Origin of the sequence: Pseudoalteromonas sp. APC 3691 (genome assembly GCF_030408135.1) — a bacterium.
Lineage (GTDB): Bacteria > Pseudomonadota > Gammaproteobacteria > Enterobacterales > Alteromonadaceae > Pseudoalteromonas.
The window spans coordinates 1-57,671 of sequence record NZ_JASDCB010000014.1 but is presented as its reverse complement, the minus strand read 5'-3'; the positions used below and the strand labels follow the sequence as shown (position 1 = coordinate 57,671).

Below are 57,671 nucleotides of genomic sequence, written 5' to 3'. Positions count from 1 at the left end.
TCATCACTTAATTACAACTCAGACAATATACTTATACTAGCAAGCGCCATTATATCGCTTGCTTTGCCGTACCTGTTATTTGTAATCCACAAACTTAGACGTTCACGCCGCCAACTTCGACTTTCGGAAAAACGCCTTAAAAGTACCGTAGAAGGTAGCGGCGATACACTTTGGGACTGGAACATAAAAACAGGCGAAGTTATTCGCATTAACGATAAGTATTTAATGGACTCAACTACGTTAATGGGGTTTCCACCAAATAAAGGCCTTATCCATCCTCACGATATTAATAACGTTGAGCACTTGCTAAAAGTGCACTTTGCAGAGCAGTCTGCTTTTTTTGAAGCCACCTACCGAATCAAAGATACTTTTGGTCGTTGGCACTGGGTGCTCGATCGCGGAAAAATAATTGAAAAAGACGCCAACTTATCCCCCCTTAGAATGACAGGTACCGTTCGCGATATATCACAGTTAAAATCAACTGAAGAGCGCTTAAACCTTTTTGCAAAATGTGTTGAGTCGCTCACTGACGCCTTAGCAATTTATGATAAAAACTTTAAACTGGTTGATATAAACCCCAGCTTTTTAACCTTATTTGGTGGCGTACGCGAACAATACTTAGGAAAAGATTTTAGCCTATCTGGTTATGAGCCAAGCTACACAAACAGAATTATTGAAATAGTAAAAGAGCGCGAACATATTCAACAAGAAGTGAAGCTTCGTAATAGTGAGCGCATTTTATTGCCGATAGAAATATCGATAGATGAAATTAAAAACGATCAAAATCAAATAACTAATTATGTCGTTGTATATTCAGATTTAACAGAGCGTAAAAAAGCAGAATCGCAATTACATAACTTATCGAATCGAGATCGCACAACCAGTCTGCCTAACCGAAATTTATTTTTTACTGATTTGCAAAAGCTAGTAAAGCTCAATTCGCATCACGCCTTACTTGTGTTCGATTTAGATAACTTTAAAAAAATAAATGACTCGTTAGGACATCAGCTAGGTGACAGCTTATTAGCTAAACTAGCAATGCGCTTAAATAAACTAACCCGTGAAAATGATGTATTTTATCGTTTAGGCGGCGATGAGTTTGCTCTGGTAATGTCTGACACTAACGACATACATGTAATTACACGCATGGCTAAACAGTTTTTAGCAGCCATTGCTACACCATTTAAAATGGCAGGCCACGAACTGGCAATCACCTCAAGTGTAGGTATTGTATTATTCCCTGAAGACGGTAATACACCTGAACTGCTTTTAAAAAATGCAGATACCGCGATGTATCATGCTAAAAAGAAAGGTAATAGCTACCTATTTTTTAACGACACGATGAACCGTCAAGCCGTTAAACGACTGCAAATTGAAAACCTCATGCGCTTTGGTTTAAAAGAAGACCATTTTGAAGTGTACTACCAACCAAAAATGAATATTCGCACAGGCAAGCTAACCGGAATGGAAGCATTAGTGCGCTTTATTACACCCAAAAAAGGCATTATTAGTCCGGGAGTTTTTATACCTATAGCCGAGGAAACGGGCCAAATAATTGAAATTGGTGAGGTGGTATTAAACAAAGCCTGCAGAGACGTAAAAGAATGGCTAGATAGCGGTTTATTTAGCGGCCGAGTAGCTGTCAACTTATCAGCAAAGCAATTTAGCCTCCCCGATTTAACCTCTCGTATTGACGTTATTTTGCAAAAAAATGAATTACCTTCTTACTTTTTAGAGCTTGAAATAACAGAAGGTACTGTAATGGATGACCCTAAAGAAGCCATTGCAATTATGCGTTCGTTAAGTGCCCGAGGTATTCATTTAGCAATGGATGATTTTGGTACTGGTTATTCATCATTAGCGTATTTAAAGCAATTTCCGCTTAATACACTTAAAGTAGATAAAGCATTTATAGATGACATGACCAACGAACGTGGCCGTAATATGGTCGACTCAATAGTCACTATTGCACATAACCTTGATTTACATGTAGTGGCTGAAGGTGTAGAACAAGCTCATCAAATTGATATACTCAAAAAGCTTAATTGCGAAACAGTACAAGGTTATTACTATTCTAAGCCTCTATCAAAAAGTGAATTTACTGAATTTTTAAAGCAACAACAAACTAAAGCAGCCCCAAGCTTAATTAGAAAAAATAAAAATGTGGCGTCAATAAATTAAGGGCGCCATATACACGCATTTATTCCTACATTTCTTACTAAAGCACGACGATAATGTAGATTAAACAAGCACCAGGCTACAGGTCCAAGTAAACCGCCTAAAATCAGCCATCGCTTAATTGGCATGCCTTTTTTAATGGTTTCTAAATACATTAAAGCTATAAATGCACTGCTTAGTAAAACTATAAACAAAGCTACCCCTTAAAATTGCTCAAAAATACGGCGTTTATTCTAACGCTAACGTGATTAAATTTAAAGCAACAAATCCCCGCGCACAAAAAATCCGAACCTGTTAAACACAGATTCGGCTTTTAAAATTATAATTTACAAGTTACTTTTCAGCACGACCCATAAATTTGTGTTCAACAGTATTAATACGGATACGGTCACCTGTTGAAATATGCTCTGGCACAGAAATATTTAAGCCAGTAGACATACGTGCAGGTTTTGAACGAGCACTTGCAGATGCACCTTTAATAGATGGGTCTGTTTCTTCAACAACAAGTTCAACACTTGATGGTAAATCAAGTCCTACTGGCGCGCCATCAATAACAATGACGTGTACGCCTTGCGTTTCTTCATTAACAAACAAAATTTCTTCGCTAATAGCATCTTTGTTTAAGTTGTAAGGCGTGTAATCTTCATTATCCATGAACACATACTCGTCGCCATCAATGTACGATAGCATTACTTCACGGCGTGTTAAATCAGCCAGCGTTAGCATGTCACTGTCTTTGAATGTTTCGTCAACTTTACCACCGGTTACCACATCGTATAAACGCATACGGTATAAACTACCACCAGCACGACCTTGCGGCACAGAGCGCACAATATCTTTTACAACTAAAACGCGGCCATTGAAGTCAATAGCAGTACCTTTTTTAACATCACTCGCCTTTGGCATGTGTGAATTCCTATTATTTTTTTGATTGGCAGAAACATACCACGAACTGGATTTTGTTCAACTAAAATTACGTTGGTTTTACGCTACATGTTGTATTAGCTTGTAAAATTTTAATTTATACTAAAATACATATAATCAAATGTGAAAAAAACTGCTATGGTAGCTTTACCGAGTATGACTTCAAGGAATGGATCATGGACCAGAAAAAAGTACATGAGTATTTAGTTAAAAAACCACTTGTTCAGGTTACAAAACCATTTGCGCAAGAGGTTGATGTATATAAAGTGAATCATAAAATGTTTGCGACTCTTGCTATTGGCAATGACGGTCAAACTAATGATGATGGTGAGGTTATTTGGTGGCTTAACTTAAAATGCGATCCTGATGAAGCAATATCATTGCGTGATACTTTCCCGGCAGTGATCCCTGGTTACCATATGAATAAACGCTTATGGAACACAGTAATTTTAGACGGCACAATTGCACAAAGTGAAATTGAGAGAATGATTGATAACTCATTTAATTTAGTCGTAGAAAACATGCCAGAAAAAGACCGAAAAGCTATCGCACTTCACTTGTAGCACTTTTTGGGCTAGGCTACTAGCCCATTAAAACCTTACACCTTAAGCGTATAAATTAAATCGTCGTATAACTTTTCGCCTATTGTATGCACTTTAAAAAGTGTATCGGTATGGGTTAAGCCGCACTTACTAAGCACCTTTACAGAACCAATATTGCCACGCGTTACGACAGCTTTAAACTGCCTAATACCACATTCTTTCCAAGCCCAATCAATCACAGCTCTTAAAGACTCTGTCGCGTAGCCTTTATTAAAATACTCTGGCAATAATAAATAACCAAGCTCTGCGGTTTCTCCGTCATAGGCAAAGCCTGTAACACCCACTGGTTGTTTTGTTTTATTATTAATAATGAGTAAGCACAGTGGGTGGCGTGATTTAGTATTCCACTGAGGTAAGCGTATCTCAAAGCGGTTTCTTATCAGTGACTCCATTGGCATATCAAAACAATACTTAAGGACTTGAGGATCGCGATGAAGCGCTAGAAAAAGAGGCCAATCAGATTCTTCCATTTGGTACATGCTCAATCTTTGTGTAAATAATGTCATTAAGCTCCTCATTTAAATATTAAAAATCATAAAAAAACCGCATCTAAATGCGGTTTTTATAAACAGTAGAAACTTTATTCTTTTGTTTCAATCTCTTTAGTAACTTCAGGCTCAGTGACACTTTGCTCTTGTGGCTCAGTGCTTTGTACTTCAGGAGCTACAACCTCAACAGTTGCTGCATTATAAAAAGTAGTACCAGAGCTTGCCATTGTTACCAGTGACTCACATGGAGCAAAGTTAGCATCGCTGTTAGCTAGTGTAGACATATCAGAGCTTATTTTACTTGCGCCTAATTTATCCATATAGCTAAACGGGCCACCTAAAAATGGTGGGAAACCAATACCAAATATTGCACCAATGTCGCCATCACGAGGGCTTGCAATAATGCCATCATCTAAACAGCGTACTGCTTCGTTAAGCATTTTAGATACACATCGCTTAGCAATTTCGCTTTTGTTTAAACGTGGAGCTGGGGTAACACCCAATAGTTCGTAAACTGACTCATCAACCTTTTTGCCTTTTTTGTCGTATTCATAAAAACCACGACCGGACTTACGGCCAAGGCGTTTTGAATCAATCATACGCATAAATGCATCAGGGCCTTTAAAACGCTCACCTAATTCTTTTTCAAGAATTGGAGTAATTTTAGAGCCAATATCAATCCCTACTTCATCAAGTAGAGCCAGCGGTCCTACCGGAAAGCCAAACTCAACTAGGGCTGCATCAATCTTTTCAATTGGCTCACCCGCAAGCATTAAATTAGCAGCTTCGTTTAAGTAAGGCGCTAAAATACGGTTTACGTAAAAACCGGCCATGTCTTTTACAACAATTGGCGTTTTGCCTTGCTTACGTGCAAAGTTAACAACGCGAGCAATAGTCTCTTTAGATGTACCTTCGTGTGGAATAATTTCCACTAATGGCATTTTTTCTACTGGTGAAAAGTAATGTAAGCCAATTACATTTTCAGGACGTGCTGCCTGCGCTGCAATTTGCGAAATTGGTAATGATGACGTGTTACTAGCAAAAATTGTATTTTCTTGGCATTGCTGCTCTACGTCGGCAACCATACCTTGCTTAAGCGCAAGATCTTCAAACACAGCTTCTATTACTAAATCAATGTGTTTAAAGCCGCTGTAGTCTGTTGTACCTGTAATACGGTTCATTGTTAACTGCATATCAGCTTTAGACATAATACGGCGCTTAAGGCGCTTGTCTAAAATTTTGTAGGTGTAGCTCATTGCATTACTAATGCCCTGCTCTGCTACATCTTTAATACGTACCGGCACTTTAGCTTTAACAGCACTTACGTGCGCAATGCCAGCGCCCATTAGTCCACCACCTAAAACAGCGGTTTTGCTAATTGCTGGTGCGTCATCATTGCGCCACTCTTTTTTCATTTCAGTGGTTGCAAAGAAAATACCGCGAAGCGCTTTCGATTCGTCACTCATTACAAGTGTTGCAAAGCTTTCAGCTTCTGTTTTATACGCTTTTAGCTCATCAAGCTCTACACTAGCACGCACAGCTTTAATAATAGCGAGTGGTGCTGGGTAGTGCCCGCCCGTTTTTTTAAGTACGTTTTCTTTAGCTTTTTTAAAGATAAAGTTACGGCCAAACGGGTTTGACTCTAGTAATTTACTAATATTGTCGAGCTTTGGCTCTTTTGCTTGTGGCTTTTTCTTAGTCGCAAATTCTTTTGCAACTTTTAGCAGCACACTGTGTGGTACACAGTCATCAAGCACGCCTGCTTTTTTAGCTTGCTTAGGGCGAATTTGTTTACCTGTTAGCATCCACTCAAGTGCTTTTTGAATACCAACAATTTTAGTTAAGCGCTGCGTACCGCCGCCACCTGGTAGTAAACCAAGTTGCACTTCTGGTAAGCCAATTTTTGTTAAATCGCTGTCGGTACCAACACGGTAGTCACACGCTAAAGCAAACTCTAAACCACCACCTAATGCAGCGCCATGAATCGCACTTACTGTTGTGTATGGCAGTTTTGTCATATCAAAAAATGCCTGATGGCATAGTTCGCTAATAGCTAAAGCATCATCACGCTTTTGAACGCTATCAAGCATTTTTACATCGGCGCCCGCGATAAAGTTATCGGTTTTTCCGCTTATAAATACCATGCCTTTTACATTTTGCGACTTAGCGTCTTCTAATAATGCTTTTAAGTCATCGGCAAAACTACTGCGCAGGGTATTCATTTTCTCCCCTGGCACATCAATCGTTACTACGGCAATTTTGTTTTCATCTACCGCTAAATTAAATACTGAATCAGTCATTACGCGCTCTCCAATACAAAGGCTGCACCTAAACCACCAGCAGCACACGCTGTTGTTAATGCCAAACCGCCACCACGACGTTTAAGCTCGTGTAAGCTTTGCGTAATTAAGCGTGCACCTGTTGCTGCAAATGGGTGACCATATGCTAAAGAGCCGCCGTTAACGTTAAACTTATCCATGTTAATTTCGCCAATTGCTTTGCTGCGACCTAAATGCTCTTGTGCAAATTTGTCTGAGGCAAACATTTTCATATTGGCAAGTGTTTGCGATGCAAACGCTTCGTGCATTTCAATTAAATCTAAATCAGCAAGCGTAATACCCGCTCTATCTAGTGCAATAGGCGTTGAATGAGCTGGGCCCATTAACATGTCTTTTTCTACGCCAATTGCCGAAAATGCAAAGCTACGTACGTAACCTAGTATTTCATAGCCAAGTGCTTTTGCTTTGCTTTCGCTCATCATAAGTACGGCCGCTGCACCATCAGTTAATGGTGTTGCATTTGCAGCGGTAACAGTACCGTGCTGACGGTCAAAAACAGGTTTAAGCTTGGCGTAGCCTTCAACCGTTGAGTTTTTACGAATGTTGTTGTCTTCTGAAATAAAGCTTTTATATGGCGGTAAATGCGCCGTCATTACTTCATCTTTTAACTTACCATCAGCCCATGCTTGCGTTGCAAGTGAGTGAGAACGATGCGCTAACGCATCTTGATCTTCACGGCTAATATTGTGTGTTTTAGCCATTTGCTCAGCAGTTTGCCCCATTGAAAGGCCTGTTGAGTACTCTGCAACTGCAGGAGGCACTGGTAATAAGTCTTTTAAACGCAGTTTTGAAAATATTTTTAAACGTTGACCAAGCGTACGCGCTTTATTTAAATCAACTAAGCTGCCTGCTAGCTTTTTACTTACACCAATTGGCAATACTGATGACGAATCTGCGCCACCTGCAATACCTACACTTACAGATCCCGCCATAATAGACTCAGCTACATTAGCAATAGCCTGAAAGCTGGTAGCACATGCGCGCGATACAGAATATGCATCAACCGATACAGGCATACCTGTGCCCAATACAATTTCACGTGCAATATTTGGCGCTTCTGGCATTTGTACTACTTGACCAAATACAAGTTGATCAATTTCTGACTTATTGAAATTTAATCGTTCAAGCATTTCGTTAACCACCAATTTCCCCATATCAAGTGCAGGTACATGGTGAAACGCTGTTGCTTGTTTTGCAAAAGGTGTACGTAAGCCGCTAACGATGGCAATACGGTCGCCCTTTGGTGTTTTTAGTATGTTTTGCTCAGACATTTATGCTCTCCCGCTGACAGGTCTGACCTGTTTGTTTTCCTCGATTCTAAACAACCCGTGCCCTAAAGCCAATAGATAAACACAAATTTATATAAACAGTGTTTAATTACGACTATCACAATAGGCTTTTTTAGACGCATTTACAAAGTTTTGTGGTACGCTAAAATTCGTTAAAAAATAACGAACTATTTTAAAAAATACAGTCTAACTCTTGAGTTACCCAATTATAAACCTTATAAATAGGTCAGTATTTATCACCTAACACTATTAGGTACAAACCCAGCTGACGAGGACAGTCCACTTATTATGGCAGCTAACGCATTTTCACAATTAAAAACGTACTTAGATACACAAATCATTGGCCAGCCAGAGCTTACTCAAGCGCTACTTATTGCTATTTTAGCTGATGGTCACTTATTAGTAGAAGGCCCTCCTGGGCTTGCAAAAACACGTGCAGTTAATGCACTTGCTAAAGGCATTGAAGGCTCATTTCAGCGCGTACAGTTTACGCCAGATTTATTACCAGCTGATGTAACAGGTACCGATATTTACCGCCAACAAACTAGCGAGTTTGTATTTGAAAAAGGCCCTCTTTTTCACAACCTAATTTTAGCTGACGAAATTAATCGTGCACCAGCCAAAGTACAATCAGCACTATTAGAAGCCATGGCAGAGCGACAAGTTACCGTGGGTAAAAATACCTATCCGCTTAGCGAACTGTTTTTAGTTATGGCAACGCAAAACCCGCTAGAGCAAGAAGGGACTTACCCGTTACCAGAAGCCCAGCTGGATCGCTTTTTACTGCACCTAAGTATTGGCTACCCTGGCGCAGAGCATGAGCTTGATATACTACGTTTAACACGTGGCGAAGCGCTTAACGAGCAACAACCAGTAATGCAAAAAATTAGTCAAAGCGATTTATTTGCAGCTCGTAAAGAAATATTAGGCCTTTATTTAGCAGAGCCGCTTGAGCAATATTTAGTACAACTTATTATTGCCACCCGTGAAGGCGCTAAATTAGATGCGCAACTAGGTAGCTGGATTGAGTTTGGTGCAAGTCCGCGTGCAACAATAGCACTTGATAAATGTGCTCGTGCTCATGCATGGCTTCAAGGCCGTGACTTTGTAGCTCCTGATGATATTCAAGCTGTTGTGCATAACGTACTGCGTCATCGCATTATTTTAAGTTACGAAGCCCAAGCCGATGGCATTACTAAAGATCAAGTAATAAGCCGTATAGTTGAACTTGTAGCCGTACCATAAGTTATGCAAAAACAATTAGAAACCCAAGCATGGCTCAAACAGAGCCATAGCCACGGTGTTAATTTAGCACTCAAAGAGCTGATGTATTACAAAGCCAAAGCGCAATTGCTTGAACTTGCCCCTAAGGTAAAAATAAAAAATACCTTAACAGGACAATACCTTGCACCGCACAAAGGCCGAGGAATGGAATTTGCCGAAGTGCGACATTATCAGCAAGGTGACGATATTCGCTCTATTGATTGGCGAGTTACTGCGCGTACCGGCGAGACTCACACAAAGCTCTTTCAAGAAGAAAAAGAGCGTCCTGTATTTGTATTTACTGATTTTTCTAACTCAATGCTGTTTGGCTCAAAGTTACTGTTAAAGTCGGTGCAAGCTGCGCATATAAGCGCTCTTGTTGCATGGTCGGCGTGTCAGCGCGGCGATAGAATTGGCGGTATTGTGTTTAATCAGCACTCGCATTTAGAGCTAAAACCCAGCGCCCGTGAAAAAGCCGTGCTTAAGCTTTGTCATAATTTATGTGACAACCACCAGCAAGCGCTCAACAATATTGATAAAACAGCCCCTAACAACTTTAGCGATAACCTAAAGCGCCTTAATCATTTAGCAAAACCAGGCAGCTTAGTGTATTTAGTGTCTGATTTTAATGCTCTGGATGATGCCAGCTTTAAGCAACTCGAAATATTAAGCCGCCACTGCGAGCTCATTGGTTGCCACATAAGCGATCCGTTTGAGCATCAGTTACCTGCGTTTAAGCAAGCCGTTACTGTTAATGCAAATGGTCAAGACTTTGCCCTACCATTAATGGATAACAGCTTTAGAGAACGTTTTGCTAAAAATGCTGAGCAAGCATTTAGCGCACGCTTTAATCGCCTAACTAAATCGGGTCTTAATTTAATATCATTCAATGCAGCAACATCGCTTGAGCTGCAATTAGTGAGAAAATAACCATGCAAACCAATCCACTCGATGGCCTGCACGATATAATAGCGCCAAGCCAAGTTAATTGGTGGCCACTCGCCCCTGCTTGGTGGGTTATTATTGCACTGCTGTTTTTAGCACTGTGCGCAGCTATTTATATATTTTATAAAAAACATAAATTTAAAAAGCCTAAACGCTACGCAATACAATTGAGTCAAAGTGAGCAAAACCCTCAGCAACTGCATATTATTTTAAAACGTTTAGTGATTGAATATTACGACAAGCGACTTGCTGCGCAATCTACCTCTAAATGGTGCGCAACACTTAATACACTCACCGGTTTAAGCTTTACAGAACAAGAAATACTAAGCTTGTATAACCCCAGCCAAAAAGATACAACACTGTGCGAAAAATTTCGCCAAGGTATTAAGCAATTTAAAATAAAGGAGTCAGTAAATGTTTGAATTTAGCTGGCCATGGTTATTTTTATTACTACCCTTGCCTTTATTACTTTTACTATTAAAACCCGCTGTAAGTAATGCCAGTACGCGTTTACGTATACCCAGTTTTGCAAAGCACAATTTAACCAGTCAAAGCATTGAGCCACACGCACGACGTTTAAACCCTTTCGAGTGGATAATTTGGTTATTACTTGTTACTGCCGCTGCCAATCCAACATGGTTAGATGAGCCAATCTCATTACCAAATGAAGGACGCGATATAATGTTAGCGGTCGATTTATCAGGCTCGATGACCGAACAAGACATGGCTTATAATGGCCAATATGTTGACCGCCTTACCATGGTAAAAGCTGTACTCAGTGATTTTATAGAGCAACGTCAAGGCGACAGGCTTGGGCTGATATTATTTGGCGACACCGCGTTTTTACAAACCCCGCTCACGCGCGACGTTAAAACAGTAAGTAAAATGCTCAGTGAAGCGCAAATTGGTTTAGTGGGACGCGCAACAGCCATTGGTGATGCATTGGGTCTTTCGGTAAAACGCTTTGCCAATAAAGATGAAAGTAACCGTATTGTGGTGCTATTAACCGACGGACAAAATACCGCAGGCAATCTAAATCCAGAAGATGCACTACTGCTAGCTCGCGAAGAAGGGATTAAAGTGTACACCATTGGTGTTGGCTCAGATAATCCGCGCGGCTTTAGCCTCTTTAATATGGGTGGCTCTAGTGGCAGTAATTTAGATGAAAGCTTACTTAAAAAGATTGCCGAGCAAACTGGCGGGTTATACTTTAGAGCTAAAGATGTAGCAGGCCTTCAACAAATTTACGCAGAGCTTGATAAACTTGAACCTATTAGCGCTGATGAACAAACATTTCGCCCACAAAGTTCATTATTTTACTACCCGTTACTTATTGCCATTTTACTTATTAGCTTAAAAGTAATGCTTAGTACAATGCGTGCATTAAAGGAGCCAAACTAATGGATTTTGAATTTATTCGCCCTGCTCTTTTATGGTTACTCATACCTGCTGTGGCATTATTTTTTGTCGCCTTAATTAAGCATAAAAAAACGACTAGTGAGCAGCTAATTGCACCGCATTTAGCACAATTTATAATGAGCGAAGCAAACACTAAAGCCAGCCAGCCACTTTGGTTAGTTGCTTTGTTTTGCAGCCTTGGCATTTTATTTAGTGCAGGGCCTAGCTTTGAGAAAAAACAAGTTCCTGTATTTCAAAGTAAAAGTGCCCGTGTAATTGTTATGGATATGTCGTACTCAATGTACAGCACCGATATTTTACCAAATCGTTTAATGCAATCACGCTTTAAAGCGCTTGATATGATTGAGCTGTTTAAAGAAGGTGATACCGCGCTTGTAGCTTACGCAGGCACGGCCTACATAATATCGCCGCTAACAAATGACGCCACAACACTTAGTAATTTAATTCCAAGCTTAAGCCCTGAAATAATGCCAGACAAAGGCTCAAACGTTTTAGCCGGTCTTGATATGGCCAAAGAGCTATTAACGCAAGCGGGTTATATTGATGGCGACATTATTTTAGTGACCGACGGTATTGACCAACAAGAACAAAGCGACGTAAGTAGCTTTACCAGTAACACCCAATATAGATTAAATATATATGGCGTAGGCACAGCTCAAGGCGCTCCAATTAAGTTACCTGAAGGTGGTTTTTTGAAAGACAGATACGGCCAAATTGTAGTACCTACACTTAATGCCAGTCAGCTTAAAAATTTAGCATCGAGCAGTGGTGGTAAATTTGCTAGTTACCAACCTAGCAATAACGACATAGATACGTTTGCTCCAAATGCACAGAGTGAATTATTGAAAGACGAAAAACAAAGCCATGCGCTTTGGCGAATAGATGCCGGTATATACGGACTCTTATTATTACTGCCATTTGGCTTGTATTTATTTAGACGCGCTGCCTTGTTAGGCGCATTTTTAGCTTTTGGCTTTTTACCGCAGCAAAATGCGTATGCCGTAGAGCTCCCCACTCTTTTGCAAAATGCAGATCAGCGTGCATTAGAGGCTTACAATAATAAAGAATACGATGCAGCAACACAGGCTCAATCGAGTGAGTTAAAAGGCGCTGCGCTTTACCAGCAAGGTAATTTTGATGCTGCACTTAGTGAGTTTAGTAGTGATAAGTCGGCTAGCGGTTTATACAACTACGGTAATGCTCTCGCCAAAGCTGGCAAGCTTGAGGAAGCAATTGAAGCTTACAAACAAGCCCAAACCTTACAAGACGACTTTACACAAGCCGCTGATAACCAAGCTTTAGTTGAACAATTACTAAATCAACAAGAGCAACAAAACCAGCAAGATAAGCAAAGCGACGGCGACGACTCTCAAGACCAAGATGATAGCCAGAAAAAAGATGAGCAAAACCAAGGGCAAAATTCTGATGAGTCAAAACAGGATCAGCAACAAAATGGTGATAAAAGCGATTCTGAAAAAGGCGAAAACGAGAGTCAAAACCAAAGCGATGAAAAATCTGATAAAGAATCAGATAAAGAATCAGATAAAGAGTCTGAACAATCAAAAGATCAACAAGGTGAGCCAGGCGAGCAATCAGACAAGCAAAATGAACCTGATATGCAAGCTCAGCCACAAAGTGAGCAAGGGAAAAATAAAGACGCTGACCAGCCTAAAGAAGACGAGCAGCAACAAAGTAAGCCACAAGCAATGAATGAGCAACCTGCCACTGATGAGCAAAAACAAAATGCTCAGCAACAAGCCATGCAAGCCCAAGCAAATGAGCTCACTAATGAAGAAAAAGAAAAAGCACAACAGCTTAATCAACTACTGAGAAAAGTCCCGGACGATCCGGCTATTTTATTACGGAATAAAATGCAATTAGAAGCCCAAAAAAGACAATATAAACGTCGCCCTACAGGAGTCGAAAAATCATGGTAATGCGATTATTTTGCTGTTTATTGCTATTAAGTGCGATGCCTTCGTGGGCTGCCACCAAATTAGAAGCCAGCGTAGATAAAAACCCTGTTTTAGCGGGTGAATTTTTTATGCTTAATATATCGGTGGACGATACAGTTAAAGGCGAGCAACCAGACACCTCATCGCTGTTAAAAGACTTTGTTGTAGGGCCTACTAGCTTAAGCTCTCGTACCAACATTATTAATGGCAGCATTAATAAACAAACCACGTGGTCAGTTAAATTAATGACCCGTGCAGAGGGCAATTACACAATTCCTGCATTTAACGTTGCAGGGTTAACCTCACAGCCTATTAAATTAAAAGTGGCAAAACGCTCAGTTGATGCAGATAAAAATAACGAAATATTTTTAAAAACGTCGCTCTCAAGTAATTCACTATTTGTCCAAGAAGCCGGTGTTTACACTATTAAGCTTTACCTTGCCAAAGAACTGCTTGATGGCAGCTTAAGCACACCAAGTATGGAAGATGCTCAACTAACCCAATTAGGTAAGCAAACTGAGAGCTATGAGCTTGTTGATGGTAAACGCTACCTTGTTATTACTCGCGAGTATTTGATTCAGCCACAAAAAAGTGGTGCGTATACTATTGCAGGCCCCGCTTTTCAAGGACGTGTACAACAAAATTATCGTCAGTTAGAAGTGTCAGCTCTTGGCGACGATCAGCAAATAGAAATAAAACCAATTCCGGGTGATTACAAGGGCGCATGGTTACCAAGCGAGCTGGTTAATCTTGATGAAGAATGGCAACCTAATGACAACACCGTAGAAGTAGGTACACCTATAACACGTACTATTACGCTTACCGCGCTTGGGGTTACAAAAGAGCAATTACCTGAAATCTCTATGCCTACCATTGATGGCATACGCAGCTACCCAGATAAAAAAGAAAATAACAATGCAGTACGTGACGGGCGAGTTGTATCGCAGCAAACTGCATCGTATGCATTACTGCCGCAAAAGCCAGGTACTTACACTTTACCTGAAATAAAGCTGCCTTGGTTTAATACTAAAATGAACCGTATTAGCGTAGCTACATTACCAAAGCGTACTATTACAGTAACGCCAAGTACTACCGCGCCTAATACAGCCATAGCAAACCCACAACCCAGCACAAATAATTCACCTACTCTTGAAAATATTTCGAATGAAGCAACTGGTACACAACCTATTGAAACTAAAAGTGATACTCCTCTTTGGTTAATAGTTGTTGCCGCTTTAGGGTATATTTTATGGATTGCTACTGTAATTTTTTACTTAATAAGCCGTTCTACTAAAAATACGACTGAAAAATTACAGCTAAATACCCGTGGTACTTCTCAGCCAAGCTTAAATGAGCTTAAAGCATTAGCCAAAACACACGATGTGAAAGCCTTTTACACCGCATTAAATAACTTTTCTGTAAAGGTGACCCATAAAAATGTTGGCGCGATTGATGAGCTTTGCATCCGCGTAAACAGCAGCGAGCTTAATGGTCTCATTAGCCAATTGCAGGCACAACTTTACAGTAATAAAGGCGCAAACACGGATCTTAATGCTATTATTAAAATTCTTGAGAACTATCAAACTCAGGCATCAAAGTCGCAACAAGCTGTATTAAAAGACCTTTATGATTAATAACTACGAACCTTAGGTCTTTTTTTGCAATAACTAATAATTTTTAATTAAAAAAGTGCTTATGCTTGGAAAGAAAAAATCAAACAATCAGGTCTTAATCGATATGGCAGAGAAACAAAAGCGTTATGAAGCCTTGGTCCACGTTTACAATAAAGAGCTTTATCGCTTTGCTTATTGGTTATGCCGTGATCCGCACATAGCAGATGATTTAGTACAGGAAACGTTTTTACGCGCATGGCGTTCACTCGACTCTTTACTTGATCAAAAGGCAGCTAAACCTTGGCTGCTTACTATATTACGAAGAGAAAACGCACGCCGATTTGAACGTAAACAGTTTGATTGCAGCGACGTAGAAAACGATACGCTTGTTGATGAAACCAGCCATTCATTAGACGATGAAATGGAACAAACGGTAATTCAACGCCAGATTGCACTGCTATCTGATGAATACCGAGAGCCATTATTACTGCAAGTTGTAATGGGCTGCTCTGGTGAAGAAATTGCAGGCATACTTAATTTAAATAAAAACACGGTAATGACTCGTTTATACCGTGCCAGAAATCAACTTAAAGAGGCTTTAAGCCGTGATGATGAACAACTTAAAGGGGCATCAAAATAATGGATGAACTTGAGTTTCGTCGCCGCACTATTGCGCAGCCAAACGACATTGACAAGGAGCTTATGGAGTTTGCTGACAATAACCCAGAGCGACAAAGTTTTATTAACGATATGAAAGGTTTTGATAAATTCATTCGAGATTCTTTAGATATACCTGTGCCTGAAAATCTTGCAGACCGCATTCTTTTAAACACATCGTTAAAAGAAAAAGCACTCCAAGAAGAACAAGCAACTGGTAAAAACGTGGTTGATGCTCGATCGCGTTTTAAGTTTGATCGTGTACATCTTGCGTTAGCAGCGTCTTTTGTAGTGGCGATTAGTGCCTTCTTTTTTAGTACAGAGCAAAATATTGCACACGAAGCAGGTGAGCATGCGCTTGCCCATGTGTACTACGAAATTAATGCGCTTGATAAAAAAGAGCCCATTAGCCTACAAAGCGTTAACGACAAGCTTGCAGTATTAGGTGGTCACCTTGATGAGCTTCCTGGCGCTGTAACTTATGCCATGTTTTGTGATTTTAAAGGCGAAAAAGGACTGCATTTAATATTTGAGTCTGATTTTGGTCCAATGACGGTATTTATAGTGCCTTCTGAAAATAAATCATTCGGTTTTGGGGATGACAACTTCCGCGATGAGCGCTTTGAAGGTCACATTAATCGTGGCTCACAAGCTGATACTATTTTAGTGGCAAGTCTTGGGGCACCTCTAGATACATACAATGAACGCGTTACTGGCGCAATTCGTTGGCTTTAAAATAGACAAATTTACCGCTTAGTTTCTACTGAGCGGTTTTTTGATTATATACTCACCAACAAAGCGTTTCTTCACTCCCCAAAACCTCTGATTTTTAAAGTAATTAATTAAATTTCTAAAGAAAGTAAATTATAATCGCGGCTCGATTTTAATTAGGGAATTTCATGAAGAACATCATCGTTATTTTTTCATTATTGGCATTATTATGTACTGCCAGTTTTGATGCACACGCACGTAAAAAATTTGGCAGTAGTAAACGCGGACAGACACCTGCAACACAACAAACAGCGCAAAAACAACAAACAGATACAACAACACCTAACGCTACACCTAAAGCCACACCTAAAGCCACATCAAATAAAAAAGGCATTATGGCAGGCGTTTTTGGAGGGCTTTTAGCGGGTGGCTTAATTGCAGCAATGTTAGGCGACGATTTTGAAGGTTTTCAGCTATTAGAAATTATTTTATTAGCTGGCGGACTCTTTATTTTATTTAAGCTAGTAACGGGCTTTTTACGTACTAATCGTGCCCCACAACTTGCCAGTGCAAGTACAAGTGCTCAGCAAAATGCTTTTAAACAAGCACCTATCGAGCAACCAACAAGTACAGGCTTTGCAAGCAGCGCCCCACAAGGTGAAAGTGTGCCTTTTAATTTACCACCTAACTTTGACGTTAATGGCTTTTTGCAAGGCGCCCGTAGTCATTACCACACACTACAAACTGCATGGAACAATGCCGATTACTCCACAATGGCTGAATACTTAAGCCCTGCACTTGTTGCCGAGTTTAAAGCTGAACGTGAAGCTATACAAAGCGTAGAAACAGAAGTGATGTTTATTGATGCCGAACTTGTGCGCGCAGATACAAACGCGCAATCGTGGCAGGTTAGTGTTCGCTTTAAAGGTAAGTACCGTGATTTAGGCGATAAAAAAGAAGAGCCTATTTTAGAAATTTGGCACTTAGAGCGTCTAATTTCAGACGATGCTCCATGGCTAATAGTGGGTGTTGAAGATTTAATTGATACTCAATAATTTTATATTGTTTAAAACACCGCGCTCTTAACGCGGTGTTTTTTTTATTTAAAAAACAATTGATTTACCACGTCCTGATGCTTCAGAAGCGGCATCTAATTGGCCCTCTTTATTAATAATAACGTGTAAGTCACCAAAGTGATTCTCATCTATGGTGTAGCCCATTTTTGTAAGTTCTGCTTTTACGCTATCGGTTAAACCTATGTGTGTTCTAATTATATTTTTAGGCCACAGTTGATGATGAAAACGAGGGCTATTTACAACCTGCTCTGCAGTCATATCAAACTCTACCGCATTTAAGATAGATTCGTACACAGAGCTAATAATTGTTGTGCCACCTGGCGAGCCTGTCACCATTTTAACGGTGTTGTCTTTAAGGAGTATTGTAGGCGTCATAGAGCTAAGCATACGCTTGTGCGGCTGTATTTCGTTAGCTTTACCGCCTATTGCACCAAACACATTCATAACGCCTGGTTTGGCACTAAAATCGTCCATTTCATCATTTAAAATAAACCCTGCACCTTCAACAACTACACCGCTACCAAAGCCTAAGTTTATTGTGGTGGTATTTGCGACAGCGTTACCCATTTTATCAACGATTGAAAAGTGTGTAGTTTGCTCACTTTCTTTAAGGCCCGGCTTAATATTTTCGGTAGTCGAGATAGCGGTTAACGAAATGCCATTACTGCGCTCTTTGAGGTAGTTAATATTAGTTAATGCGTTGACTGGTACATCAAAAAAATCAGGATCGCCTAAATACTCCGCCCTATCTGCAAATACACGTTTACCTATTTCAGAAAGTAAGTGTACATACTGAGTAGAGTTATGCGCTAAGCCCGCATCTGGTTTTTGTAACTCATACATTTTAAGCCACTGTAAAATAGCAATACCACCTGAACTCGGCGGTGGCGAAGTAAGTACTTCATAACCATTCCAACTCGCTTTAATAGGTGTACGTGATTTAGCGGTGTAACCTTTTAAATCATCTTGATTAATTATACCGCCATGTTGGTGCATAAATTTAGCAATAATATTTGCAGTTTCGCCTTTATAAAACCCATCTTGGCCGTTATCACGGATACGCTTTAGCGTCGCCGCTAACTCGGGTTGCTTAAATACTTTATTAGCTTTTACATCAGCAAAGTATTTTTCGAAGTTTACATTTATTTTTTGCTCTTTTAGGTGGGCTATATAATTGCTCACACCTTTTGCTAACTTAGGCGGAACTACAAACCCTTGCTCAGCCAACGTTACCGCTGGTTGTACTAATTCTTCCCACTTTAAAGTGCCATGTTTTTTATGGGCAAGCCACATGCCCGCTACACTGCCAGGTACACCGCTTGCATGAATACCATATATTGATTTGTTTGCAATAACATTACCTTGCTCATCTAAATACATATCACGATGAGCCGCTGTTGGCGCTGTTTCGCGATAATCTATAAAATCGCCCTTGCCATCTTTTTGAATAAGCATAAACCCCCCGCCGCCAATATTGCCGGCTTCAGGAAGCGTTACTGCAAGTACAAATTGTGCCGTAATAGCCGCATCAACAGCATTACCGCCTTGCTCTAATATACTTTTAGCAGCATCGGCACTGAACGAGTCAGGCATTGCTACCGCGCTTTGCGATAAAGGCTGCGCTAAAACACTAAAAGCAGCGAACTGTAAAACCAGCACACTTTTGACAATTAATTTACGTGGTGAAAAAAGCAATCCCATACAACATCCTTAATTTATTATTTTTTAGTTACGCATTCTTATTAATGCACGTCACTTAAGGACAGGTCAATCTTTATACTGTTGATATTTAATCATCTTTAAACACTTTTTGAATAAAGCACCGCAGGTAAGTCGCCTTGCTCGTCTGTATGTGTATAATTTTTTATAAATTGCAGACCTAGCTTTTTCATTATATTTATAGAGGCCGTATTATCTTTTAGTGCCGTTGCACTTATCGCCTTAACGTCATCTTGCTTTATAAGTTCATCACATAATGCTAAAGCCGCCTCGGTTGCATAACCATGCCCCCAACTTGCTTGCTTAAAGCGCCAGCCTATTTCAATATCACTGTAGTTTGGTGCATCAGTAAAAAAGCACATAGGCCTTATTAATACCCAACCTATAAATGTATTGGTTTGCTTTATAGTGATACTCCACAGCCCCCAGCCTTTAAGCTCATTTCGATATGCGAGCATACGAGGCACTCCCTCATTTTTTATTTGCTCTAAAGAGGTAGGTTCACCTCGTGTTAAATACTGCATTACAGCTGGGTCTTGGTCGAGTTCAAATAATTGAGGCCAATCATGCTCATTCATTAATTTAAAATTTAATCGTTTTGTTACGGGGGCGTTCATTTTCATTGTTGTATAGTCTGCCTCGAATTAATTATCAGTCTCTAAAGGAGATAGCACATGAATAAATTAGCAGGTTTAGCTTTATTAGGCACTTTAATTACATTAACTGGTTGTGAAGATGCCAACGAAGTTAAAGAAGATGCAAAAGATAAAAGCGCACAAATGCAAGAAAAGCTTGGTGATGCATGGAACGACGTTAAAGAGACAACTAACGATCTTAAAAATGACGAGTCTTTAAACGAGCTATTAGAGCAAAGTAAAGCAATGGGCTTAGACATGTACGACGACGGCAAAGAGATTGCGGTTGACGCATGGATTAAAAGCAAAGAAGCTGCTGGCGAGTTAACTGAAAAAACTAAGCAAAAAGCGCAAGAAATTGCAGACGAAATTGAGCAAGCGCGTCAAGAACATAACGAAGGTTAATTAAACTTTCGATAATAAAAAAGGAAAGCCTCGGCTTTCCTTTTTTGTTTTGGACTATTTAGCCCAGTTATGCGTTTGCATATAGGGCTTATAAGCTCAAATTAACCTTTGTACTTACTCATAACTAAAGTCGCGTTTGTGCCACCAAAGCCAAAGCTATTAGACATTACAGTATTTAACTCAACGTCACGACGCTCAGTAATAATATCTAAACCTGTCGCTTGCTCATCTAGCTCATCAATATTAATTGAAGGCGCTACAAAGCTGTGCTCTAGCATCAATAATGAGAAGATAGCTTCGTGAACACCTGCAGCACCTAGGGCATGACCCGTCATTGCTTTAGTTGCGCTGATCATTGGTGACTTACCACCAAACACTTCTTGAATCGCACCTAGCTCTTTAACATCGCCTACAGGCGTTGATGTGCCGTGCGTATTTAGGTAATCAATGCTATCTACATCTTGCATAGCTTGGCGCATACAACGTGCTGCACCTTCGCCAGATGGAGCAACCATGTCGTAGCCATCTGATGTTGCACCGTAGCCAACAATTTCAGCGTAAATATGCGCGCCACGTGCAAGTGCATGTTCAAGCTCTTCAACTACAACAATACCGCCGCCGCCAGATATAACAAAACCATCGCGATTTGCATCGTATGTACGAGATGCTTTTTCTGGTGTTTCGTTGTACTTAGTAGAAAGGGCGCCCATAGCGTCAAATTCCATTGCCAATGTCCAGTGCAGTTCTTCACCGCCACCAGCAAAAACAACATCTTGCTTACCTAATTGAATTTGTTCTACTGCATTACCAATACAATGTGCAGATGTTGCACATGCAGAGCTAATTGAATAGTTAACACCTTTAATTTTAAAGGGTGTAGCTAAACAAGCCGATGTAGTGCTCGCCATAGTGCGTGGCACCATATAAGGCCCTACACGTTTTACGCCTTTTTCACGTAAAATATCAGCAGCTTCTACCTGCCATTTCGACGAACCACCACCAGAACCAACAATAATACCCGTGCGCTCATTTGATACCTGGTCGTCAGACAAACCTGAGTCTTCAATTGCTTGAGTCATCGAAATATAAGAATATGCAGCAGCATCGCCCATAAAGCGCATTGCTTTGCGGTCAACATGTGCTTTAACGTCAATATCAATTTTACCCGATACGTTACTACGTAACTTATAATCGGCAAATTCTTGGTTAAAAGCGATACCGCTTTTGCCCGTTTTTAACGATTCTAATACTTCTTCTTTGTTGTTACCAATGCTTGATACAACACCGATACCTGTAATTACAGCTCTTCTCATGGGTAATTCCCTTAGCTTAATACTTAATTGCATTCTATTTTACGCGAATTTAATCACCTAAGTGGTCAGCTTTCTAGCGTACACTTGTACTCTGAACTGCTAGCTTATAAATAACGCCAGACTATTACAAAGAAAACCCGTAAAATAATTAAAAATATATCTATAAATTTAATAAATTATGATTAAAAACGCACATAGTCACATTAATAATTTAAGTACACCTTTGACTAATGACTCCGGTGATATTTATTTTTCTAATGACGATGACTTAGCTCAATCGCATTATGTGTACTATGAGCAAAATAATATAGATGCACGATTACAAAATCATGACCAATCACATTTTGTTATTGCCGAAACCGATTTTGGCACCGGTTTAAACTTTTTAAATACGTGGCAACGCTTTAAAGACCACCTTGAGCGGATGCAAGTTCAAAATGAATGTGAAAAAAGCGTAAAACGCCTACACTATATTTCGTTTGAAAAGTATCCCTTAACATTAACTGACTTAAAACAAGCATTAACCGCTTGGCCTGCCTTAAATTATTTTAGTGAGCAACTAACAGTAAACTACCCAATTAATTTAGAAGGATGCCACCGGCTCGAATTTAATAATGGCAGTGTTGTTCTCGATTTATACTTTGGTGATGCGCTTGAATCAATAAAAGCAATGAGCTATCCACAAACAGGTATCGTTGATGCTTGGTATTTAAATGGGCTTGAGCCAAGTAAAAATCCTGATATGTGGCAGCAAAGTTTATTTAACTCCATGGCTGATATATCAAGAGCTAATGCAACCTTATCGACTTTTACTGCCGCTGACTTTGTTCAACGAGGATTAATAGAGGCTGCCTTTAGCACTAAAAAAGCCAAATATTTTAATCAAAGAGAAGATATCCTTATTGGCCAACTTAAACATGTTAATAACGCTCAATCACCCCCTGCTTATTTTAATCAAGATAGCAGCACTTTAAAAAACGTAGCGGTCATTGGCGGTGGTATTGCCAGTAGCTGTATTTTATACAGCTTGGCTAAACGAGGCATAGCCAGCCACTTATTCTGCCAAGATGAAAAGCCTGCAATGGGGGCATCGCACAATGTGCAAGGCGCTATTTACCCTCACCTACAGGCTAAAAACTCGCCGCACAGTGAATTGTTTGCACATAGCTTTTTATACGCCAAACGCCTATATAACAACTTACTTAGCAGTGGTTTTAGTTTTGATTATGATTGGTGCGGCGTATTACAACACGCAGTGAAAAAACCTCTAGCTGATAAGCACGAAAACTTAGCACAAAAGCAACTGTGGCCAACGCAGCTAATGCGTAACGTAACCGCAGAGCAAGGCGATGAAATAGCCGGCGTAACGACAGGTTATTCAGGTGTGTATTTTGAACAAGGCGGCTGGGTTAACCCGCCGCAATTAGTAAACGCTATGCTAAGCGCTGCAAATAGCATAAACCCATTCAAAAGCGTATTTAACTGCAATATAAAGCAGCTTAAAAAAACTGATAGCGGTTGGTTTTTATTAACGAATGATGAGCAATTAGGCCCGTTTAGCGATGTAGTTATTTGTGCAGGTGAGCACAGCGATGCATTTGAGCAAACAAAAGCGCTACCTATAGTGGGCGTACGCGGTCAGGTTTCACATATTGAGGCAAGTGAGCAATCACGCAAACTTAAAACAGTGCTATGCCATAAAGGATATTTTACACCGGCTTATTTAGATCATCACTGTATGGGTGCCACGTTTGAAAAAAACACTAAAAGCCGCCAAGTTACAGCGATCGACAACCAATTAAACCAAGAGCAACTACTTAGCTTTTATAAGCAAAGTGAATTTGCCTCCACCCTCGGCAATATAAACTCGGCAAAAGCGGCTGTTCGCTGCACATTTATAGATCACCTGCCAATGGCAGGGCAATGGTGCGAACAAAGTGATTATATAATGGCTTTTGCTAATCTACGTTTAGGTAAACGCTACCAATATGAGCAACTTAATAAACCACAACAAGGCCTGCATATTTTTACCGGTTTTGGCGCACGCGCGTTGTGTAGCGCACCGTTAAGTGCAGACCACCTCGTAAGCTGTTTAAATAACGAACCCCGGCCATTAAGCGAACGTGTAAGCCAAGCGATTCACCCTGCACGGTTTATAGTGCGAGATTTAATTCGTAATAAAATTTAAATGACATCGGTGCTTATTGAGGTAAAATAAGTACCAATAAAAGGAATTTATTACTCAAAGGACTCTAATGAAAACTTTAGCATTTTTAATAATATTGCTATGCACTCTATCGTTTAACGCACTCAGCCAAAACGTCACTGAAATCCCACTTCCTGAAGAATTTGTTACAACGATGGACGTAGCAAGCGAATACCCAATGGTACGCACTGGTTATTTAACAGATTCAATTTCTGATATCACTCGATTTTATCATCAAAAATTGGGTGAACCTTTAAAAACAAATGGCAATAATACATATCGCACTTTGTTTTATAATTACCAAGAACGTAAAGTACGTATTAGTCTATACCGCCGTAGTTATGTGACCGAAGTGAGTATAATGGTTGAATAAAAAGGTCTAAAAAAACACACCCAAAGCAGCTAATTTTAATACTCAGTTAAGCATCGCATTTTAATTAAAGTATTTTTTGAAATTAGCTCATTCAAACTCTTTTTTACCCTTTAAAAATAATCCCCTACCCCAAGGTCTGTTTGTAAGCACATTACTTTTACTATTTATTGGAAGGAGTTAATTATGAGTAAGACCCTAATTATTGGCGCAAGCGGACAAATAGGTAAAATGGCAACTGAGCTACTTTTAGAAAATGAGCAAAATGTTGTGGCATTAGTGCGCGACAAAAATAAGTTAAGCGATTTAAACAGCTCTTTTTTAACTATTGTTGAGCAAGATCTTGAAGGTGATTTTGGTGATGCAATGAAAGGCTGTGACCAAGTGATTTTTGCTGCTGGTTCTGGTGGAAGTACAGGCGATGATAAAACTGTACTCATTGATTTATGGGCTGCAACAAAAGCAGCTACATTCGCTAAAGAGCACGGTGTTAACCACTTTATTATGGTCAGTTCAATTGGTGCAGACGATCCAGATTCGATCCAAGGTGATTTAAAACCTTACTTAGTTGCTAAGCACATGGCTGACGAGCACCTAATAAATAGTGGTTTAAATTATACCATTGTTCGCCCAGGCACTTTGACTGACGATAGCGCTTCAATGCAAGTAACTACGCAGCAGCCAAGCGATCGTTCAGAAGCTAAAATTAGCCGCGAAAATGTAGCCAATGCATTATTACACATTGCGACCAACTCATTTATTAGTAACCGCATTTTTAAGTTGTTCGACGGCGACAAGCCAATTAAAGCAGCTGTAAAATAAACGTTATTATTCAACGACGATTACTCCACTTTTACTAGTGGAGTAATACTTTTACACCTTGCCAACCAAGTTGCAGGGTTAATAACGTTAAAACGACTCTAAAAATACGTTTAAATTTACCCCCAGACATACTTTTAAGTAATTCAACTCCTAACCAAGTTCCTACAGCGCCACTTATTACCATAGCGATTACAAGCGGTATCCATTGCCAAAAACTAAAACCAACAGCGCCATAAATTATCGCTTTTAATAAATGCTGCACACTCATAATGCTCGAAAACGTTGCCGTAAATTTTAACTTGTCGTAATTATTTATATATAAACAGCTACCAACTAATGGGCCACTTGCCCCTACAAACATAGAAATAAAAGTAGTTATTCCACCGGCGACCATACGCCACACCTTAGAGGTTAATTTTATAGGTGGCGTTTTGCCCCACAGTAAGTAAATAACAAAAATAGCGACCACTAACTTCATGGCATCAAGCGATATATCATCAATTACAAAACTTGATAACCCCGCCCCTACTAAGCCACCTAACGCAAAATATACAAACATGCTTTTATCAATATGCTTAAAGCTGAGTAAAAGTCTATTTGCATTAGAGCCAAGCTGTACTAAACCATGCACAGGCACAACAACTGCCATAGGCATAAACGACGCCATAACAACAAGCAGCATTAACCCACCACCAGCACCAAATGCAGCAGATACAAAAGAAGTAAAGCCAGCAGTGATTATTAACAATAAAAACAAAAATAAAGACATGCTGTCGGGAAATAAAAAATCCATAAAACTCCATTGCCTATTTAAATACTTTTAAGTCGCAGTATTTAAATAATAAAAAAGGTACTACACACATTTATAGCCACTTTATCAGCTTCTATCTCGTGCTATGTACTATGTTGCGTTGTTTTTGCACGTTGTTTGCACATTTAACAAATATTATACATTCAACTTCATTACCGGATATTTTTGATGAAAAGATTTAACACACCAATTTTGCCACCACTTGCAGTGTGCATACTTACACTGAGTTTAGCCGCCTGTAACGGTAGCGATGCTGAAAGTACAGTTGTAACTGAAACAACCACCGATGAGGGAACTACAACAGATACTTCAACCGATTTTGTTGTAGAAGTCGACCCTTTTAACTTTGAAAGCGATGCGCTCATTTCATCAATTACCACTCAAACATGTACGCTAAGTAACGGCGATGAAGCCTCATGCTATAAAATTGATATAGCAGGTGCGCCTTCAAATTACGAGATTGGTGTATTTTGCCCTCAAAATATCACCTCAACAGCAGACGAAGCCGGTATTTGGTTTGATGGCACCGGTGAGGTTTACGATATAACCGGCGACTTTATTTTAAATCTACCTACATTATATAACGATAGTCATTGGCAGCTATACGACGAAGGTACAGGCCTTGTAAATGTAACCGACACACAAGAATCGTGTGATGGCGCTGCACGCCCAAACGTAGAAGAACAATACCAAAACCACTGCGTAGAATGCTCTATTGATTATGTTGATGGCGGTATATCAGAATCATTTTTAATTCCAATAACGCCTGTTGCAACTACTCAAAATAGCAGTATTGGTAACGCCAATGTAGGTGTTGCTCTCAATGGTGTTGTACTTGCTGCACCCGCGCCTGTTGAGGCTATTTTAGGCGCATACACTATTGCAGCCTTTGATGATTGCGCTGGCCATATTAACTTAGTAGCAGGTTATCACTACCACGGTGAAGCAGGTTGTAGCCAAACACAAATTCAATCAGACGGTCATGCCGCCATGATGGGTTATGCACTCGATGGATTTGGTATATTTGGCATGCTTAACGAAGATGGATTAGAACCCACTGATTTAGACGAATGTAGAGGCCACACCGACGATACACGCGGTTACCACTACCACGCAGCCGATGTATCTGAAAACATGTTTATTGGTTGCTTTAAAGGTGCTACCGCAAGATAAGTCGCATTCTGGCTAAATAATTAACTGAGATACTAATGAAAATATTTAACGTAATAAAAGCACTAACAACTGGCTTTTTACTTGCTACTTCATGCTCAGCGCTAAGTCATGCAGGCCACGGTTCAAATGCGCCTTGGGAAGCATGTGAAGCAAAAGCCATTAATGAAGATTGCAGCTACACAAGCCATGATAAAAAAGCGACAGGCACATGCCAAGCAATGAACAAAGTACTTATGTGCGTTCGAAATAAGCCACTTGAAACATTAATAGACAAAGCAACCCAACCAGCAAGTGCTCAAAAGCAATCAGTTAAATCACTCGCTAAACTATAAAGTAAATAACAGCTACACGCCAAAGCCTTAACGCTGTTTGTTAAGGCTTTTTTAATTACAAATTATTAGAAAGCATCACCTTTATCTGTTAAATTAACTTTGTGTATCAAATAATAAAAATAAAATTCCAAAAATGGAATTACACAAGCAAGGTACCAACGTGAGCGCCACATTTAAAATTGTTTTTAATGGTCAGTTATATCAAAATACTGACCTTACCTCTGCCCAAGAACAACTCAGCCAACTTCTTAATATTCCTCATAATATTGTTGTTCAGTTATTTGATGGAAAAGCTTACGCTTTAAAAAAAGACTTATCGAGTATTGATGCTGTTAAAACAGAATCCTCACTTAAAAAGCTAGGTTTGATTACTAAAGTAGAACCTCAACTAATTACTGTAATCTCTCAATCTCAAAATAATCAAATAGCACTCACTGAGCACAGTAAAAATACAGATAAACACATTAGTGAATGTACTGAAGGCAAAAGTATCTCAGTACAAAGTGAACGCCTAGATACGGGCAAAGCCCCAAATACAGCTGCCGCTATTAAGCAAAGTTATAATAAATATAAACTACTGCGTAACACTTTAAAAAGCGCATTGTACTTTTGCTATAGCGCACTTTGTATTATTACCTTAATAGGCGTAGTGATCAGTGTTAATGCACTGAAAAACAACTTTGGCATTCTAAATAACGGAACTACAAATAACACAACTACAAACAACTTAAGTTACCAAAATTATAAACAATATTTGATTGATCAAAATAGCCTAAATCAACCAGAAAAAAAAGTAACAAACGAGCGAACAGCTAACCCTACACAGCAAAAAAGTAATGAGTACTTTATACGCTTTTCATCGCTAATAAATAGCTACGCGCAAAGTACCGGACAAGCTGATATAAAAACGATGGGGGGTGACAAATTACAACAGCATCTACAAGAGATAGACGACCTAGGCCCTAAAAATGAATTTTGGCAGCAACTGATACAACTTTCAAAAAGCTTAGATAACGATAAGCACGCAATAGGGATGCTCAATAATACTGACCCCGCCAAAGTACAATGGATAAACGCGGTAGATTGGATCAGCCAAAGCTATATTAGGCAACATCAAAACTCGCAAACTATAAACAGCTCTCCGGTCAGTACCGATGAGCCAAGCAACCCAATACTTAATCTAACGTTGTTAATAAGTATGCTGTCGTTATTTAGCCTGCTTGTGATTGCAATAAAAATGAAGCTACGTGCAATAAGACATTCTTAAACTTTATTTTTACTTTATAAATTCCATAAAAAAAACCCGCAAATTTGGATTAACAAATTTGCGGGTTTCTTATGGTTTTCGAATAACGAGTTCAAAAACCTTTATTGGTGGAGCTGGGGGGATTTGAACCCCCGTCCGAAAAGCCTCGACCGTCGGTACTACATGTTTAGTATTGTCATTTAATTAACCTTTAAGTCCCGGACAAACACGGTAAATAAAGGCGAGGCCGCTTAGTTTTAACGCTTCAACCCCGGCCAGGGTTTCCGTCGCGATCAGGTGTTAGGGTGACACTCCAAAATCCAGTCCACAAGAATACATGGAAGGAGCGCTAGCCAGCCTAAGCTGCTAGAGAGTAGTTATCGTCGTTTGCGATTACTTTAGGTTGCGGCTGTTTAACGAGGCAAACCGCACCTCGACATGCACCTTGGGCTTCTTGAATTCCGTCGAATCCTAATCAGCCCCTGAATTAGTAACTCAATTCAGAGCGTACAAACAGTATAACTGAGTAAAGTACTGATACTCAAGGCCTAGTAACGCTTTATTTTAGTTGTATGTGTCAATCGCGCGTTAAGTAAGCAAAATTTAGTTTATGCAAGCCTATATAAACATTTACTTAACAATGTGTTTAACCTGTGTTCAAATGAGGAGTTAAGGTTTTTGCTATTTCTAAACCTTTAGTTGTAAAAAATAAATATAATAACAGGCATAGAGTAGGGAATTAATAAATGTCGGTTTTTTCATTTGATAAAAGTACGGGGTTTGTCTCTTTAGCAAGTCACCCTATTGATAGTGGTTTTCCTGTTACAAGTACTCAGTTAACGCAAATGCTAGAGCAATCTGAGTTTAGTGAGTACGAAGCTGTCATTGCCAATATTGGAAAGCTTTTTGCGCCAACTAAAAATTATCAGGAAGTATCGCTTGTCGTTGCTAAAGCTGTAGATGCTTCAATTGTCATTAATATTGATGAAAAAAACATGGTCGCAGAAGCAACATTAACTACCGCTAAAGGTGGCGCACTTTTGTCTATGGAAGGCGCGCAAAAAGCACTTGCTGATGCAGGTGTTAAAAAAGGAATAAGTCCTCGTGCGCTTGATACCTTTTTAGGCCAGCAGTTTGAGCAACCGGTAGGAAGCTCTTACAGTGCCATAATTGCACATGGACGCAACCCTAAAGAGGGCCGCGATGCTAAATTTGTGCGTTTATGCTCAACAGCCCAAGACCGAGTACTTAGCCCACAAGCTAAAGAAGGCGGTAAGGTTGATATGAAAAACCTTGGCGCTATTATCACCGTAAAACCTGGCACTCCCTTAATGCAGCGTATTGCAGCTACCCCTGGAGAAGAAGGCTATACGGTATTTGGCGATTCAATTAGTGCAAAACCAGGTAAAGATCACCAACTCCAGCCTTTCGAAGGTACAAAAGTAGACCCTAATAATCCTAATATGCTTATTGCCGACTGCAAAGGTGTGCCCGTTGCCCTACCACGTGGTATGCGTGTAGATGATGTTTTATGCTTTGATAACGTAGATGTAAGCACAGGCCACGTTGATTTTGATGGTAGTATAATTATTACTGGCGATATTAAAGACGGCATGCGTGTAAAAGCCAACGGTGATATTACGGTACTTGGTTTTGTAGAATCAGGAACTGTTGAAAGTAAAAGTGCGGTAACCATTATGCTTGGTGCAATTGGCCGAAAACGTGAAGGCGAGGAAGCATTTACATGCTCTATAACCTCTCAGCGAACTATTTCGATTGGTTATGCCCAGTACTGCAATATTAAATCCGAACAAGATTTATTTATTGAACGCCAAGCTCTGCATTGTGATTTAAGTGCTAGGCGATTAATACGTGTAGGCAAAGCAAATGACCCGCGAGGTAAAATTATTGGCGGTAATATTTTAGATGCTATGCGCATTGAAACGGGTGAATTAGGCGCGCCAGCCGGTACTAAAACACGCGTATTTTTAGCGCAACTCTGGTTTGAGCTTCGCCAAAAGCAAACACAAATCACCGATTTTGAAAAAATACTTGCGACTAAAGTAACAGCTTTACAACAGGCTCGTGAAAAAGCGAGTAAAATTGCGAGTGCTGATCAGCGCCAGCAATTCATGAATAAAATAACTGAAAATGAAAAGCATATAAAAATACGCTCTGCGCATATTCATCGTCAAAAACTACTTATTAAGCAAAAAATAGTGCAATTACTTGCCAGTAGTCGTTTAAAAGTAAATGAATTGATGCACCCTGGTGTGGAACTTAAAATAGCGAAAGATTCTAAACAATTTTCGCGTATTTACCCGCCCCACCTAGTTAAGCTAACTGAGGGTAAAATTACTCAGACGTTTTAGTTTCTTCGTCATTTTTTGTTTCAGTGACAACTTCGGCATCAGCGTCGCCATTATCTAGCGGCGCTAATGGCCAACCACCTAATTGCTGCCAGCGGTTTACTATTAAACAATAAAGCTCGGCTGTACGTTCTGTGTCGTAAAGCGCTGAGTGCGCTTGGCTGTTATCAAACTCGATACCAGCCGCTCTACATGCTTTTGCTAATACAGTTTGCCCTAACGCTAAACCCGCTAAAGATGTTGTATCAAAGCTTACAAACGGGTGAAATGGCGTACGCTTAATGTTATTACGCTCTATTGCTGCATTTAAAAAGCCATGATCGAATGCGGCATTATGTGCCACAATAACTGAACGTTGGCACCCAGCAGCCTTTTGCGCTTTGCGTACTACTTTACATATTTCTTTAATGACTTCGTCTTCAGGTACTGCGCCACGTAATGGTGAAAACGGGTCTATACCGTTAAAGTCGATGGCTGCTTGCTCTATATTAGCGCCTTCGAATGGCTGAACATGAAAATGAACAGTATGATCTATGCTGAGCAGTCCTTCGTCATCCATTTTTAAAACAGAGGCTGCTATTTCTAACAAGGCATCTGTTTCTTTGTTAAAACCTGCAGTTTCAACATCAATAACAACAGGAAAAAATCCACGAAAGCGTTTTGCGAAAGGTGTTTGCTCAGTATTTGCCATAGTCTTCTTTGTTTATACGTGTAAGCTGACTATTATGTCAAAATTGATGCCCCCTAGGCTAGGGGATTTAAGTATTTATTGCTTTAAAATTGTAGGCACATAACTTGCTTTAACTTATAAGTTAGTTACGTAGAGAACAAACTAATCATTGCAGTCGTAAATTTGCCAAATTATTGGCATTCCCGGATAGCTGGAGAGCACCATGAAGTATAAGTTGTTATTTATTAGCCTTAGTATAAGTGCAGTGCTTTACAGTACTCACTCGCAAGCTGCTATGCGCCAATACACAGCAACCCAAGACAACTCCAACTGGGAAGTAGTTAAAACAACGCGCTTACAATGCCAATTAAATCATGAGGTTCCTTATTACGGTGAAGCTATATTTAAAGCTTCTGCAAGTAAAAATAAAAACTTAACATTTAATTTAGATATGGTTGTACGCCCAGATAACTACGCAATTGCAGGTTTAAAAGCAGTGCCACCTACATGGCGTGCAGGATTGCCCGCTCGCGATATTGCAAATATGAAATTACTTAAAAAGTTTGATGGCGAGCTAGGCAATAAAACCGCATGGGAAATGCTTACCGAGCTTGAAAAAGGCTACTACCCTACTTTTTATTATCAAGACTGGCAAAACAGTGCCGATAAAATTGCCGTTGGTATATCGAGCGTAAATTTTAAACAAGCTTACTGGGCGTTTTTACAATGCCGCGATGAGCTACTCCCTTACAGCTTTGAAGATATTTCGTTTACTGTAATGAACTATCAATCTAACAGCAGTAAATTAACTAAATCCTCGCAACAACGTCTTGATAAGATTGCTGAGTATTTAAAAAATGATGCAAGCATAGAGTCCATTAGTATTGACTCATACACTGATAGTTATGGCGGACGCTGGAATAACTTAGATTTATCGCGCAAGCGCGCCAAAACTATAAAAGATTATATGGTGAGCTTGGGTGTTGATGAAGCAAAAGTACAAACAACCGGTTTAGGCGAAAAACGCTTTGTTGATAATAACGATAACATTTTAAGCCGAGACAAAAACCGTCGTTTAATTATTCAAATAGAAAAAATGTAGTAAAGCTAATTTTCGCTTGCTTTCTTTTGCTTTAAAAACTTATCACCAAATTGGAAAAAACCTAGACTAATTAAAATAATAACCGCACCAATTATTAGTTCTTGGCTTAATGACTCATTATTTAGCCAAGCTCCCAAGCCTAACGCAAAGCTAGGAGTTATAAGTGTAGTAAGTGATACCGTGCTTGCATTTAGGTTTTGCAGCACATGAAAATACGCCAAAGCCCCTACTAAAGATCCAAATATTCCTAGATAACCAATAGCCCACAATGATTTTGCACTCCAGTTTTGTATATGCAACTCACCATCTAATAACCACCAAGCAATAAAAAAGAGTGGGGTTACAAAAACTAAGGCACCAAATGTTGTTGCCATAGGATGAATCGCAATCTGTACACGTTTGATCATCACACCACTTAAACTAAAAAAGCAGACAGCCATAAACACATAAAGCAACCCGAGCCCTTGAGTTTGCGAGTTTTGTACTTGGTTATAACTAACAAAATATAAGCCAATTAAGGCGCACGCTAACGCAACTAATTTAATCGGGCTAAATTTAGGTTCATTTAATAATTGCTGAGCAAGCAACCCCGACAAAATAGGTGCAAGGCCAAACATAAGCGAAATAATACCAGAAGGGACTGTTTTAGCTGCCATATAGCTCAACAACATACCGCCAAAAATACCTATACTCGAATAAAAATAAAGTAAGCATGCATTTTTGCTCCAAGGCACTCTAATATTTGTAATGGCAACAATTAAGCCACCTAACAATAGTCCCACCAGCATCCGCATTAACACAGCAAGTGTTGGCGATACAGTGTCACTACTCCACACGATACCCAGTGGTGTAGTGGACCATATAAGAACCATTAAAAAATACGATACTTTAACTGGCACGTGCCATCCCTACGCTTTATATGAATCAATAAAACAAAGAATAAATTATACGCTCACTACTGTGTTTTAGTACTTTTTAAACACTAAAGTCCTTAATAAATACAGTTGTAAATTGTAAGTTACATTTTAATAACGCTCTTTTATTACAAAACTATTTGAGATTTGAGCAACTAGTTATATCGTGCATGTATATTAATAATAATTAAGGTAATTAAGTGCTTAAAAATAAAACAACTGGAAGCATGTTAATTGTTGCAGGCACCACTATTGGTGCAGGTATGTTGGCATTGCCAATTGCATCTGCCGGGCTTGGGTTTAGTACTGCACTTGCATTAATAATTGCTAGCTGGTTGCTAATGACCTACACCGCACTACTCATGTTAGAGCTACACCAATATGCACCACGCGATGCTACATTAAATACATTGGCTAAATTATGGCTTGGAAAACGCGGACAATATATTGCGAATTTTTCGATGGTTTTTTTATTTTATGCTTTATGCGCTGCTTATATTGCAGGTGGTGGTGCACAACTTCAAGCGCGTATAAATATAGGCTTTGATGTAAATATAGCCCCACAGTTTGGCTCTGTGATCCTCGCTGTTATTATTGCTAGTGTGGTAACGCTAGGCACTAGCAAGGTAGATAAATTAAATAGAGTGTTATTTACAATAAAAATTGTTGTATTAGCTAGCTTGTTTTACATGCTTACCCCTTATGTGCAAGGTAAGCACTTATTAGAGATGCCCGTAGAGCAAGGATTAATCCTTTCGGCTATACCGGTTATATTTACTTCGTTTGGCTTTCATGGTTCTATCCCCTCTATTGTTAAATATGTTGGTGTTGAAATAAAAGTACTGCGCAAAGTAATGATTGCTGGAGCCGCCCTACCTTTAGTTATTTATATTTTTTGGCAACTACTTAGCCAAGGTATTATGAGTCAAGCTGATTTACTCAACAGCCAAGGGCTTAATGGGTTTGTATCTAGCGTGGCAAGCATTGCGCATAACCCAAGTGTGGCAACGGCCGTTAAGTTATTTGCTGATTTAGCACTGGCGACATCATTTTTAGGGGTGAGTTTAGGGTTATTTGATTTTTTTGCTGATGCATTTAAAAAAGGTGACAATAAAACGGACCGAATTAAAACGGCCTTGATTACGTTTATTCCGCCGCTTGGCTTTGCATTGTTTTATCCTCAAGGCTTTATTATGGCCTTAGGGTACGCTGCAATAGCACTTGTCGTGCTGGCTATATTTTTGCCTGTAGCAATGGTTTATAAACAGCGTACAACATCAAATAAAACAGGCTATAAAGTAAAAAGTGGGAATGTTGGGCTTGGTATAGCAGCTATATGTGGCATAACTATTATTGCTGCACAGTTTATGCAAATGGTGGGGCTTATTCCTGCTATTGGTTAAAGTTTTTTGTTTTAATTTAGATAATAAAAAACCGTTTTTTGTTTTAATTTAGATAATAAAAAACCGCACATCATCAGGTGTGCGGTTTTTTTATATTAACTGCGTTTATTTACAAACGTCAGCTACAGCATTTGAAAAGTATTCAATATTTGAATGACTAACACCTGCAACATTTACGCGGCTAGAGCCAACAATGTAAATGCCGTATTCTTTTTGTAGGCGAGCAATTTGCTCTTTATTAATACCTAAGAAAGAAAACATACCGTTTTGGCGCTCGATAAACGAGAAATCTTGAGCAATATCTTTAGTTGCTAAGCTTTCTTTAATTAAGCTACGTAAGCCATTTATGCGGCTACGCATTTCATCAAGCTCAGAGTGCCATAATTGTGTAAGCTCAGTACTGCTTAAAATAGTATTAACAATGTCAGCACCATGCGCTGGCGGCATTGAGTAAATACTACGTACAACGCTTAGCATTACAGAGTTTGAAATATCTGCTGTTGCGCTGTCTTTTGCAATTAGTGAACATGCACCAATACGCTCGCGGTATAAGCCAAAGTTTTTAGAACATGAAGAACAAATAATCAGCTCTTCTACTGCATCGGCTAAAATACGTAAGCCACGTGCATCTTCTTCAAGTGAAGCACCAAAGCCTTGGTATGCAATATCAACAAGTGGTGTAAAGCCAACTTCTTTTGCAAGTTCGGCAACCGTATTCCACTGTGTTTCATTTAAATCCATACCGCTTGGATTATGACAACATGCATGCACTAAAACCACATCACCTTTAGGCACTTGTTTAAGTGTGTTGATCATTTCATCAAACAGTAAATCTTTATTTTCGTAATCGTAATATGGGTATTCTTTTACTGTTAAGCCTGCAGCTTCAAACAAACTAATGTGGTTAGCCCATGTTGGGTTAGTTACCCAAACAGTCGCGTCTTTATTGCAACGCTTAATAAATTCAGCTGCAACACGAAGTGCACCCGTACCACCAGGAGCTTGTGCAGTACGTACGCGGTTAGCTAGTAATGCTTGGTGTTCACCTAATAGTAACTGCTCCATTTTTTGGCAGTAATCTAAATTACCCGCTAAACCAATGTAAGATTTGCTCATTTCGTTTTCAAGACGAAACGCTTCAGCTTTTTTTACCGCTTTAAGAACCGGTGTATTGCCTTGCTCATCTTTGTAGACACCTACACCTAAATCAATTTTATTAGGGTTTGTATCTTGTTTATAGGCCGCCATAAGGCCAAGAATAGGATCTGTTGGTAATGGTTTTAATACTGAGAACATTGGCTATCTCTTATCGTTATTTAGGGGTTAGCTGTTAAGCTAAGCTTAACATAAAAGCACATCATATTGACTAGCGTTATTTACACTAGAAAGTGAGGAATTTTAATACAACATGCAATTAAAATGGCAAGCGTCTTTTCATCAAAAAAATCATTTTTAAAGGCTTCAGCATCTACAATACCAACGCATTCATTTTGTGCATTAAATAAAGGTAGGCAGGTTTCTGATTTAACTTTAGGATCGCATGTGTAGTATTCACCACCTTGTGATAAATACGCTTCAACGTTATTAATAATGCGGCCCTTGTGAGATAGCGCAACCTGTACGTTGTTACTGCCAGCCGAAAATGCTTGCGTTAAAGGAAACAACGGACGACTAGGCGCACCATGATAAGCCAATTTTAATAGTTGATTACCTTCATGGGTATTAGTTGATTGATAAATACCATACCAATCAACGCCTGTTTGCTGCTCAATGTAGCTCACAATACTTTGTAAATTAGCTAGCTTGAACTGTGTTTGCTCATCATTTTTAAGATAATCAGTTAATTTGAATGGCTCATCTTGTAGGTAACCAAATAAACTACACGCACCGCCCTCGCCAAGCTCAGGTATTTGATACTCCCAACATACATTAGGCAAAGCTGTGTTTGCTAAATGTAGCTCAAGCTTTTCAAGCTCTGTTGAAATCAAAGCTGGATTAGCACTTAGTTGTGCTTGTTTTAGGTAAGAAGAAATCATTTGGCCATCCATACATCTAAAGTTTCGAGAATAATAGCATGGATATTTTTGCAGAGCTAGCTCAACTTGTAGCACATTTCAACTTGGTTACCGCTGGCGTTATAAGTTACTTTTTCGGCTATTTCTTCTAATAAAGACACCCCTCTACCAAATTCATTATTAACCTTTGCCAGCTCATCGTGCTTACTACTAAACCCTCGGCCTGAATCACAAATAATGAAATATAAACTGAGCGTATCAGGGCAATAGCGCATATCAATAATAATCATAGCATCTGTAAGTTTAGCTAAAGCTGCTTCTCTTAATTCGTAATATCGAAAAAAGCCGTCTTCTTGTTTTTTAATCTCTGAGTCTAGCCCTAGTACACCATGATCAAGCGCATTGTTATACGCCTCAGACAACAGTAAAAATATATTAGAGCGGTGAGCATTTAACCCCTCAACACTGCTTAAAATATTAACAACGTCGTAAACGGGGTCTGTTTTTTTTATTTGTTCTGAGTTTAAACTCAAAGATAAATTAAACGCTAAAGTAGAGAATGCTTCTCGCTCTTGCTCCTCAGGAACTAAAGGCAGACAGTTTAGTAAAACAATACTTAAATCATCTTGCTGTTTAGTGCCATCTGCAAACTTAGTAACGTCACCCACTATATCTTCGCTACTAATCATCGATTTACTTTTTAAGGTTTGTAAAAAACGCTCTTCCCCAAAAAATGTATCTTCTTTGTTTGCTGTTTCTATAATACCGTCGGTTGCTAATACTAGGCGTGTATTACTATTCGTTTCAAAGTGAATAACTTCATATTCAAATTCTTGGTCGTCTAAAATCCCCAGCGCCATATGTTGCGACTCTAATGTTTGTTTTACATTACCGTCTTTATCTATTAGGTACGCATCTGGCAGGCCGCCCATCCATGCAGAAATACTTTTACCGGATGCACTAAGCTCTATAATGGTTGCAGCACAAAACATGTGTCCAGGTAGGAGATTGTAAAGCAGTGTATTTAGCTCACAGGCAATGTCATTAATCGCCATGCCTTTTTGTACCATAGTATAAAAAACACGAGAGATAGGTAATGCACCAATAGCTGCCGCTAAGCCGTGCCCTGTAAAGTCTCCCAACATGCAATACAGATTGCCTATTGGACTTTGCGCCACTAAAAACATATCGCCGTTAAACATAGACGCCGGCGATAAATTAAAATCGAGGTACTCTTTAAACTTGCCTTGATTCTCTAATGAGTTATTAAAAATATGCTCAATTATTTCGTGTTCACGTTCAATTTGATTGTGATGATATTCAAGCAGTTTTTTTTGTTGATTCGATTTTTTACTTAGCTCTCTGGTGCGGCTATGTGCTTTAATTTTTGCATGCAAAATAACTTTTTCAAATGGTTTATGAATAAAGTCATCGCCACCTACCGCGAGGCACCGCTCAAAACTTGCTTGATCTTCTAAGGAGGTTATAAAAATAATCGGTAAGTAAACTTCACTATACTGCTGCTTTATTTTTTCAGCTGCTTCAAAACCATCCATTACGGGCATTAATACATCGAGTAAAACAATGTCTATTTGCTCTCTTTTAAGTACATTAAGTGCATCTAGCCCATTGTAAGCCACTGAAATTTTGTAACCTTCCTGCTCAAGCATTTTACTTAGTAAAATGCGATTGAGCGCCTGATCGTCAACAATCAACACATGTATCATTAGGTAATATCAAACTTTTTATCAAAACGTGAAATTTGTAGGATTTTTCTAAGCTGAGGTTGGCAATTACTTATTTCGATGGTTTGCACTTGGCTATCAATGGTTTTTTTCATATTAAGTAACATGCCAAGTGCTGAACTATCCATATAATCAGTCTCTCTTAAATCGATAATTACCTTTACTGTTTCTTCGCTCATTTGAGCATAGGCTTGGCGAAAAGATTGCACTAAATTAAAATCAAACTTACCTTTAATTTGTATTGTTAATGTAGTGCCATCGACAGATTCATTCTTAGTTAAACTCATAGTAAACTCCAATAATATTTCCTTTGAACTAAATATAACCTGTTAAAAGTATTTAGCAAAAAGAAAAACACACAACTTCAAATTTGCTATCATTTACACCAGTATTTAATTCATTTTTATCCACAAAGGTAAGGTATGAGTGATAGTCACTTAGTATATTCAACTAGTACGGGTCGCATTGACCAGCCAAAACCAGAAAAAGAGTTACACGCTAAACTTTTTAAAGATGGTTTTATTCGCATTGAGCGTCAAACAAAAGGGCGTAAAGGCAAAGGCGTAATGCTAGTTGTTGGCATTGATCCAAAAGATCACGATTTAAAAAAGTTAGCTAAAACTATAAAAAGCAAAATGGGCCAAGGCGGCGCAGTAAAAGAAGGCATTATTGAAGTACAAGGTGATGACCGAGATAAACTAAAAGGCATTTTAGAAGCTTTAAAATTTAAAGTTAAAATTGCGGGTGGTTAACCCGCAATTTTATTAACTAATTACTTCGCTATTTGCGAGTTCATTTAACCTTTCATACAAATTCGGTAGTTCGTGTTCCGCAATTGGCTTACTAAAATAATAACCTTGCACAATGAAGCAATTATTATTTTGTAAAAACTGCATCTGCTCTATTGTCTCAACCCCTTCTGCAACCACGTCTAGCTTTAACTTTTGCGCCATGGCAATAATAGCTGCAGTGATTTCCATATCATTCGTATCCTCTGGGATATCTTTTACAAATGAACGGTCAATTTTCAATATATCAACCGGGAATCGTTTTAAGTAACTGAGCGACGAATAACCTGTACCAAAGTCATCAATAGAAATAGATATACCTAATGCTTTAAGCTCGTGCAATTGTGTAATGGCTGCCTCTACATTACCCATTAGCATGCTTTCGGTAAGCTCTAAGTGAAGGCGCTTTGCTGAAACACCCGACTTAATTATCATTTTGCTCAGCGTTGTAACTAAGCTTGAGTCTTTAAACTGGCGGGCCGATAAGTTTATCGATATATTATTTTCTAGACCTTGTTCTGCTAATCTTACGGCAAAATCACAGGACTCTTGAAGCACCCATTCGCCTAATTCAACTATAAGGCCTGTCGCCTCAGCAATAGGAATAAATTTATCTGGAGGGATTACGCCCTCAGCTGGGTGGAACCATCTTAATAACGCTTCATAGCCAACAACTTGATGAGTACGGCTATCAACTTGAGGTTGGTAGTAAACTACAAATTGCTTTTCTTTGAGCCCTATACGTAACTCATTTTCAATAAATAAACGCTCATTTGCGGCCGCATTTAATTCTTGGCTATAAAAGTGGAAGGTATTACGTCCTTTTGCTTTTGCCTCATACATTGCCAAATCAGCATGTTTGAGTAACTGATCTTCCTCTAAGCTATCGTAAGGAGCCATAGTTATACCAATACTTGCACTGACAATAACTTCATTGCTACCTAGTTTTATAGGCACGTTCAGTGTTTTTTGAATTGTATTGGCAACATCAGCCGCGTGAGCTTGGCTTTCTATACCACTGAGCAACACTGCAAATTCATCACCACCTAAGCGCGCTATGGTGTCCTCGGCTCGTAAACGTTTTTTAAGTCTGTTTGCTACTTCAATTAATAATTGATCGCCGGCATCGTGGCCTAATGTGTCGTTAATACGCTTAAATTCGTCTAAATCAAAGTAAAACAAAGCAAATGCATAATGCCCGCGCTCCGCTAATGCCATTGATTTACGCAATTGCATTCTAAAAAATGTTCTGTTGGCAAGGCCTGTAAGGGTGTCAAAGTAAGCTAGTTGTTCCATTTTACGCTGGCTTTCTTTTACAAACGAAATATCTTGTGCTGATGCTACATAACTGGTTATTTCACCGCCCTCTTCACGAATTGGCGAAACACTTAAAGACACCCAAATTGGCTCTTTATTTAAACCCGCTATTAATGTGTCCCCGCGCCAGTAATTACGACTGCGTAAATCTATGTCTATATCTTCAACTAAAATAGACATTTCTGAGGCAATAATATTAAGTAATGGCGCTCTATTAAAATGACTTTCTGGATAGCCAGTCATTTCGAGCATTTTGGGGTTTACGTACTCAATGACAAAATTTTCATCGGTGATCACAACCCCAGTGCCCGAGAACGCTACCGCTTTAGACAAACGATTAGCTGCTTTTTCAGCAATTTCTTTTTCTGTAATTCTTTGGTTTAAACCATCAATAAGCTTGCGGATTTCTACCGTCATGTCTCTAAATGAGCCATTAAGGGTACCAATCTCATCTTTGTTTTCTGGCGGAAACTCAGTTGTTAACTGACCTTTACCAAAGCTTGTTACTGCATAAACTAAAGTATGTAAACGGCGAAGGACTAGTTGATAAAGCGCTTGATGCAGCAATAAGGCAACTAATATTGCGTATAAAATAAAGAGACCGAAAAACTTCAGTTTTAAATCTTGTAATGCAGATAACGTAGATGAACGCTTTTTATATACCCCTATGTACCAATCTAAGTCATCAATCTTACGAATATTGATAATATGAGCTTCGTCATTTTTTTCAAATGAATTTGCGTATTCAGGTAACTTCACTGCAATAACATCGTCAATAATCGACTGCAGCGCTGGGTTTACAAATTCGTTAGTAGCGAGTGCTTTATTATCACTACCATAGTCAGCTAGTAAGGTCGGATTTAAGTCTGGGTGTGCCAACAATTGCCCTTTGCTATCAAACACAAGTAGGTGTTTTTCTTTATCACCAACAGGTAAAAACGAAATAAGTTTGTTGAGGGAAATATCGCTCCCCGTCACACCTAAAAACTCATTATCAACATAAACAGGTACTAGTAGGCTAATAACCCACTTGCGCCATACTGTATCGTAGTAGACTTTTGACCATGCAGGCTCTCTTACTGTTTCAAGCGTGCTCTTAATCGATTTATAAGTTGAGCCATTCGTCGCTCTAAAACCAGCTGGTGCGTTCAGTGCCCAGTTTGGAGGAGAAACACGAATAAAATCATCATCTGTAATGAGATAAAAGTTAAAAAAGTCGTGTACTAGTGTAGGAGATATTATACGCCACAGCATCTCAGAATCATTAAATAGGCGTTTATAAAAAGGAGAGTAATTTTGCTGCGGTAAAAATGCTGCTGATAAGCCATCAGCCGAGGCACTTCGAATCGTACCGTCGCTATTAAACTGTAACTGTGATTTGTTGCTTAAATTAATTGGTGAATTGGGTTGGAAAAGTTGCTGTGTTACTACGTTATTAGCTTGCTGCGCAATATTTATTTTTGTTTTAATGCGCTCATTAAATTGCTTCACTAATAAGTCTGTCGAGCTTTTTAAAATCTCATGTTCTTCAAAAACAAGTTGTTTCTCTTCAGATTTAAGCATTAAGGCAGCCGCACACACCCCTGCTATTAAACAAATAGCAGATATAAGTAGTGAAAGTTTTACACTTAAAGAATTAAATCCAAAACGCGATGGAGGGCGTCTGTAAACCACAGGTCAACCTTAATTATTAATAATTGTTATTATTTGAACCAGTTTACGAAATATATCAGATCTGACTTAATATTTATAAATTATTTGTTAAATATCACTAAAAACTAATTATGACCAAATAAATAGCGCTTTGCGCTTATTTAGCAACGTATCGTTATTGACATTGTTAGTAACTCTCCATACATTAACTGCATGAAACTATTTATCTCTCGCACTTTTTTTTCGTTTTTTAGCTTCTTTATATAAAAGAGGCTTCCCTGTTTGTGAGATAAAATCAATCGAATAGTAAAGCCTCCCAACTGGGAGGCTTTTTTGTTTTTGCTGTGTAGTAACAGCCTACTTTTGGAATGAGGATACCAAAATGACAAATGATGTATTAAATGCACTAAGACACGATATAAATGAAATAGACTCCGACTTACTGGTGTTATTAGCTAAACGCCGTCGCATTAGCCACGGCGTGGTTGAATACAAAATCGCGAACAATAAGCCAATTCGCGATGAAGCACGTGAACTCGCGCTTCTAGAAAAATTGATTGGTTATGGTAAATCACTGGGGTTAGATGCTTACTACGTAAATAATGTGTTTCAAACTATTTTGGAAGATTCAGTTTTACACCAACAAGCAATGCTGCAAAAAAACCTTAATCCAGATGCACTGAGTGAAACACATCGTGTTACTTACTTAGGTGGTCAGGGTTCTTATAGCCAGCTTGCATGTCATAAATACTTTAGTCGCCGCCCTGGTAAATTAATTGAAATTGGCTGTACATCGTTTGACGACATAACAGGTAAAGTAGAAAACGGCCAAGCTGATTTTGGTTTATTACCGATTGAAAACACAAGCTCTGGTAGTATTAACGAAGTATTTGACTTATTACAGCACGCACAAGTCTCGATTGTTGGAGAAGTCACTCACAGTGTAGAGCATTGCTTACTCGCAAACCCTGATACTGAACTTAGCCAACTGACAAAAGTATTTGCACATCCACAACCATTTGCGCAGTGCAGCCGCTTTTTACAAGGCTTAGGTGATTTACAACACGAAACATGTGACTCTACATCAAGTGCATTACAATCAGCTCTGAACACACCAAATAGTGCTGCAATTGGCTCTGCACAAGCAGGAAAAAATGTCGGCCTTGAAGTCATCAAATCAAATCTTGCTAATCAAAGCGAAAATCATAGCCGCTTTATTGTTGTTGCGCGTAAACCTCTGCAAGTGTCTAACCAAATTCCAACTAAAACTAGTTTGATCATGTCGACAAAACAGCAAGCGGGCTCACTAGCCGATGCGTTGATGATTTTTAAACAGCATAAGATTAATTTAGTAAAACTTGAGTCGCGCCCAACTCCGGGCAATCCGTGGGAAGAAGTATTTTATGTAGATCTTGAAGCAAACTTAGCTGATAGCCAAGTAAAAGAAGCGCTAGAAGAACTTAAAGAACACACCCAATATGTGCGTATTTTAGGCTGCTATCAAAGCGAGTCATTGCAGGCAGTAAGCGTTAATACTTAATACACACTTTCATAATTAAAAAGGGCCGATATCGGCCCTTTTTAGTAAAAAGTGACGAGTATTAGTCTAAAACTTTTGAATCATTCGCTTTATTTAATAAGCTTCGGCTTTGTGTTAAAAAGTGCTCTGTTGAGTCAGAAAAGTAAACTTTCGCCTGCGCAAAAGAATCAATAAGCGCTGCTTTATCTCCTGCTTTTAATTTTTCCAATGTACTTGCAAAAGTGTCTTGGTACTGTGCGAGTAGGCTCTCTACATCATCGAATTGCGCTAACATAATATCTGAGTACAACTCCGGCGACTGTGCAAATAAACGCCCTACCATCATCAGCTCTAATTGATAAATAGGTGACGAGCAACTACGTAACTCTTCTAGTGTATGACTTTGTTTTGCTAAAAACTGTCCGTACACAAATGTTGTTAAATGGCGCATTACCTGAATAATTTGCATTGCTTCGTCGTGCTTTTTAGCATCAAGCTCAACAAGCTGACAACCCCATACTTGTAACTGCTGTAACAAGCCTTTTGCCGCTTGGTGCTCTCGCCCTTCACATACAACGACTGTTTGTTTTACCCAGTGTGATATGTCAGGGCCAAACATAGGATGCAAACCCACCACAGGGCCACTGTGCGCAGCTTTTAGTGCTTTAATAGGCGATTGCTTTACCGATGTAATATCAACTAGTAAACAGTCATCATCTAGTTTAGGTAACTTAGCAACTACTGCGTCCAATGCATTAATTGGTACGCTAATCATTACCAGCTTGGCACCTTTTAAAATATTTTGCGCATCGTTTTGCTGATCTTTATCTAAAACTTTAACTTCGTAACCTGAGCGAATAAACTGCTGAGCAAATAGCTGCCCCATAGCACCTTGACCACCTACAATAACAATTGGCGAAAGCTCTGGCGCTGCACATGCAAGTTTTGCTTGTTGGTTTTGATAGGCTTCTCGCATCATGCGTCTTAGTATATCTTCAACGAGATCGGGGCTTACATTTTGATTTATTGCTTCTTGTCTTCTTGCCGCTAATAGCTCTGCTTCACGATTAGGTGCATGTAAAGGCGCGCCTGTTTGTTGTTTTATCTCACCAATTTTTTGCGTAATACCATTACGTTTAGCAAGTAAGGCAACAAGTTGTGCGTCGCATTCATCTATACCTTCTCTCAGCTGTGCTAAATCACTTATGTCAGCCACGTTCATACCACCTTAAAAAACAAATAACGTAAATATAAATTTACATAAAAGTAAACTAATCAATACGATAAATACTAACAGGATCAGCTAACTGATAAAAGGCTAAAGCTTAAATTTTACTAATGAGGAAATAAGAATTGAGAATTGAGAATTGAGAATTGAGAATTGAGAAAATAATATTCTAAAACCAAAACGGGTTGCAACCCGAAGGATGCAACCCGTTTTTTTGCGTTGATAAACAGCGCGTATTAGTTAAGTTTTTCTCTAATACGTGCAGATTTACCAGAACGCTCACGTAGGTAGTAAAGCTTAGCACGGCGAACTGCACCGCGACGCTTAACTGCTACGCTATCAATAAGAGGGCTGTGCGTTTGGAATACACGCTCAACACCTTCACCGTTCGAAATTTTACGAACTGTGAATGCTGAGTGAAGACCACGATTACGCTTAGCGATTACAACACCTTCAAAGGCCTGTAGACGCTCTTTAGCACCTTCTTTTACTTTTACCTGTACAACCACTGTATCACCAGGGCCAAATGCAGGTACGTCTGTTTTAAGCTGCTCATCTTCAAGCGCTTTAATAATATTTTGGTTTACTTTTGCCATTATGTTTCTCACTTTCCTAGGTGTAACTGTCTTCTAGCCACAAGCTTTTTGGTACTCTTGCTGAAATTCTGCGAGTAATACCGCTTGCTCCTCAGTCAGAGCTAGGTTATGCAACAAGTCAGGACGTCGTAACCAAGTTCTACCTAATGACTGCTTAAGCCGCCACTTTGCTATCTCTTGGTGGTTTCCACTGAGTAATACAGCAGGAACCTGTTTGTCGTCCAATGTTTCTGGTCGTGTATAGTGTGGACAATCTAACAAGCCATCCGAAAACGAATCTTGTTCTGCTGACTGGTTATGACCTAACACACCTGGCACTAATCGCGCTACTGCGTCAATTAACGTCATGGCAGGTAGTTCACCACCACTCAAAATAAAATCACCAATTGACCATTCTTCGTCAACATATGATTCTATTATTCTCTCATCTATACCTTCATAGCGACCGGCAATCAAAATCAGTTTATTAGAGTTAGCGAGTTCGCCAGCGCCCTGCTGATCAAGTTTGCGCCCTTGCGGGGACATATAAATTACTTTAGCGCCATCACCAGCTGCTTTTTTAGCTTCGGCAATCGCTTTTTTTAATGGCTCAACCATCATTAACATACCTGGTCCGCCCCCGTAAGGACGGTCATCTACGGTTCTATGCTTATCTAAAGCGTAGTCTCGCGGATTCCAACAGTTAAAATCAATTAAACCATTTTTTACTGCGCGACCGGTAACACCTTGGTCTGTAATAGCGTCAAACATGTCTGGAAAAAGGCTTATAACCCCTACCCATAATGAACTAGTTTGCGTCATTAAAACCCTGGTTCCCAATCTACGGTAATTTCTCTTGCGTCGTATTTAACTTCTTTAATAACTGAATCAGTTAAAAAAGGAATCAAACGTTCAGCTTGACCAAATGCGTCTTTACTGTTTGCTTTCACAACTAGTACGTCATTTGACCCTGTCTCCATAAGGTCATCAACAATGCCTAAGCTATAACCTTTATCGGTTACAACAGACATGCCAATGAGATCTCGCCAATAGAACTCACCTTGCGGAAGTTCTGGTAAATGCGCTGCATCCATTGAGATTTCAGCATGGGTATAAGCCATTGCTTCGTCTCGGTCGTTTATCTGCGCAAATTTAGCGATAAAGCCTTTGTTGTGGCGACGCCAGTCGACCACTTCTAAGGACTGCCATTTACCTTGCTGCCCTATCAACCACGGGCTGAAATCGAAGATCCCTACGGGATCATCAGTAAATGAATGTACCTTAAGCCAGCCCTTTATACCATATGGGGCACCGAGCTTTCCTACGACAATTATTGATGAGGTGTTCTCTTGACTCATGGTTACACTTACGCCTATTAAGCCGCTTTACGAGCGTCTTTTACTAACTTAGCTACGCGATCTGAAAGAGATGCGCCCTGACCTACCCAGTGTTCAACACGTGGTAAATCTAAACGAATTTTTTCTTCTTGACCTGAAGCAATTGGGTTAAAAAAGCCTACTTTCTCGATGAAGCGACCGTCACGCGAGAAACGGCTATCCGCAACCACAATTTGATAGAAAGGGCGTTTTTTAGCGCCACCACGTTGCAAACGAATAGTTACCATACCGTCCTCTATAAAGATTGACTGTTTTCATTAATAAGATTTACTCCCCAGAATGGGGAGCTGGGGAATTGTACGAGTTTTTGGCAATAACGCAAGTAAGAAGTGAAGCAAAAAGACAGTTTAGTAGGTTAAACCGTGATCTCAACGACAAATTAGGGTTAAAGGTGTATTACATGCATAATTTATTCAACAAAAAAGGAGCTATTTGCTCCTTTAAATATGATTCGCTATTATTTTAAAAAATAACTCAAAAGTATTTTTTAAAACTTAGGACCACCGCCACCCATCATCCCAGGTGGTAACATGCCTTTCATACCGCGCATCATTTTAGTCATGCCGCCTTTACCTTTCATCTTTTTCATCATTTTTTGCATTTGCGTAAACTGCTTAAGCAGCTTATTGATCTCTTGTACTTGTGTACCAGAGCCAGCTGCGATGCGTTTTTTACGCGAACCTTTGATGATTTCTGGACGTGCGCGCTCTTTTTTAGTCATTGAGCTAATAATAGCTTCCATTTGGATAAATGTTTTGTCACCCATTTGGCCTTTAACAGCATCTGGTAAGTTAGACATACCAGGGAGCTTATCAAGCATCGACATCATGCCACCCATGTTTTTCATTTGCTTTAATTGATCAGCAAAGTCGTCAAGGGTAAAACCGGCACCTTTAAATACTTTTTCAGCAACTTTGGCAGCTTGCTCTTTATCTACTTTCATTTCGACTTCTTCGATTAATGAAAGTACATCACCCATACCTAAAATACGCGACGCTATACGGTCTGGATGAAAAGGCTCAAGTGCGTCAGTACGCTCACCCACACCCATAAATTTAATTGGTTTGCCTGTGATATGACGAATAGATAAAGCAGCACCACCACGTGCATCACCATCGGTTTTTGTTAATATTACACCGGTTAGTGGCAGGGCTTCGTCAAATGCTTTAGCTGTATTTGCCGCATCTTGACCCGTCATTGCATCAACAACGAATAAAGTTTCAATTGGGTTGATTGCTTTGTGAAGATCTTTAATCTCGTCCATCATGTTGCTGTCAACATGTAAACGACCTGCGGTATCAACAAGTACTACATCTATAAATTTCTTTTTAGCATGAGAAATTGCAGCGTTTGCAATATCCACTGGCTTTTGCGAAATATCACTTGGAAAGAAATCAACGTCAACTTCTGTAGCAAGCGTTTCTAGCTGCTTAATCGCAGCAGGGCGATAAACATCGGCACTTACTACAAGCACTGATTTCTTTTTGCGTTCTTTTAAAAACTTAGCAAGCTTAGCTACACTGGTGGTTTTACCCGCACCTTGCAGACCCGCTACCATAACAACGGCTGGCGGTTGTGCATTTAGGCTTAGCTCTTCATTGGCCTCACCCATTGCTTTTTCTAGTTCTTCACGCACTATTTTTATAAATACTTGGCCTGGGCTTAAGCTTTTTGTAACTTCAACCCCAACTGCACGTTCTTTAACTTGTTTTACAAACTCGCGAACAACAGGCAGTGCCACATCGGCTTCTAAAAATGCCATACGCACTTCGCGAAGTGTGTCTTTTATGTTGTCTTCAGTCAGACGGCCACGGCCACTGATATTTTTTAAGGTTTTACCTAATCGTTCTTGGAGGTTCTCAAACATGTAACGGTTCCGATAAGACGTTTATATCAATCCATTAAAATTTTGCGGTTAGTTTGATTTTCAATTAACCAGGATTGACTTATTAAGTTTCAATTAAAAGTAGTATACCGTATATGGCGTCTTACAATACAGTGTTCAAGTGCACCTTGTTGAGTTTCTTTTTTTAAGGTCTATGCATTTGCTTTGCTATAAAATACAATGGCTATATAACAACAAGGATTATTTTGTCTCAAATTAAGTGGCCCAAGCACAATGCTGATTATTAGTTTAACTATTATTGCCAGTTTATTTTATGTGTTAGCAACGTCTCACGTGCTCTCACGCCTGTTTCATCAACAAGGCCCTAGCCAAAAGGTAACCGTCATATTGAGCACGGTTGCTATAGTGGCGCATATGCTGCTGTTAGTTAACTCTGTTTTTAGATCCGACGGTCAAGACTTAAGTATTGTAAACGTCTCCCTTTTAACATGCTGGGTTATTGTAGTTTCAGTAACAGCTGTGTCGCTAAAGTTCCCTGCCACTTTATTATTGCCCGTTGTTTATGGTTTTGGTGCTTTACTTACAATTGCCAGTTTGTTTATTCCTCATCATATTTTACTGCAAAGCATTAATATTGAGGTTGGCTTAGTAACACACATTTCCTTATCCCTATTGGCCTACTGTATTTTAATTATTGCTACTTTATATGGTGTACAGTTCTACTTTATTGATAAACGTTTAAAACGTAAAGATTTAGCAATTGTGCATAGTCACCTTCCGCCTTTGATGGTTGTTGAGCGCCAGCTTTACCAACTCCTTAATTTAGGCACCATATTACTCACGTTCGCATTACTCTCGGGGTTTGTATTTCTTGATGGGATGTTTGCTAAAGAGTTCATTCATAAAACGATATTGTCGTTAGTTGCGTGGGCTATTTTTGCCATTGTAGCCATCGGGCATATGAAAAAGGGTTGGCGCGGTAAACCTGTGGTTATTACGATCATGGTCGCTGCATTTGTCCTCACACTCGCATATTTTGGCAGCCGTTTCATACAAGAAGTGATACTAAATAAGTTTTAACTTGACTCTGCTTGCTCACTCTAGCTTAATACGCATTGATTTATAAGAAAAGGATCCATCGTTGGACGACATATCGACAAGTACCCTATTTATCATTTTAGGTTTTTTGGTGCTTTTTTCTGCTTATTTTTCTGGTTCAGAAACCGGAATTATGTCAATCAATCGTATACGCCTGCGACACCTCGCTAAAGAGGATCATCGTGCAGCTAAACGAGTCAGTAAATTACTTAGCCGTCCAGATAGGCTCATCGGTTTAATCTTAATTGGCAATAATCTTGTCAATATAGCTGCAGCTCAAGTTGCTACCATTATAGGTATTCGCCTTTACGGTGACCTTGGTATTGCTATCGCTACGGGTGTGTTAACTTTAGTCGTGCTTATATTTGCCGAAGTAACACCTAAAACTCTTGCTGCCCTCTATCCTGAAAAAGTTGCTTTTCCAAGCTCAATAATACTTAAAGGGTTACTAAAAATTCTTTTTCCTTTTGTTGTTATCGTTAACTGGATGACCAACGGGATATTGCGATTATTTGGTATTAGTGCCGCTCAAATCGACGAGCACAGCATGAGCAAAGAAGAATTAAAAACAGTGCTCAATGAGTCAGGCGCACTTATCCCTGCTCGCCATCAAAGTATGCTGACCTCAATTTTAGATTTAGAGCAAGTAACCGTTGAAGATATCATGATCCCACGTAACGAAATTGTGGCTATTGATATTAACGATGATTGGAAACTAATTAGTCGTCAGCTTACCCATGCACAACATACTCGCGTGTTATTGTATCGCGACAATATAGATGACGCAGTAGGCTTTATTCACTCTCGAGATGCACTTCGTCTACTTACAAAAGAGCAATTTGATAAACCATCTTTGCTGCGTGCTGTACGCGAAATTTACTTTATCCCAGAGGGAACATCACTTAACACTCAGCTGTTAAAGTTTCAGCAGTCTAAAGAGCGTATTGGCTTAGTAGTAGACGAGTATGGCGATATTCAAGGTTTAGTAACGCTTGAAGATATTTTAGAAGAAGTTGTTGGCGATTTTACAACGACACAAACTCGTACGCCAAGCGAGGAAGTAGAAACACAAACCGATGGCTCTTGTATTGTAGATGGCGGCGCTAACGTACGCGATTTAAATAAAGAGATGGGTTGGGATTTCCCACTAGATGGCCCAAAAACTTTGAGTGGCTTAATTGTTGAATACTTAGAAGATATTCCCGATGCAAATATTAGTTTACGTATTGCGGGGTACCCTATTGAAGTACTCGAAGTAAAAGAGAATATGATAAAACAGGTGAAGATTCAGCCTAATAAGCGTTCTCGCTAAGTAAAAAAGGAGCCGATTGGCTAATGCCGATCAGTTAAGAAAATGACCGGTTGACCGATCCAAACGATCATGCAAAATCCGTAGTTAGGAAACTAACTACGGATTTTTTGTGAATATAGAACAAGCACTGCAAGCAACACTTGAAGAAAGCAGCCGATACCATACCTTTGAAAAATTATCAGAAATTCTTGACCCTGAAATCATTGAACAAGGCTTTCAACAAGCAGGGATTGCAACCGTTCGTAAGCGAAGATTACCGCTTGAAGCCGTTTTGTGGTCAGTTATTGGCATGGCATTGTTTCGAAAAGAATCAGTTTGGAATATCGCTAATAAGCTAGATATCATGTTACCTGGCAAGAACCAACTCGTTGCTCCAAGTGCGATGGTACAGGCGAGACAAAGGTTAGGTGATGATTCCGTTAAACACGTTTTCAATAAATCTGCTCAATCAATGTATAAGCAACAGTCATTCGAAACATGGAATGGTTTGAACCTATTAGCTGTTGACGGTGTTGTGTGGCGAACAGCCGACACGCCTGATAATCGTAAAGCCTTCTCTTCAGGTAGCAACCAATACGGTGATACAGCCTTTCCTCAAATACGCATGGTCTGTCATATGGAATTGACCAGCCATCAACTGCTCAGTAGCGAGTTTGATAACTATAAAACCAACGAGATGAAATTAGCTGAGCGTTTAATTGAACGTACACCAGATAATTCACTGACTATGTTTGATAAAGGATATTATTCTTTAGGCCTGTTAAATCGTTGGCACCAAACTGGGAAGATGAGGCACTGGCTGATACCAGCAAGGCCCGACTTACAGTATGAAATCATCTCCAGCGCGGGTAAAAATGACCATATCATTGAATTGAAAACAACAAAGCATGCACAAAAAAACTTTCCCGATGTTCCTGAAACGATTAAAGCGAGATTAATCAGTAAAACAATAAAGGGCAAAAGCTACCGTATATTAACCTCGATGACGGATAGATTGCGTTATCCAGGTAATGAAATTGTTGAATTATATTGTCATCGTTGGGAGATAGAACTTGGGTTTAGAGAAATCAAACAAACCATGCTTGATAGCGCATACCATTTAAGAAGCAAGCGTCCAGACATGGTGCGTCAGGAGCTATGGGGCGTGTTACTCGCCTATAATTTAATACGAAGAATAATGACGATGGCGGCGACAGTTACAGGGATATGGCCTAACCAGCTTAGTTTCTCTAGCAGTTCGATGGCTGTCATTCAGTATTTCTCGTCAGTATCTATAATGAGTCCAGGAAACATTCCAATACACTGGCAGCACTTACTCAATACACTGGTCTTATTTAAGCTTCCAGCTAGACGAGAGGATAGAAGATATCCCCGATGGGTTAAGCCAAAACCATCTAAGTATCCCCATAAAAAGAAAGATGCCAGTCAGCTTAACTGACTGGCATTAGCCGATTGGCTCCTTTTTTATATCCATTAATAACTTTCTAGCCAAATATAAGGCGTTCAAACCAACCTTTATCAAGCTCGTCTTCACAGCGTTTTAATTGCGCACCATAACGGCTCGCTCTGTGTTTAACTTTGTTTGCGACACCCATTAACCACTTTTTCTTTTTATATGTGCCACGCTTATAACCACCCCAACCTTCATGATAATTAAGGTATTGTGCATAAGCATCCCACTTAGAGATTCTATTTACTTTATGCGTTTTATAAACAAACCATGCCATAAAGTCGATTGCATCATCAAAGTCGTCTCTATCAGCACCATTGTTGCCTGTTTCACGAATGTAATCTGACCATGTTGGTGTTTTAGCCTGTGAATAACCATAGGCATCACTTGCGCGACCGGTTGGAATTATCCATAAGAAGTACTCCATAGGTGGAGCCGCATCATGCTTAAAGGAGCTTTCTTGGTACATCATACTCATGAGTACATGCTTAGGAGAGCCCCATTTTTCTTGCGCGTCTTTTGCGTCAAAGTACCAATCAGGTTTTTCTTCAAAGATTTTGCATAGATCGTTAGGTTGTTTCGGAGGCGCTGTAGCACAACCAGCTAAAGTAATGGCAAGAGATAAAATAATTGCATTTTTTTTCATTTTTCTAAGATCTCACAGAACTTTTTTAAAAAGTGTGGGTCTGACTCAATGAATGCAGCAGTACAGCATTAGTTCATCCCTGAATATATATTTACGCAGCCTACTTAGGCTGCGTTTTTTTTTGCTTAAATTTTACTAAGTATTAAGATTATTTACCGCCAAAATACGCATCTAAAAAGGCGGTAAATGACTGGGTATCTGCTTGCTCAATTGCAGTTTGTGCTTCGTTAGACTCTACAACTTGTTGTTCCAGCCAAGGCTTTAAAAACTCACTGTAATCAGTGTCAGCGTGACTTTGTTTGTATTTATTAGCCAGTGCTAGTGCAAAGTGACCGTTGTCTAAACCAGACTCTTTTAATTGCGACACGTAACGTCCAGAATAAGTAAGCTCTGGATTATGCACCCACGTTGCCATGCGCTTTATAGTATCGGAGTAATAATTAACACCATAAGCATTATCCATCCATTTAGCGACATCAGTGAGCTGTGCAAATATTTCATCGCCCCACGACTGAAAACTACGCTGTGTGTTATTAAAGTTAAGCATTAGCCCTTCTTCTCGACCTTGATTGACTACTGTGTCGAGGTTTTCAGTACTGCGTGCTTGTTCTTTCCAATCCATTGGAGCTGAATCTTTTAATAAACAATACGTTAAAAACACATCTAAAAAATGAATTTGCTCAATATCAATACCCACTTCGCTAAACGGATTAACGTCTAACGCGCGAATTTCTACATATTCAATGCCTGCTCGAAGCAATGCATCCGTTGGCGTTTCGCCACTTTTAGCATTACGCTTAGGACGAATTGGCGAGTAAAATTCGTTTTCAATCTGCAGAATATTTTTATTTAATTGTTTAGGGTTTTCACTCTTATAGTCATCAAGATCACCATAAATTTCTGATGGTGTGTTGATTGCTTTTTTAAGACCTGCAACATATTCATCTAACGAGTTATACATTACGCGTAGTGACGACTGGGCGCTATTTGTATAACCTAAATTGCCTAAACGCAGTGCCGTACCAACTTCTAAGTAAAGCGTACCTTTACCTAGTTTTTTAAATGGTAAATCGGTTTTTCGACCTTGTAAAAATGAGTTACATAATGCTGGTGATGCACCAAACATGTAACTTATTAGCCATAGTTCGCGTTTAAAGTTACGAATAAGCGCTAAATAACCTTCTGAAATAAAATCTTGAAGGCTTGCATTACTTTGTTGTAACGAATGAAGCGATTGCCAAAGCGTATCTGGGAATGAAATATTAAAGTGAACACCTGCAATTGCTTGCATCATACTTCCGTAACGATTTTTTAATCCTTCACGGTATAGTGTTTTCATTTGACCAGTATTTGAACTACCAAATTGAGCTAAAACAATATCATCTTGGTGTTCAATAAAGCATGGCATACTAATAGGCCAAAGCAGTTCATCGTCCATCTTTTCTAGAGTGAACTTTTGAAGATCTTTTAATTGCTTAAGAGTTTGCGTTGACGACTCACTAACTGGAGTAATAAATTCAAGTAAAGATTCAGAAAAATCAGTTGTGATATGGCCATTAGTTAACGCACTGCCCACCCCTTTTGGATGACCTTTAGGTGATATAGCACCATTCTCTTGTATTCTTAGCGACTCTCGCTCTATGCCACGTTTAATGCCTTTAACTGCATGTTGGTGCTCATTTACTGATAACGCTTCAAGTGCGTTAGCTAAATCATGTGTTGTCAAAAAATCTTTCCTCGGGCCACGTGGCTTAATCATAAGGTTATGGGGACTAATTACTTAGACTCAAGATTAATACCAATTTTTATTGAAAATATGATCATTGTATCGCATTAAATAGCGCACTCACTGCGTTAAAAATTATTCATATAGAACAACTATATTTCATAATTTTCGACGTGCTATTGTGCTATTTTCTTAGCGCTATAATAGATCATTCATTTAATGCAACTGGAATAAATTGCTAAGAACAATATAACTTTTCAAATTTAATAATTATTTGCCCACTTTATACATGCGCTTAATATGACCAACATCATTATATTAAGTCGTAATATTGCCATTGCTATGTGCATTATACAAATGCTTTAAATACGTATTTAACTATAAATCAAATAAGTAAAATATCAGCTTAAAGTAATAGACCGGAACTTATGCAAAATCAGTTCAATTTAGCTGTCTGGTATTTAAACTTGATCTAGATCAATAAATACAATCATTTGTCTTATGAGCATAGAAGGAAAGACGCTATTTTTTGCTTTGTAGTGTGTAAGCAATATAATGACTGCAACAATAAAGGATGATAATAAATACAATGCACAATGATAAAAGCTTAAAAAATGAAGAAGTATACTTTGATGAATCACAAGAGCTGGTTTCCACTACTGATCTTAAAGGTGTAATAACATACGTCAATCAAGCGTTTTGTGCTGTAGCAGGATATAGCGCACAAGAGCTTATCGGTCAACATCATAATATTGTTCGCCACCCTGATATGCCAAAAGCAGCCTTTAAAGAAATGTGGGCAACATTAAAACAAGAACACTCGTGGCGCGGTATGGTTAAAAACCGCTGTAAAGATGGCCGCTATTACTGGGTAGATGCCTTTGTAACCCCCATTTTTGAACATGGCCGACTTGTTGGTTATCAATCTGTAAGAACCAAAGCAAGCTCTCAACTTAAGCAACGTGCACAAACACTTTACAACAAAATAAATACCAACAAGTCATTATTTAAACTACGAGAACACACCACAATACGACAAAGCCTTACTTTTATAAGCCTATTATTTTGGCTGATTTTTATTGCTGTTGCGGCATCAATCACCATTGCTGCAATTAGCCTATTTATTTGTGCTTTAGTTATTGTGCTAAATTATGACGAACTCATTGTTACCCCTAAAATATTACGCGAACAAAAAGCAAAAGCCGATTCAATCTCTCGTTATATTTACAGCGGCCATACACCGCACAGTGTAAGTGATTATAGAGAGCAAATGCTAAGTGCAAAATTGCGCACCGTTCTTGGCCGTATGAAAGACTCAACATTAAGCTTTAATGGCATCGCGACTGATTTAGACAAACAATCAACACTTACCGAAAAAGGCATTTCTTCTCAAGGTGAGCGTTTAGAACAAATTGCATCAGCGATGACTCAAATGAGTTCTACCATTGGTGAAATATCAGTAAATACCGCTCAAACAGCGGATAAAGTGAATAACACCCATCAAAGTTGCTCAGAGATAAAAGACCACATTGCTGATAATAGTAAAATGGTATCTGACTTAGCTTCTCAAGTAGAACAAGCTGCAAATACAGCCACCAGCTTAGCCTCTGAAGCAGATAAAATTGGTAAGGTAATGAGTGAAATAGAAGGAATTGCCGATCAAACTAACTTACTTGCTCTTAATGCAGCGATTGAAGCAGCTAGAGCGGGAGAACATGGTCGAGGCTTTGCTGTAGTCGCCGATGAGGTAAGGACTCTTTCGTCACGCACTCAAAATGCTACGACACAAATCCATAGTTCTATTAAAGAAATACAAGACACTTTATTTAGCTGGTCCAAAGTAATGCAAAGCACTAAAGCACAAGCCGATAACTGTGTTTTGACAACCGATAAAACCCAAGTTGAATTAGAGGGTATTTTTATCCAAATCAGTGAAATATCTCACTTAGCAATACAAATATCATCCGCTGCAGAAGAGCAACAAATGGTTAGTAACGACATTAGTAATAATGTTTCGCAAATTAAAGACTTTGGCGATAACAACTTAAGTTTAAGCTTTAATGTGGCAAAAGGTGCAGCTGAGCTTGTTGAAGGCTCACGTAGAGTGAACGATTTATTACTAACTTTTAAAGTTTAACAAACATAAAAAAGCCGCTATTTTAGCTGTCTCTTGATCACAAGTCTGACTCAAGAGATTTTGCTAAATCGTAGCCTTCCAGGATGGCTTGTAACTTAAGCCATCCTTGCCATAACACTTTCACAGATGCACGCCCTGTGCGCTTGGTATCTTTCCAGCCTCCTAACTTTGCCAGTTCCTGATACGCCCATGACATATTTGGAGCAGTTTCAGGCAATGGTGTTTTTATTCTCTTTAACCACAATAACTTCCATGCTTTGGGAGATAACA

General features: G+C 39.3%; 51 protein-coding genes, 1 other RNA gene and 1 pseudogene (1 of these 53 running past the window's edge). 27 read left to right on the top strand and 26 right to left on the bottom strand.

All coding sequences use genetic code 11. The features are described 5' to 3' along the window. Positions 1 to 2,181: the 3' portion of an EAL domain-containing protein gene (locus tag QL998_RS06805; protein WP_024604474.1), read on the top strand. The gene continues 72 nt to the left of window position 1, outside the view; the window shows 2,181 of its 2,253 coding nt (coding positions 73-2,253); the start codon falls outside the window, past its left edge; it ends in the stop codon at positions 2,179 to 2,181. Here QL998_RS06805 and QL998_RS06800 read toward each other — a convergent pair. Continuing rightward, positions 2,178 to 2,372, bottom strand: coding sequence for a hypothetical protein (locus QL998_RS06800; protein ID WP_024604473.1), 195 nt, complete (start codon positions 2,370 to 2,372; stop codon positions 2,178 to 2,180). The genes QL998_RS06805 and QL998_RS06800 overlap by 4 nt on opposite strands. 139 nt (positions 2,373 to 2,511) lie before the next feature. Further along, positions 2,512 to 3,084 carry an elongation factor P-like protein YeiP gene (yeiP, locus tag QL998_RS06795; protein ID WP_002962153.1) on the bottom strand — a complete coding sequence of 191 codons (573 nt, stop codon included), beginning with the start codon at positions 3,082 to 3,084 and terminating at the stop codon, positions 2,512 to 2,514. A gap of 194 nt (positions 3,085 to 3,278) precedes the next feature. On the opposite strand from yeiP, the gene QL998_RS06790 reads away from it, so the two are divergent. Continuing rightward, a complete protein-coding gene (locus QL998_RS06790; RefSeq protein WP_024596739.1) occupies positions 3,279 to 3,665 on the top strand; it encodes an MmcQ/YjbR family DNA-binding protein in 387 nt (128 codons plus the stop codon). Positions 3,666 to 3,700: 35 nt separating this feature from the next. Here the strand turns inward: QL998_RS06790 and QL998_RS06785 are convergent, their stop codons facing one another. The 3 genes from QL998_RS06785 to fadI all read right to left on the bottom strand — a co-directional run bounded on the left by QL998_RS06785 (position 3,701) and on the right by fadI (position 7,802). Next, a complete protein-coding gene (locus QL998_RS06785) occupies positions 3,701 to 4,210 on the bottom strand; it encodes a GNAT family N-acetyltransferase (RefSeq protein WP_024604472.1) in 510 nt (169 codons plus the stop codon). A gap of 74 nt (positions 4,211 to 4,284) precedes the next feature. Further along, on the bottom strand, positions 4,285 to 6,492 hold the full coding sequence (gene fadJ, locus QL998_RS06780; RefSeq protein WP_290192364.1) for a fatty acid oxidation complex subunit alpha FadJ: 2,208 nt from the start codon (positions 6,490 to 6,492) through the stop codon (positions 4,285 to 4,287). Then, on the bottom strand, positions 6,492 to 7,802 hold the full coding sequence (fadI, locus tag QL998_RS06775; protein WP_004335629.1) for an acetyl-CoA C-acyltransferase FadI: 1,311 nt from the start codon (positions 7,800 to 7,802) through the stop codon (positions 6,492 to 6,494). Before fadI ends, fadJ begins: the two co-directional genes overlap by 1 nt. A gap of 306 nt (positions 7,803 to 8,108) precedes the next feature. Between fadI and QL998_RS06770 the strand changes: the two genes are divergently transcribed. The 9 genes from QL998_RS06770 (at position 8,109) to QL998_RS06730 (ending at position 17,438) form a co-directional block, all read left to right on the top strand. Next, the gene (locus QL998_RS06770; protein ID WP_004335627.1) at positions 8,109 to 9,065 is read left to right on the top strand and encodes a MoxR family ATPase; all 957 of its coding nucleotides are present in this window, start codon (positions 8,109 to 8,111) and stop codon (positions 9,063 to 9,065) included. A gap of 3 nt (positions 9,066 to 9,068) precedes the next feature. Then, entirely contained in the window at positions 9,069 to 10,013 is a 945-nt protein-coding gene (locus QL998_RS06765; RefSeq protein ID WP_182195309.1) for a DUF58 domain-containing protein, read from the top strand. Positions 10,014 to 10,015: 2 nt separating this feature from the next. Then, entirely contained in the window at positions 10,016 to 10,450 is a 435-nt protein-coding gene (locus QL998_RS06760) for a DUF4381 domain-containing protein (RefSeq protein ID WP_182195312.1), read from the top strand. Continuing rightward, on the top strand, positions 10,443 to 11,429 hold the full coding sequence (locus tag QL998_RS06755) for a VWA domain-containing protein (protein WP_290192363.1): 987 nt from the start codon (positions 10,443 to 10,445) through the stop codon (positions 11,427 to 11,429). Before QL998_RS06760 ends, QL998_RS06755 begins: the two co-directional genes overlap by 8 nt. After that, positions 11,429 to 13,384: a VWA domain-containing protein gene (locus QL998_RS06750; protein ID WP_290192362.1), complete on the top strand. Its 1,956-nt coding sequence runs from the start codon at positions 11,429 to 11,431 to the stop codon at positions 13,382 to 13,384. Before QL998_RS06755 ends, QL998_RS06750 begins: the two co-directional genes overlap by 1 nt. Then, positions 13,378 to 15,036: a BatD family protein gene (locus QL998_RS06745; protein ID WP_024598412.1), complete on the top strand. Its 1,659-nt coding sequence runs from the start codon at positions 13,378 to 13,380 to the stop codon at positions 15,034 to 15,036. Before QL998_RS06750 ends, QL998_RS06745 begins: the two co-directional genes overlap by 7 nt. A gap of 61 nt (positions 15,037 to 15,097) precedes the next feature. Further along, on the top strand, positions 15,098 to 15,655 hold the full coding sequence (locus tag QL998_RS06740) for a sigma-70 family RNA polymerase sigma factor (RefSeq protein WP_033011540.1): 558 nt from the start codon (positions 15,098 to 15,100) through the stop codon (positions 15,653 to 15,655). Beyond that, a complete protein-coding gene (locus tag QL998_RS06735; RefSeq protein ID WP_165723602.1) occupies positions 15,655 to 16,407 on the top strand; it encodes a DUF3379 family protein in 753 nt (250 codons plus the stop codon). Before QL998_RS06740 ends, QL998_RS06735 begins: the two co-directional genes overlap by 1 nt. A 164-nt stretch (positions 16,408 to 16,571) precedes the next feature. After that, entirely contained in the window at positions 16,572 to 17,438 is an 867-nt protein-coding gene (locus tag QL998_RS06730; protein ID WP_165723603.1) for a Tim44-like domain-containing protein, read from the top strand. A 48-nt stretch (positions 17,439 to 17,486) separates the two neighbouring features. Here QL998_RS06730 and ggt read toward each other — a convergent pair whose 3' ends face one another. Together ggt and QL998_RS06720 are read right to left on the bottom strand one after the other, a co-directional pair. Further along, on the bottom strand, positions 17,487 to 19,160 hold the full coding sequence (gene ggt, locus QL998_RS06725; protein ID WP_182733465.1) for a gamma-glutamyltransferase: 1,674 nt from the start codon (positions 19,158 to 19,160) through the stop codon (positions 17,487 to 17,489). A gap of 98 nt (positions 19,161 to 19,258) precedes the next feature. Continuing rightward, positions 19,259 to 19,801, bottom strand: a complete 543-nt coding sequence (locus QL998_RS06720; protein WP_024596749.1) for a GNAT family N-acetyltransferase — start codon at positions 19,799 to 19,801, stop codon at positions 19,259 to 19,261. A gap of 51 nt (positions 19,802 to 19,852) precedes the next feature. Between QL998_RS06720 and QL998_RS06715 the strand changes: the two genes are divergently transcribed. After that, positions 19,853 to 20,218, top strand: a complete 366-nt coding sequence (locus QL998_RS06715) for a hypothetical protein (protein ID WP_024596750.1) — start codon at positions 19,853 to 19,855, stop codon at positions 20,216 to 20,218. A 101-nt stretch (positions 20,219 to 20,319) separates the two neighbouring features. Here the strand turns inward: QL998_RS06715 and fabB are convergent, their stop codons facing one another. After that, complete coding sequence (fabB, locus tag QL998_RS06710) at positions 20,320 to 21,531, bottom strand: beta-ketoacyl-ACP synthase I (protein WP_004335606.1); 1,212 nt, start codon at positions 21,529 to 21,531, stop codon at positions 20,320 to 20,322. A gap of 178 nt (positions 21,532 to 21,709) precedes the next feature. Between fabB and mnmC the strand changes: the two genes are divergently transcribed. From mnmC to QL998_RS06695, 3 genes are all read left to right on the top strand, one after another. Continuing rightward, on the top strand, positions 21,710 to 23,719 hold the full coding sequence (gene mnmC, locus QL998_RS06705) for a bifunctional tRNA (5-methylaminomethyl-2-thiouridine)(34)-methyltransferase MnmD/FAD-dependent 5-carboxymethylaminomethyl-2-thiouridine(34) oxidoreductase MnmC (RefSeq protein WP_290192361.1): 2,010 nt from the start codon (positions 21,710 to 21,712) through the stop codon (positions 23,717 to 23,719). 67 nt (positions 23,720 to 23,786) lie between these two features. Continuing rightward, positions 23,787 to 24,110, top strand: a complete 324-nt coding sequence (locus QL998_RS06700) for a hypothetical protein (protein WP_197185451.1) — start codon at positions 23,787 to 23,789, stop codon at positions 24,108 to 24,110. Positions 24,111 to 24,293: 183 nt separating this feature from the next. After that, complete coding sequence (locus QL998_RS06695) at positions 24,294 to 24,929, top strand: NAD(P)-binding oxidoreductase (protein ID WP_170072099.1); 636 nt, start codon at positions 24,294 to 24,296, stop codon at positions 24,927 to 24,929. A 34-nt stretch (positions 24,930 to 24,963) separates the two neighbouring features. On the opposite strand, the gene QL998_RS06690 is transcribed toward QL998_RS06695, so the two are convergent. Continuing rightward, a complete protein-coding gene (locus tag QL998_RS06690; protein ID WP_290192360.1) occupies positions 24,964 to 25,722 on the bottom strand; it encodes a sulfite exporter TauE/SafE family protein in 759 nt (252 codons plus the stop codon). 186 nt (positions 25,723 to 25,908) lie between these two features. On the opposite strand from QL998_RS06690, the gene QL998_RS06685 reads away from it, so the two are divergent. The 3 genes from QL998_RS06685 (at position 25,909) to QL998_RS06675 (ending at position 28,512) form a co-directional block, all read left to right on the top strand. Then, positions 25,909 to 26,913 (top strand): YHYH protein, encoded by a 1,005-nt coding sequence (locus tag QL998_RS06685; RefSeq protein WP_290192359.1) that lies wholly within the window; start codon positions 25,909 to 25,911, stop codon positions 26,911 to 26,913. Positions 26,914 to 26,948: 35 nt separating this feature from the next. Next, positions 26,949 to 27,245 carry a hypothetical protein gene (locus QL998_RS06680; RefSeq protein WP_076925481.1) on the top strand — a complete coding sequence of 99 codons (297 nt, stop codon included), beginning with the start codon at positions 26,949 to 26,951 and terminating at the stop codon, positions 27,243 to 27,245. Between the two features lie 160 nt (positions 27,246 to 27,405). Next, complete coding sequence (locus QL998_RS06675; protein WP_290192358.1) at positions 27,406 to 28,512, top strand: hypothetical protein; 1,107 nt, start codon at positions 27,406 to 27,408, stop codon at positions 28,510 to 28,512. A 105-nt stretch (positions 28,513 to 28,617) separates the two neighbouring features. Here QL998_RS06675 and ssrA read toward each other — a convergent pair. Continuing rightward, positions 28,618 to 28,974: a transfer-messenger RNA gene (gene ssrA / locus QL998_RS06670) on the bottom strand. Between the two features lie 263 nt (positions 28,975 to 29,237). On the opposite strand from ssrA, the gene QL998_RS06665 reads away from it, so the two are divergent. Further along, positions 29,238 to 30,863, top strand: coding sequence for a FapA family protein (locus QL998_RS06665; protein WP_290192357.1), 1,626 nt, complete (start codon positions 29,238 to 29,240; stop codon positions 30,861 to 30,863). Here the strand turns inward: QL998_RS06665 and rnt are convergent. Beyond that, a complete protein-coding gene (gene rnt, locus QL998_RS06660; protein ID WP_290192356.1) occupies positions 30,847 to 31,551 on the bottom strand; it encodes a ribonuclease T in 705 nt (234 codons plus the stop codon). The genes QL998_RS06665 and rnt overlap by 17 nt on opposite strands. A gap of 202 nt (positions 31,552 to 31,753) precedes the next feature. Here rnt and QL998_RS06655 point away from each other — a divergent pair, with 202 nt between their 5' ends. Next, positions 31,754 to 32,632 (top strand): OmpA family protein, encoded by an 879-nt coding sequence (locus QL998_RS06655; RefSeq protein WP_007581990.1) that lies wholly within the window; start codon positions 31,754 to 31,756, stop codon positions 32,630 to 32,632. A gap of 5 nt (positions 32,633 to 32,637) precedes the next feature. Here QL998_RS06655 and QL998_RS06650 read toward each other — a convergent pair whose 3' ends face one another. Continuing rightward, the gene (locus tag QL998_RS06650; protein WP_290192355.1) at positions 32,638 to 33,531 is read right to left on the bottom strand and encodes a DMT family transporter; all 894 of its coding nucleotides are present in this window, start codon (positions 33,529 to 33,531) and stop codon (positions 32,638 to 32,640) included. Between the two features lie 215 nt (positions 33,532 to 33,746). On the opposite strand from QL998_RS06650, the gene QL998_RS06645 reads away from it, so the two are divergent. Further along, complete coding sequence (locus tag QL998_RS06645; RefSeq protein ID WP_024598426.1) at positions 33,747 to 34,949, top strand: aromatic amino acid transport family protein; 1,203 nt, start codon at positions 33,747 to 33,749, stop codon at positions 34,947 to 34,949. A 105-nt stretch (positions 34,950 to 35,054) separates the two neighbouring features. Here QL998_RS06645 and QL998_RS06640 read toward each other — a convergent pair whose 3' ends face one another. The 4 genes from QL998_RS06640 to QL998_RS06625 all read right to left on the bottom strand — a co-directional run bounded on the left by QL998_RS06640 (position 35,055) and on the right by QL998_RS06625 (position 38,996). Next, positions 35,055 to 36,245: an amino acid aminotransferase gene (locus tag QL998_RS06640; protein WP_024598427.1), complete on the bottom strand. Its 1,191-nt coding sequence runs from the start codon at positions 36,243 to 36,245 to the stop codon at positions 35,055 to 35,057. Between the two features lie 80 nt (positions 36,246 to 36,325). Next, positions 36,326 to 36,985 carry a GAF domain-containing protein gene (locus QL998_RS06635; RefSeq protein WP_182195395.1) on the bottom strand — a complete coding sequence of 220 codons (660 nt, stop codon included), beginning with the start codon at positions 36,983 to 36,985 and terminating at the stop codon, positions 36,326 to 36,328. A gap of 56 nt (positions 36,986 to 37,041) precedes the next feature. After that, positions 37,042 to 38,691, bottom strand: coding sequence for a SpoIIE family protein phosphatase (locus QL998_RS06630; RefSeq protein WP_290192354.1), 1,650 nt, complete (start codon positions 38,689 to 38,691; stop codon positions 37,042 to 37,044). Beyond that, positions 38,691 to 38,996 (bottom strand): STAS domain-containing protein, encoded by a 306-nt coding sequence (locus QL998_RS06625; protein WP_290192353.1) that lies wholly within the window; start codon positions 38,994 to 38,996, stop codon positions 38,691 to 38,693. Before QL998_RS06625 ends, QL998_RS06630 begins: the two co-directional genes overlap by 1 nt. 135 nt (positions 38,997 to 39,131) lie before the next feature. On the opposite strand from QL998_RS06625, the gene QL998_RS06620 reads away from it, so the two are divergent. Next, positions 39,132 to 39,461: a translation initiation factor gene (locus tag QL998_RS06620; protein WP_002962947.1), complete on the top strand. Its 330-nt coding sequence runs from the start codon at positions 39,132 to 39,134 to the stop codon at positions 39,459 to 39,461. Between the two features lie 12 nt (positions 39,462 to 39,473). On the opposite strand, the gene QL998_RS06615 is transcribed toward QL998_RS06620, so the two are convergent. After that, the gene (locus QL998_RS06615; RefSeq protein ID WP_290192352.1) at positions 39,474 to 42,488 is read right to left on the bottom strand and encodes an EAL domain-containing protein; all 3,015 of its coding nucleotides are present in this window, start codon (positions 42,486 to 42,488) and stop codon (positions 39,474 to 39,476) included. A 361-nt stretch (positions 42,489 to 42,849) separates the two neighbouring features. Between QL998_RS06615 and QL998_RS06610 the strand changes: the two genes are divergently transcribed. Further along, positions 42,850 to 44,007 (top strand): chorismate mutase, encoded by a 1,158-nt coding sequence (locus tag QL998_RS06610; protein ID WP_024604450.1) that lies wholly within the window; start codon positions 42,850 to 42,852, stop codon positions 44,005 to 44,007. A 61-nt stretch (positions 44,008 to 44,068) separates the two neighbouring features. On the opposite strand, the gene tyrA is transcribed toward QL998_RS06610, so the two are convergent. From tyrA to ffh, 6 genes are all read right to left on the bottom strand, one after another. Next, on the bottom strand, positions 44,069 to 45,202 hold the full coding sequence (tyrA, locus tag QL998_RS06605; protein ID WP_002962944.1) for a bifunctional chorismate mutase/prephenate dehydrogenase: 1,134 nt from the start codon (positions 45,200 to 45,202) through the stop codon (positions 44,069 to 44,071). Between the two features lie 248 nt (positions 45,203 to 45,450). Continuing rightward, the gene (rplS, locus tag QL998_RS06600; RefSeq protein ID WP_002962189.1) at positions 45,451 to 45,810 is read right to left on the bottom strand and encodes a 50S ribosomal protein L19; all 360 of its coding nucleotides are present in this window, start codon (positions 45,808 to 45,810) and stop codon (positions 45,451 to 45,453) included. Positions 45,811 to 45,843: 33 nt separating this feature from the next. Beyond that, the gene (gene trmD / locus QL998_RS06595; RefSeq protein WP_149594286.1) at positions 45,844 to 46,611 is read right to left on the bottom strand and encodes a tRNA (guanosine(37)-N1)-methyltransferase TrmD; all 768 of its coding nucleotides are present in this window, start codon (positions 46,609 to 46,611) and stop codon (positions 45,844 to 45,846) included. Continuing rightward, entirely contained in the window at positions 46,611 to 47,147 is a 537-nt protein-coding gene (rimM, locus tag QL998_RS06590) for a ribosome maturation factor RimM (RefSeq protein ID WP_182756022.1), read from the bottom strand. The genes trmD and rimM overlap by 1 nt, the downstream gene beginning before the upstream one ends. 17 nt (positions 47,148 to 47,164) lie before the next feature. After that, positions 47,165 to 47,413, bottom strand: coding sequence for a 30S ribosomal protein S16 (rpsP, locus tag QL998_RS06585; protein WP_002962192.1), 249 nt, complete (start codon positions 47,411 to 47,413; stop codon positions 47,165 to 47,167). Positions 47,414 to 47,673: 260 nt separating this feature from the next. Beyond that, positions 47,674 to 49,053 carry a signal recognition particle protein gene (gene ffh, locus QL998_RS06580; RefSeq protein WP_002962194.1) on the bottom strand — a complete coding sequence of 460 codons (1,380 nt, stop codon included), beginning with the start codon at positions 49,051 to 49,053 and terminating at the stop codon, positions 47,674 to 47,676. A 252-nt stretch (positions 49,054 to 49,305) separates the two neighbouring features. On the opposite strand from ffh, the gene ccsA reads away from it, so the two are divergent. The 3 genes from ccsA to QL998_RS06565 all read left to right on the top strand — a co-directional run bounded on the left by ccsA (position 49,306) and on the right by QL998_RS06565 (position 52,880). Beyond that, positions 49,306 to 50,112 carry a cytochrome c biogenesis protein CcsA gene (ccsA, locus tag QL998_RS06575; RefSeq protein ID WP_002962197.1) on the top strand — a complete coding sequence of 269 codons (807 nt, stop codon included), beginning with the start codon at positions 49,306 to 49,308 and terminating at the stop codon, positions 50,110 to 50,112. Between the two features lie 61 nt (positions 50,113 to 50,173). Continuing rightward, the gene (locus tag QL998_RS06570) at positions 50,174 to 51,442 is read left to right on the top strand and encodes a CNNM domain-containing protein (protein WP_002962198.1); all 1,269 of its coding nucleotides are present in this window, start codon (positions 50,174 to 50,176) and stop codon (positions 51,440 to 51,442) included. Between the two features lie 115 nt (positions 51,443 to 51,557). Beyond that, a complete protein-coding gene (locus QL998_RS06565; protein WP_290192368.1) occupies positions 51,558 to 52,880 on the top strand; it encodes an IS4 family transposase in 1,323 nt (440 codons plus the stop codon). 46 nt (positions 52,881 to 52,926) lie between these two features. Here QL998_RS06565 and QL998_RS06560 read toward each other — a convergent pair whose 3' ends face one another. Both QL998_RS06560 and gshA read right to left on the bottom strand, forming a co-directional pair. Continuing rightward, positions 52,927 to 53,538 (bottom strand): transglycosylase SLT domain-containing protein, encoded by a 612-nt coding sequence (locus tag QL998_RS06560; protein ID WP_290192351.1) that lies wholly within the window; start codon positions 53,536 to 53,538, stop codon positions 52,927 to 52,929. Between the two features lie 148 nt (positions 53,539 to 53,686). Next, positions 53,687 to 55,264 (bottom strand): glutamate--cysteine ligase, encoded by a 1,578-nt coding sequence (gshA, locus tag QL998_RS06555; RefSeq protein ID WP_290192350.1) that lies wholly within the window; start codon positions 55,262 to 55,264, stop codon positions 53,687 to 53,689. Positions 55,265 to 55,853: 589 nt separating this feature from the next. Between gshA and QL998_RS06550 the strand changes: the two genes are divergently transcribed. Then, positions 55,854 to 57,401, top strand: a complete 1,548-nt coding sequence (locus tag QL998_RS06550; RefSeq protein WP_290174454.1) for a methyl-accepting chemotaxis protein — start codon at positions 55,854 to 55,856, stop codon at positions 57,399 to 57,401. Positions 57,402 to 57,438: 37 nt separating this feature from the next. Here QL998_RS06550 and QL998_RS06545 read toward each other — a convergent pair. After that, a pseudogene (locus QL998_RS06545) lies at positions 57,439 to 57,671 on the bottom strand (IS4 family transposase); the annotation flags it as partial.

Bases quoted from the DNA above. Each gene is read 5' to 3' on its own strand.
- QL998_RS06720 (WP_024596749.1), bottom strand. From the start codon at position 19,801: ATGAAAATGAACGCCCCCGTAACAAAACGATTAAATTTTAAATTAATG.
- QL998_RS06550 (WP_290174454.1), top strand. From the start codon at position 55,854: ATGCACAATGATAAAAGCTTAAAAAATGAAGAAGTATACTTTGATGAA.
- QL998_RS06625 (WP_290192353.1), bottom strand. From the start codon at position 38,996: ATGAGTTTAACTAAGAATGAATCTGTCGATGGCACTACATTAACAATA.
- QL998_RS06745 (WP_024598412.1), top strand. From the start codon at position 13,378: ATGGTAATGCGATTATTTTGCTGTTTATTGCTATTAAGTGCGATGCCT.
- mnmC (WP_290192361.1), top strand. From the start codon at position 21,710: ATGATTAAAAACGCACATAGTCACATTAATAATTTAAGTACACCTTTG.
- rplS (WP_002962189.1), bottom strand. From the start codon at position 45,810: ATGGCAAAAGTAAACCAAAATATTATTAAAGCGCTTGAAGATGAGCAG.
- fabB (WP_004335606.1), bottom strand. From the start codon at position 21,531: ATGAGAAGAGCTGTAATTACAGGTATCGGTGTTGTATCAAGCATTGGT.
- rimM (WP_182756022.1), bottom strand. From the start codon at position 47,147: ATGAGTCAAGAGAACACCTCATCAATAATTGTCGTAGGAAAGCTCGGT.
- QL998_RS06640 (WP_024598427.1), bottom strand. From the start codon at position 36,245: ATGTTCTCAGTATTAAAACCATTACCAACAGATCCTATTCTTGGCCTT.
- trmD (WP_149594286.1), bottom strand. From the start codon at position 46,611: ATGACGCAAACTAGTTCATTATGGGTAGGGGTTATAAGCCTTTTTCCA.
- QL998_RS06730 (WP_165723603.1), top strand. From the start codon at position 16,572: ATGAAGAACATCATCGTTATTTTTTCATTATTGGCATTATTATGTACT.
- ffh (WP_002962194.1), bottom strand. From the start codon at position 49,053: ATGTTTGAGAACCTCCAAGAACGATTAGGTAAAACCTTAAAAAATATC.
- QL998_RS06620 (WP_002962947.1), top strand. From the start codon at position 39,132: ATGAGTGATAGTCACTTAGTATATTCAACTAGTACGGGTCGCATTGAC.
- QL998_RS06700 (WP_197185451.1), top strand. From the start codon at position 23,787: ATGAAAACTTTAGCATTTTTAATAATATTGCTATGCACTCTATCGTTT.
- rnt (WP_290192356.1), bottom strand. From the start codon at position 31,551: ATGGCAAATACTGAGCAAACACCTTTCGCAAAACGCTTTCGTGGATTT.
- QL998_RS06735 (WP_165723602.1), top strand. From the start codon at position 15,655: ATGGATGAACTTGAGTTTCGTCGCCGCACTATTGCGCAGCCAAACGAC.
- rpsP (WP_002962192.1), bottom strand. From the start codon at position 47,413: ATGGTAACTATTCGTTTGCAACGTGGTGGCGCTAAAAAACGCCCTTTC.
- fadJ (WP_290192364.1), bottom strand. From the start codon at position 6,492: ATGACTGATTCAGTATTTAATTTAGCGGTAGATGAAAACAAAATTGCC.
- QL998_RS06665 (WP_290192357.1), top strand. From the start codon at position 29,238: ATGTCGGTTTTTTCATTTGATAAAAGTACGGGGTTTGTCTCTTTAGCA.
- fadI (WP_004335629.1), bottom strand. From the start codon at position 7,802: ATGTCTGAGCAAAACATACTAAAAACACCAAAGGGCGACCGTATTGCC.
- QL998_RS06790 (WP_024596739.1), top strand. From the start codon at position 3,279: ATGGACCAGAAAAAAGTACATGAGTATTTAGTTAAAAAACCACTTGTT.
- QL998_RS06630 (WP_290192354.1), bottom strand. From the start codon at position 38,691: ATGATACATGTGTTGATTGTTGACGATCAGGCGCTCAATCGCATTTTA.
- QL998_RS06635 (WP_182195395.1), bottom strand. From the start codon at position 36,985: ATGATTTCTTCTTACCTAAAACAAGCACAACTAAGTGCTAATCCAGCT.
- QL998_RS06690 (WP_290192360.1), bottom strand. From the start codon at position 25,722: ATGGATTTTTTATTTCCCGACAGCATGTCTTTATTTTTGTTTTTATTG.
- QL998_RS06560 (WP_290192351.1), bottom strand. From the start codon at position 53,538: ATGAAAAAAAATGCAATTATTTTATCTCTTGCCATTACTTTAGCTGGT.
- QL998_RS06680 (WP_076925481.1), top strand. From the start codon at position 26,949: ATGAAAATATTTAACGTAATAAAAGCACTAACAACTGGCTTTTTACTT.
- ggt (WP_182733465.1), bottom strand. From the start codon at position 19,160: ATGGGATTGCTTTTTTCACCACGTAAATTAATTGTCAAAAGTGTGCTG.
- QL998_RS06785 (WP_024604472.1), bottom strand. From the start codon at position 4,210: ATGACATTATTTACACAAAGATTGAGCATGTACCAAATGGAAGAATCT.
- QL998_RS06610 (WP_024604450.1), top strand. From the start codon at position 42,850: ATGACAAATGATGTATTAAATGCACTAAGACACGATATAAATGAAATA.
- ccsA (WP_002962197.1), top strand. From the start codon at position 49,306: ATGCTGATTATTAGTTTAACTATTATTGCCAGTTTATTTTATGTGTTA.
- QL998_RS06755 (WP_290192363.1), top strand. From the start codon at position 10,443: ATGTTTGAATTTAGCTGGCCATGGTTATTTTTATTACTACCCTTGCCT.
- QL998_RS06695 (WP_170072099.1), top strand. From the start codon at position 24,294: ATGAGTAAGACCCTAATTATTGGCGCAAGCGGACAAATAGGTAAAATG.
- QL998_RS06655 (WP_007581990.1), top strand. From the start codon at position 31,754: ATGAAGTATAAGTTGTTATTTATTAGCCTTAGTATAAGTGCAGTGCTT.
- QL998_RS06685 (WP_290192359.1), top strand. From the start codon at position 25,909: ATGAAAAGATTTAACACACCAATTTTGCCACCACTTGCAGTGTGCATA.
- QL998_RS06770 (WP_004335627.1), top strand. From the start codon at position 8,109: ATGGCAGCTAACGCATTTTCACAATTAAAAACGTACTTAGATACACAA.
- QL998_RS06760 (WP_182195312.1), top strand. From the start codon at position 10,016: ATGCAAACCAATCCACTCGATGGCCTGCACGATATAATAGCGCCAAGC.
- QL998_RS06715 (WP_024596750.1), top strand. From the start codon at position 19,853: ATGAATAAATTAGCAGGTTTAGCTTTATTAGGCACTTTAATTACATTA.
- yeiP (WP_002962153.1), bottom strand. From the start codon at position 3,084: ATGCCAAAGGCGAGTGATGTTAAAAAAGGTACTGCTATTGACTTCAAT.
- QL998_RS06750 (WP_290192362.1), top strand. From the start codon at position 11,429: ATGGATTTTGAATTTATTCGCCCTGCTCTTTTATGGTTACTCATACCT.
- QL998_RS06765 (WP_182195309.1), top strand. From the start codon at position 9,069: ATGCAAAAACAATTAGAAACCCAAGCATGGCTCAAACAGAGCCATAGC.
- QL998_RS06740 (WP_033011540.1), top strand. From the start codon at position 15,098: ATGCTTGGAAAGAAAAAATCAAACAATCAGGTCTTAATCGATATGGCA.